This window comes from Streptomyces sp. NPDC006335, from assembly GCF_040612795.1.
Classification (GTDB): domain Bacteria; phylum Actinomycetota; class Actinomycetes; order Streptomycetales; family Streptomycetaceae; genus Streptomyces.
In genome coordinates, this window is sequence record NZ_JBEXQX010000010.1 from 228,522 (window position 1) to 283,073 (window position 54,552).

The following is a 54,552-nucleotide window of genomic DNA, read 5'->3' on the forward strand; positions in this document are numbered from 1 at the left end:
AGCGGTCGGGTCTTTCCGTGCGGCTGCCGGGCTACCGGTCGAAGCCGAGCTCCAGCATCCGGATCGCGTTCCCCCGCAGCAGCTTGTAGGTGACCTCCTCGGACAGCCCGGCCACGTGCTCCCACGCGACCTTCTTGGTGTGCGGCCAGGTCGAGTCGACGTGCGGGTAGTCGGTCTCGAAGGTCGCGTTGTCGACGCCGACGGTCTCGATGGCCTCGATGCCGTGCCTGTCGCGGAAGAAGCAGCAGAAGATCTGCCGGTAGTAGTACGTCGACGGCGGCTCCGGAATCAGGTCCTTGACCCCGCCCCAGGCCCGGTGCTCCTCCCAGACGTCGTCGGCGCGTTCCAGGGCGTACGGGATCCAGCCCATCTGGCCCTCGCTGTACGCCAGTTTGAGCCGGGGGAACTTCACCAGGACCCCGGAGAAGAGGAAGTCCATCATCGAGGCCATGGCGTTGTTGAAGGACAGCGACGCCTGGACCGCGGGCGGCGCGTCGGGGGACGCGGCCGGCATCTGGGAGCTGCTGCCGATGTGCATGTTGACGACCGTGCCCGTCTCCTCGCAGGCCGCGAAGAACGGGTCCCAGTAGCCGGAGTGGATCGACGGCAGCCCCAGGTGGGTCGGGATCTCGCTGAAGGTGACGGCCCTGACGCCCCGGTCGGCGTTGCGGCGGACCTCCGCGACCGCGAGCCCGACGTCCCACAGCGGGATCAGGCACAGCGGGATCAGCCGGCCGCCGCTGTCCCCGCACCACTCCTCGACCATCCAGTCGTTGTAGGCGCGCACACAGGCGAGCCCGACCTCCTTGTCCTTGGCCTCGGCGAAGGTCTGCCCGCAGAACCGCGGGAAGGTGGGGAAGCACAGGGAGGCCTCGACATGGTTCATCTCCATGTCCTCCACGCGGGCCTTGGGGTCCCAGCAGCCCCGCCGCATCTGCTCGCGGGTGATCCCGTCGAGGGTCATCTCGTCCCGCGAGAAGCCGACGGCCGCGATGATCCGCTTGTACGGGAAGAGGTCGCCCTCGTACTCCCACCAGTCCGTGAGCTGCCCTTCCGGATCGGTGGTGAACCGGTACTTCCCGCCGACGTACGCGAGGTCCCCGATGCCGGCGGTGAGCGGCTTCGGCCCCCGGTCCCGGTACTTCGCCGGGAGCCAGGTCTCGAAGAGGTGCGCGGGCTCGATCACGTGATCGTCCACGCTGATGACTTTGGGGATGTCCCTGGTACCCGGTCCCGTTCCGGTTCCGCTCTCGGTGGTGACGGCCATTGCCTGCCCCCTAGCCGGTATCTGATGGGTCGTCAGATCGAAGGCTAGGGGGAGGCACCCGCATCGGCAAGGGCCGGACGGGTCGGCCCCGCGGCCCGGCCCGGGCCCGGCCAGGTGGTCGTCGGCCGCCCTCACCAGCACCCGGCGCGCCCGTCACCCGGACGGCCCGCCCGGAGCTCTCGCGTCAGTTGTTCCAGGTCTCGTCGTACGGGTCGTGCGGCGCCGCGACCGGCTCGGCCTCGGTGATGTCCAGGTACGGGATCGGGCCGCCGTTCACCGCGTCCCTGGTCCGCTTGGCGGTGTAGGTGCCGGTGACCTGGAGCCAGCCGTCCGGCTTGAGGACCGGCGGGATCCGTCCGGTCAGGCCGACCTTGACCGGCTGGGCGTCCGCCGCACAGCAGTTGAGGGCCATGCGGACCAGATAGGGCGCGCCGGAGCGGTCCAGGGCGACGAACCCGGTGATGGTGATCCGCCGGCCGGCCAGGCCCCGGCCGTGCTCGTAGACGGCGCGGCCCGCGTAGTCGGCGAGGCCGAGCCGCAGGGGCCCGCTCTTCGGGAGCTGCGCATAGCCGTACGACTGCTGCAGGGCCGTCCCGGTGCGCATCGCGCTGTAGGAGCCTAGGGCCGGCGGGGCCACCAGGATCAAGGCGAAGAGGGGCAGGACGAGGAGCCAGGAGACGCGGGGTTCGCGGTGGGCGTGCTCCCGCTCCTCGGGCCCGGCCCGCCACTCGTACCAGGCCGTCGCGAGAGCCGTCGCGATCAGGACGACTCCGGCCGCGAGGACCAGCGGGCGCAGGCCCGCCTTGACGTAGCGGAGGTAGAGGTCGGTGAGGCCCGCATGCAGCAGGGCCGCGCCGAGGACGAACAGGACCGCCGACTGTGCCTGCCGGTTCACAGCATCACCCACCCGGTCAGCACCGAGACCACGATCGCCAGGGCGAGGGTGGCGGGGGCGAAGCGCAGGGCGAAGGCGCGGCCGAAGGTGCCCGTCTGCATCGCGAACAGCTTGAGGTCGATCATCGGGCCGACGACCAGGAAGGTCAGCCGCGCGGTCAGCGAGAACTGGGTGAGGGAGGCGGCCACGAACGCGTCCGCCTCCGAGCAGATCGACAGCACCACGGCGAGCGCGGCGAGGGCCAGCACCGCGATCACCGGGTTCTCCGCCGCCGTACGCAACCACGTCTGCGGGACGACGGCCTTCAGAGTCGCCGCCGCCATCGCGCCCACGACCAGGAAACCGCCCGCGTGCGTCACGTCGTGTCTGACCGAACCCCAGAAGGCGGCGCCCCTGCCCCGACCCTCGTACGCGTGCCGGGTCGGTGGCTTCAGCAGGTCCGCGCGGCCGAGGCGCAGCCACAGCCAGCCCATCGCGCACGCCACCAGCAGGCTCGCGACAAGCCGGGCCACGACCATCTCCGGGTCGCGGGGAAAGGCCACCGCGGTCGCGGTCAGCACGATCGGGTTGATCGCGGGGGCGGAGAGCAGGAAGGCGAGGGCCGCGGCCGGGGTGACCCCGCGCCGGACCAGCGCGCCCGCCACCGGCACGGACGCGCACTCGCAGCCCGGCAGCACCGCGCCCGCCGCCCCGGCCACCGGCACCGCGAGGGCGGGGTTCTTCGGCAGGGCACGCGCGAAGAACGACGGCGGCACGAAGACCGCGATCGCCGCCGACAGCAGCACCCCGAGCACCAGGAAGGGCAGCGCCTGCACGAGCACGGCGACGAACACCGTCATCCAGCTCTGCATGACCGGCGCGCCCAGCGCACCGCGGATCGGCCCCTGGAGCAGCACCACGAGGATCATCAGCAGAGTCAGCGCGAGGGGGGAATTGAGGCGCCGCGTCTCCGGGTCCGGTGCCGGGCGCCGGTCCTGGCCGGTGTCCCGCGTGGGCGGAGGTGCTTTGGTGACGGACACAGCCGGGATCCCTCCGGGGGTGGGGTGCTGGTTTCCCTGACCGTGCGTACGGCAGGGAAGGTCCGATTGCTCAGTGTGCGCGGCGGTTTGGGGAATTCTTGACGGTGGGTGCGCCGTGGCACCACCCGCCCCGGTAGGGCAGTCTTCTCCCTCGTGGGGAGCGTTCCGAACCAGGGTCCCGGACTGCCGGGCGACACGGCAGCAGCGCACATGGTGGTGTGCGGGGACGACGGACTCGCGCACCGGCTGGCGGCCGAGCTCAGAGGGGTCTACGGCGAGCAGGTCACGCTCGTCGTCCCGGCCTCCGAACGCTCGGTGCGGCCACCGGTGGTGGTGCGGGCCCGCACCGCCTCCGCGCTGCTCGACCGGGTGGTGACCGCCGCGGCCGGCCTGACCGGCAACGGCAACGGCGCCGCCGCTGTCACCTCTGCCGTCGAACCCCCGGGCGGCATACGGCTGATGGAGGCCGCCGAACCGAACGAGGCGGCGCTCGCCGAGGCGGGCGTGGAACGGGCGGACGCGCTGGCGCTCGTGTACGACGACGACGAGACCAACATCCGCGCCGCTCTCACCGCCCGCCGCCTCAACCCCCGGCTGCGGCTCGTCCTGCGGCTCTACAACCGGCGCCTGGGCCAGCACATCGAGGAACTCCTCGACCAGGCCTCCGCGTTGGCCTCCGGCGACCCGACCGACGGCACCGGTTTCGACGCCTCCACGACCGTGCTCTCGGACGCCGACACCGCCGCGCCCGCACTGGCCGCCACCGCCCTCACCGGCACCAGCAAGGTGCTCCAGACCGGCGGCCTGCTGCTGCGGGCGGTCGAACGGCCGCCGGCCGGAGCCGGGGTGAGCGCCGATCCGGGTCTCGCCACGCTCGCCCTGCTCTCGCCGACCGACAGCGCCGGGCCCGGCGGCGACCAGGGTCCGACGCTGCTGCCGGACGCGGCGACCGTACGGGACGGCGGCGCACGCGCGACCGTCGTGCTGGAGCAGGTGTCGTACGCCGGACCCTCGCTGCCCGACGGGCGGGGCGTGATGCCCTGGTTCACCTCGCTGTTCTCGCGCCGGCTGCGGTGGTCGCTGGCCGGGATGGTGGGGTGTGTGGTCGCGCTCGCCGTCGCGCTGTGGCTGGTGACCGGGATCCATCCGCTGCGCGCCTTCTATCTGACCCTGCTCGACCTGTTCGCGATCGACGACCCCGCGATCGGTGAGTCCGTCGGACGGCAGATCCTCCAACTCCTGTCCGGGCTCGCCGGACTGCTCCTCCTGCCGGTGCTCCTCGCCGCCGTACTGGAGGCCCTCGGCACCTTCCGCACCGCGTCCTCCCTGCGCAAACCGCCCCGAGGTCTCGGCGGACACGTCGTGCTCCTCGGGCTCGGCAAGATCGGCACCCGGGTGCTGACGCGGTTGCGGGAGCTCAACATCCCCGTGGTGTGCGTCGAGTCCGACCCCGAGGCCCGCGGACTGGCCACCGCGCGGCGGCTGCGGGTGCCGGTGGTGCTCGGGGACGTCACCCAGGAGGGCGTCCTGGAGGCCGCCAAGATCCACCGCGCGCACGCCCTGCTCGCGGTGACCAGCGCGGACACCACGAACCTGGAGGCCGTGCTGTACGCCCGGGCCGTGCGCCCCGACCTGCGGGTGGTGCTGCGGCTGTACGACGACGACTTCGCGACCGCGGTGTACCGGACCCTCAGGGCCGCGCACCCCCGTGCCTCCACGCGCAGCCGGAGCGTCTCCCACCTGGCGGCTCCCGCCTTCGCCGGGGCGATGATGGGACGGCAGATCCTCGGGGCGTTCCCGGTGGAGCGGCGGGTGCTGCTGTTCGCCGCGGTGGACGTGGCCGGGCATCCCCAACTGGAGGGCAGGACGGTCGGACAGGCGTTCCGGGCGGGGTCCTGGCGGGTGCTGGCCCGGGAGGAGTCCGGGGACTCCCCGGGCCTGGCGTGGGATCTGCCGGACACGTATGTGCTGCAGGCCTCCGACCGGGTGGTGCTGGCGGCCACCCGGCGGGGGCTGGCGGAGCTGCTGGGGCGCAGGGGCCGGGCGGCGGCGTAGCCGTACGCGAAGGTCGTGCCGGGTCGGGTGGTGGTTCGGCTGCGGGCGGGTGGGGGCTGATCGCGCAGTTCCCCGCCCCCCTTGGGTGGGTACGGCCCGGCCGACTCCGACCGCACCCACCTGAGGACAAGGGAAACTGCGCTCCCGCCTACCCCAGATGCCTCGCCGCGAAGTCCAGTTCGAGCTTCACCTGCTTGATCCGCTCGTCCACCACCAGCGACCCGTGGCCCGCGTCGTACCGGTACACCTCGTGCACCGCCCCGCGGGACTCCAGCCGCTTCACGTAGTTGTCGACCTGACGGATCGGGCAACGGGGGTCGTTGACGCCCGCCGAGATGTACACCGGCGCCTTGACCTGGTCCACGTACGTCAGGGGCGACGACGCCTCGAAGCGCTCCGGCACCTCCTCCGGCGTACCGCCCAGCAGGGTCCGGTCCATCGCCTTCAGCGCTTCCATCTCGTCGTGGAACGCCGTGACGTAGTCGGCGACCGGCACCGCCGCGATCCCGAGGGCCCAGGCGTCCGGCTGGGTGCCCAGGCCGAGGAGGGTGAGGTAGCCGCCCCACGAACCCCCCGTGAGGATCAGCCGGTCGGGGTCCGCGAGACCGGACGTGATCGCCCATCCCCGCACCGCCGCGATGTCCTCCAGCTCGATCAGACCGACCCGGTGCTTGAGCGCGTCCGTCCACTCGCGCCCGTACCCCGTGGAACCTCGGTAGTTGACCCGGACGACCGCGTACCCGTGGTCCACCCAGGCCGCCGGACCCGCCGCGAAGGAGTCGCTGTCGTGCCAGGTCGGGCCGCCGTGGATGTCGAAGACCGTCGGCAGCGGTCCCGTCGCACCCGCCGGCTTCTGGACCAGGGCGTGGATCCGGCCGCCCGGACCCTCGACCCACACGTCCTCCACCGGCACCGAACCGGGGGACTTCAGACCCGGCGGGTCCAGGACCACCTCACCCGTCGTCGAGCGCACCGCCGACGGCTCGGCGGCCGAGGACCACAGGTACTCCACGCTGCCGTCGGGGCGGGCCGTCGCCCCGGAGACCGAGCCGGGCGGGGTCGGGACCTTCTCCAGCTTGCCGCTCTCCAGGTCGTACCGGAACAGCTCGCTGCGGGCCTCGAAGCTGTGCGAGATGAGCAGGCCCGTGCCGTCCGGGTACCACTCGGCGCCCACGTCACCGGGCAGGTCCAGGGCGAGGTCGGTCTCCTCGCCCGTGGCCACGTCCCACACCAGCGGCTCCCAACGGCCCCGCCGCTGATGGCCGATGAGCAGCCGGGTGTCGCCGTCCACCGGGGCGAAGCCGAGGACCTCCAGGCCCAGCTCCTCGCTGCCGCCCCGGGTGTCGTCGAGCTCGGCGACCGCCCTGCCGTCGGGGCGCACCACGCGCAGCGCCGAGTGCATCGCGTCGCCGTGCTCGGTGTGCTCGATCGCGATCAGCGAACCGTCGTGGGAGAGGTCGCCGACGCCCGCCGACTCGCGGTGCCGGTAGATCTCCACCGGCTCCTCGCCGTCGCGCACCAGGTGGATGGAGGTGCCCTCGTCGTCGGTCGAGCGGCCCACCACCGCCGTACGGCCGTCCCGGCCCAGGGCCACGCCCGCCGGGTAGGAGGCGTCGAGACCGGGCGCGGCGAGCTCGTCGGCGCCGCCCTCGAAGGGCTGGCGGCGCCAGACGCCGAACTCGTCGCCGTCCTTGTCGTCGAACCACCAGATCCACGCGCCGTCCGGGGAGAGCAGGCCGTCCGTGGTGCCGTTGGGCCGGTCCGTGACCTGACGCTGGACGCCGGTGGCCCTGTCCCAGGCGTACAGCTCGTACGTCCCCGTGGCGTTGGACACGAACAGGGAGCGGTCGGGGGCGTCCTCCGCCCAGTCGGGCAGCGACACCCGGGGCGCCCGGAAGCGCTTCTCCCAGTCCGGCATCTCCTTGTTCCGCTCGGCCGCGGCGGACCCGTTGCTCTCAGTCATGACCCCATACTGCCTGCCCCCACGGACAATCCGCAGACGAGGTCCCCAGCCTGTGGACAACTTCTACCAGTCGCTTACCCGAACCCCTTCCGAGCTGGCCGGAAAGATCGTCCGGACCCGTTCTCAGTGGCGGGGTCCACACTCGTCCCCACGACCGTCGGAACCGTACGAGCCTCCCCGCGGACCGGGACCACCTCACCGAGCGGTACTGACCCCGCACCCCCGCGCCCCCGGGCGGCCCCGTACCGTGGGAGTGTGTACCGGTTTCTGCTGACACCCCGCTGGTTCGGCATCAACGTCTTCGTGCTGCTCGCCATCCCGTTCTGCCTGTTCATGGGGTCGTGGCAGCTCAGCCGGTTCGAGGACCGGATGACGCAGAGCCGGGACGCCGAGCAGTCGGTCGTCACCGACGAGCGGGAGGCCCCGCGGCCGCTGGCCGAGCTGCTGCCGGTGGACAAGGCGACCTCCGGCAAACAGGTCACCGCCACCGGCCGGTACGACAGGCAGCTCCTCGTCCCCGACCGGCAACTGGACGACCGCGAGGGCTACTACGTCCTGACGCTGCTGCGGGTCGACGGCGGCAAGGCCCTGCCCGTGGTCCGGGGCTGGCTGCCGGGCACCCCCGACCCCGCGAAGGTCCCGGCGGCGCCGAAGGGCGAGGTCACCGTCACCGGCGCGCTGCAGGCCTCGGAGACCCCGGGGGACAACGGCGTCAGCGCGCAGGGCGGGCTTCCGGCCGGACAGACCGCGGCGATCAGCGCGGCCTCGCTGATCAACCTCGTGCCGTACGACGTGTACGACGCGTGGGTCACCCTCAACACCGGTGACTCCGGGATGAAGGCCGTACCGGCGACCGCGCCCGCGGACAGCGGTCTTGACCTCAAGGCCTTCCAGAACCTCGGCTACACCGGTGAGTGGTTCGTCTTCGCCGGCTTCGTGGTCTTCATGTGGTTCCGTCTGGTGCGCCGCGAGGTGGAGTTCATCCGGGACGCGGAGCTGGGAATCCTCCCGGACGACGACGGGCAGCCGTCCCAGGAGCAGCCGCAGGAGAAGGCGACCGCCTGAACGCGGGCGTCCCCCGACGCCCTCGCGCCCCGTCCGGGGCCGTTCACGCGGTCACGACGAGGTGAGCACGCCCGTCCAGTACACGACTCCCGCACAGGCGTTGGACACCGTCGTGGACACCGACGGTCCGCCGCCCTCCGCCGTGTTCGTCACCAGGACGCTGCCGTCGGCCGTGCCGTCCTCCGTGATGAGCTGGGTGGAGGTGCCGGTGTCGCCGCCGGTGGAGGAACCGTCACCGGCGGAGGCGTCCGGGGAGGTCGTGGGATCGGGGGTGGGGTCGGTCGAGGGTTCCGTCGTGGGACAGGTCTCGGACGGCACCCAGGCGAACTTCACGTCGTAGGAGGACCCCGGCTGGAGCAGGAGCTGGGAGACCTCCTGGGACGGGTCGGGCAGCCCGGCCGAGGCCGCGTCGCCGGACGCGTGCCGGACCGCGCTGATCTTGCTGCTGTCGGCGGCGCCCTGCGCGCTCCAGGTCACGGTGCCGGGGCCGGTGACCGTGCAGGCGGTGGTGGAGCCGTTGGTGACGTGGAACGTGCCGTAGACCGTCCCGGAGGCGTCGGGCACCGCGGTGCTCGCCGTGGGGGTGCCGAGCTGCGCGGCCGTACAGACCGGGGCGCTCGTGGAGGTCGTGGCCGACGGGTCGGTGCCGCTGCTCGCGCCGGTGGACGCACCCGCGGACTTGCCCTTGTCGGCGCCCTTCGTCTCGCCCTTGCCCTTGTCCTCGGTCTTGCCTGAGGAGCCGCCGGAGGTGGACTCGCCGCCGTCCTCCTGCTTGCCCTGGCCGCCCGCGCCGCCCTGCACCTGGGAGGTGTGCCCGGCGTTGGAGGTGTTGGCGCTCGTGCCGGTGGAGGAGACGTGCACGACGGCGGGGATCGCGGTGCCGAAGAAGAGGGCCGCGGCCGCCATGCCGACGACGGCCTGCCGCTTGCGCGCCCGTCTGGCGGGCACCGCCTTGCGCAGATGGTCGAGGGTGCCGTCACGCGGCTCCATCACCTGGACCGCCTCGTGCAGCATCCGTCGCAGTGCCAGCTCGTCCGAGTCGAACTCCCCCGTGGAGCTCAGATCATCGGGGCCCTGATTCACAGTTCCGTTCCCAGCGTGCGATTGCTTGTGCTCTTGCCGCGCCGCCCAGGTCGGCTCGTGCTCGCCGTCCCGGGTCGGCTCATGCCACGCGTACGGCTCGTGGCGTCGTCCGTCTGAATCACCTTCGCCGCTCACACCGGTTCCTCCATGGCGACCCGCAGCGCGGCGATCCCCCGCGAGCCGTACGCCTTGACGGAGCCCAGCGAGATGCCGAGCGTGTCGGCCACCTGGGCCTCGGTCATGTCCGCGAAGTAGCGCAGGACCAGGACCTCGCGCTGGCGGCGCTGGAGGCCCTTCATGGCCTTGATGAGGGAGTCACGCTCCAGCTGGTCGTAGGCCCCCTCCTCGGCGCTCGCCATGTCGGGCATCGGCTTGGACAGCAGCTTGAGTCCGAGGATGCGCCGGCGCAGGGCCGAGCGGGAGAGGTTGACGACCGTCTGGCGCAGGTACGCGAGGGTCTTCTCCGGGTCGCGGACGCGTTTGCGCGCCGAGTGGACGCGGATGAAGGCCTCCTGGACGACGTCCTCGCAAGAGGCGGTGTCGTCGAGCAGGAGGGCGGCGAGACCCAGCAGGGAGCGGTAGTGCGCCCGGTAGGTCTCGGTGAGGTGGTCGACGGTGGTACCGGCTGCCGCCGTGTCCTCGGCGTACTCGGCTCCGTCACGCTGACTGGGTATGCGGGCGGGCCGCGCTGCGGGCATGGGGGCGATCACCGGCATGCCACCGGGCGCCCCGGGCCGGCGGGGCCGGAGGACGGCCGCGCCGCTCGGCGCGGCTGGGAAGTCGAGTACCTGAGCCACGACAGTTGGACACGCTCACCCCGGTGAGGGTTGTACGCGTCCGCCCATCTTCTCTCAGGCAGCACAACTGACCGTGCGTCGAACGCGCTCATGCCCTACCCGCTCTTCCCCTGTGTCCTGAATGGCCGAGGCGTCCCCACGCCCCGCATGCATCCCCGCACCCCTGAAAGGGCGTTCGCAAAGACGCTCCCCGCCCTTCGCGCGGTTGCGGAGAGCGGGGAGGAAAATCTTCGGACGCCCAGGCGCCGGGATCAAGTGGTACGAACTATTGGTCGCACCACATGTCGCACACAGATCCTACAAAGGGTTCCGGCCACGGCCAGGGCTTTTGTTGCAGGAACAACCAGGTACCGCGGATCCGCCGCGGGACGTGCGTCACGCGAACTCGGCCGCCACCAGCTCCGCGATCTGCGCGGTGTTGAGCGCGGCGCCCTTGCGCAGGTTGTCCCCGCACACGAAGAGTTCGAGCGCGGTGGGGTCGTCGAGGGCCCGCCGGACCCGCCCGACCCAGGTGGGATCGGTGCCGACGACGTCGGCGGGGGTGGGGAACTCCCCGGCGGCCGGATCGTCGAAGAGGACGACCCCGGGGGCGGTGGCGAGGATCTCGCGCGCCTTGCGGACGGTGACCTCGCCCTCGAAGCGGGCGTGGACGGTGAGGGAGTGCACGGTGACCACCGGGACCCGCACACAGGTCACGGCGACCGGCAGCCGGGACAGACCGAGGATCTTGCGGGACTCGTCCCGCACCTTCATCTCCTCCGAGGACCACCCGTCCTCGCGCAGCGAACCGGCCCACGGTACGACGTTCAGCGCGACCGGCTCCGGGAACGGCCCGGTGTTGTCGCCGACGGCCCGCCGTACGTCACCTGGGTGCGTGCCGAGTTCGGTGCCGGCGACCAGGGAGAGCTGCTGGCGCAGGGTCTCCACGCCGGCCCGCCCGGCCCCGCTCACCGCCTGGTAGCTCGACACCACCAGCTCGCGCAGCCCGAACTCGGCGTGCAGCGCGCCCAGGGCCACGATCATGGAGAGGGTCGTGCAGTTGGGGTTGGCGATGATCCCGCGCGGCCGCATCCGGGCCGCGTGCGCGTTGACCTCGGGGACCACGAGGGGCACGTCCGGGTCCATCCGGAAGGCGCCGGAGTTGTCCACGACGACGGCACCGCGCGCGGCGGCGACCGGTGCCCAGTGCGCGGCCACCTCGTCGGGTACGTCGAACATGGCGACGTCGACCCCGTCGAAGGCCTCCTCCGACAGGGCGACCACCTCGACCTGCTCCCCGCGCACGGCCAGCTTGCGGCCGGCCGAGCGCGGGGAGGCGATCAGTCGGATCTCGCCCCAGATGTCCGCGTGCTGGGACAGGATCTGGAGCATGACCGTGCCGACGGCCCCGGTCGCGCCTACGACCGCGAGCGTCGGACGTACGGTCATCGGCCGGTGCCTCCGTAGACCACGGCCTCGTCGCTGTCGGAGTCGAGTCCGAAGGCGCTGTGCACGGCGCGGACGGCCTCGGTCACGTCGTCGGCACGGGTGACGACCGAGATGCGGATCTCGGAGGTCGAGATCAGCTCGATGTTCACGCCCGCGTCGGACAGGGCGGTGAAGAAGTCGGCCGTGACGCCCGGGTTGGTCTTCATGCCCGCGCCCACGAGGGAGATCTTGCCGATCTGGTCGTCGTAGCGCAGCGAGTCGAAGCCGATGCCGGACTTGTTCTTCTCCAGGGCGTCGATGGCCTTGCGGCCCTCGGCCTTGGGGAGCGTGAAGGAGATGTCCGTCAGCCCGGTGGAGGCGGCGGAGACGTTCTGCACGATCATGTCGATGTTGATCTCGGCGTTCGCGATCGTACGGAAGATCACCGCGGCCTCACCCGGCTTGTCCGGCACGCCGACGACCGTGATCTTGGCCTCGGAGGTGTCGTGCGCGACACCGGAGATGATGGCCTGCTCCACCTTCTTGTCCCCTTGCTCGATCGGCTCACTGCTGACCCACGTGCCCTGGAGTCCGCTGAAGGACGACCGGACGTGGATCGGGATGTTGTAGCGACGGGCGTACTCCACACAGCGGTGGAGGAGCACCTTCGAGCCGGAGGCGGCGAGCTCCAGCATGTCCTCGAAGGAGATCCAGTCGATCTTCTTCGCCTTCTTCACCACGCGCGGGTCGGCGGTGAACACGCCGTCGACGTCGGTGTAGATCTCGCAGACCTCGGCGTCGAGGGCGGCCGCGAGCGCCACGGCGGTGGTGTCGGAGCCACCGCGCCCGAGCGTGGTGATGTCCTTCTTGTCCTGGCTGACGCCCTGGAAGCCGGCGACGATGGCGATGTTGCCCTCGTCGAGGGCCGTACGGATACGGCCCGGCGTGACGTCGATGATCCGGGCTTTGTTGTGGACCGAGTCGGTGATGACACCGGCCTGGCTGCCGGTGAAGGACTGGGCCTCGTGGCCCAGGTTTTTGATCGCCATGGCCAGCAGCGCCATGGAGATCCGCTCTCCGGCGGTCAGCAGCATGTCGAACTCACGCCCGGCAGGCATGGGAGATACCTGCTCGGCGAGATCGATCAGCTCGTCCGTCGTGTCGCCCATCGCGGAAACGACGACGACCACCTGGTGGCCGTTCTTCTTCGCTTCGACGATTCGCTTGGCGACGCGCTTGATGCCTTCGGCATCGGCTACGGAGGAGCCTCCGTACTTCTGCACGACAAGGCCCACGTGCGCTCCTCGCTCAGTCCGTGTGTGTCGGCTCAGTTTAACGAGCGCCCGAAATTCACCTCCGCGGTATCGCATCGTGAGATTCGGACGCCCAGGTCAGCGCATGCCCATTCGCGCACCCCGGGAAAAGTGCACCGCGTCACATGGCCCTGTGCGGCCCATGTGGCGGGTGTGAATTAAGTTTCAAGGATTAAGGTGCGGCTGTGCGCGTACTACTGGTGGAAGACGACGAGCCGGTCGCCCAGTCCCTGAGGCGGGGCCTGATCCGGTACGGGTTCGAGGTGGAGTGGGTCTCCACCGGCGGGGCCGCCCTCGGCCACCAGGGCCCCTACGACGTCGTCCTGCTCGATCTCGGTCTGCCCGACACCGACGGCCTCGACGTGTGCAGGGCGCTGCGCGAGCGCGGTGACGTGCCGATCATCGTGATCAGCGCGCGCAGCGACGAGACGGACCGGGTGGTGGGCCTGGAGCTGGGCGCCGACGACTACGTGTCCAAGCCGTTCGGGGTCCGGGAGGTCATCGCGCGGATACGGGCCGTGATGCGGCGCGCGCAGCCCCGTACCGAGGCCGCCGCGGCGGGTCCCGACACCTACGGCTCCCGCCTGACCATCGACCGCAAGGCCGCCCGGGTCCGGCTCGACGGCGAGGAGGTGCCCCTCGCCCCCAAGGAGTACGACCTGCTGGCCTTCCTCACCGAGGAGCCGGGCGCGCTGATGTCGCGCGAGCAGATCATGGAGGCGGTCTGGGACGCCAACTGGTTCGGGCCGACCAAGACGCTGGACGTGCATGTGGCGGCGCTGCGGCGCAAGCTCGCCGGGGCGGTCGTCATCGAGGCGATCCGGGGCGTGGGCTTTCGGCTGGAGATCGCCAAGGACGACGGGGCTTCATGAACCGGCAGCTCATCCGGAGCTACATCCTGCTGGTGGCGGTGGCCATCTTCCTGTTCACGGTGCCGGTCGCCTTCACGCTCACCGATCAACTGCGGGGCGACACCAGGCTGTCCGTCCTGCGGGAGGCCAACACCATGGCCCTGCTGCTGGGCAACGGCGACCCGACCTCGTGCGGCGCGCTGGAGCGGGTGGCCAAGGCGTACGGCGAGGAGACACCCGGCGATGTCGAGGTGACCCCCACCGGCCGCTGCGCCCCGGACCTGCCCCGGCCCGCGGCCGACGCGGCGCTGACCCGGGCCGTGCGGGACGACGACCCGACCACCGACTGGGGCTCCGACTTCATCTGGGGCAAGAACCTGACGGTCACCGTCCCGGCCGAGGGCGACGCGGCCGTACGGATCGTCTACTCGACCTCGGACATGACCAGGCGGCTGTGGCAGATCTGGGGCTTCCGGGCCGCACTCGCGGTCCTCGTCCTGGCGGCGGCCGCCGCGATCGGCGCCTTCGCCGCCCGCAGGATCACCGCCCCGCTGCGCGAACTCAACTCCATGGCCAGCAAGTTCAGCGACGGCGACCTCACCGCGCGTTCCCCGGTGACGGGCCCGCCGGAGACGCAGACGCTCGCCCGCACCCTGAACCAGGGCGCCGAACGCCTGGACACGCTGGTGGCCTCGCAGCGCATCTTCGTGGCGGACGCGTCCCATCAACTGCGCACCCCGCTCACCGCGTTGCGCCTGTCGCTGGACAACATCGCGGACGGGGTGGACGACGAGTTCGTACGGGAGGACGTGGAGCAGGCGACGGCGGAGGTGGTCCGGATGAGCCGCCTGGTCAACGGGCTGCTGGTGCTCGCGCGGGCGGAGGCGAAGGTGACCGCCGCGGAGCCGCTGCCGCTGAGGGACATCGTGGACGAACGGCTGGCGGTGTGGAGGCCGGCCGCCGACGAGCGCGGAGTCACCATCGCGCTCAGGGGGAGTGTTGTCGACGACCGGCCGTCTGTGCTGGCCAGCCCCGGTCATCTCGACCAGGTGCTGGACAACGTGCTCTCGAACGCCCTGGAGGTCTCACCCGACGGCGGGCGGATCACCGTCGAGGTGGAGTCCCGGGCGGACACGGTGGTGCTGTCGGTCCTCGACGAGGGACCCGGCATGTCCGATGCCGACAAGTCCCGCGCCTTCGACCGCTTCTGGCGGGGTCAGGGCCTGACCGGGCGCTCCGGTTCGGGCCTCGGCCTCGCCGTCGTCCGGCAGTTGGTGACCGACGACGGCGGGACCGTGACACTGGCGGACGCGCCGGGGGGCGGGCTGAGGGTGGAGATCACCCTTCGGGCATCGCCGAGGAGTGGTGGTTGACGATCTTCCACACGCCGTCCAGCTTCTCGTACGTGTACGAGTAGCGGGCTTCGACGACTCTCTTGGCGCCGCTCTTCGGGTCGGTGAGCGTGAACTCGTAGACGCCGGTGTCGATGGCGGAGTCGCTGTCGAGGACGTTGACGATCGTCTTGACCTTCTTGCCGACCGGCTTGTTCTGGAGGAAGTGCTCGAAGTAGTCCACGATCTGCGCGTGGTTGGTGCGGACCTTGTTGGAGACGGTGGGCAGGAGCACCGCGTTCTTGGCGTACAGGTCCGCGACCTTGTCGGCGTCGCCGGTCTGCAGGGTCGCGTTCCAGGTGTCGAAGAGCGTGGTGATCTGCTTCGTGGAGGGCTTCTTCGCGTGCTCGGGACCGGCGGTGGCAGCGACGGTGCCGACGGTGCCGAGTGCGACCACGGCGGCGGCGGTGACGATGGCTGCGCGCTTGGTTATGGAACGACGGGTCATCGCTGTCTCCAGTGCGGTGAGAGGTGGTGCTGTGAACTGACTCCAGCCTCTCTTTTCGCTGGTTAGGGCCCGTGCAGCCGAGATACAGCGCAGAGACAGGGGTTGCCCAATTCACGCGGGGTGACCGTGGGGTACACCGTTCCCATGACAGGTGACGTGCTTCTGGCGGCCATCGTGCTGCTGGGCTCCTCGGTGCAGTGGCTCACGGGGATGGGCTTCGCGCTGGTCTGCGTACCGACCCTGGTCCTTCTCCTCGGCCCGGCGCAGGGGGTGATCCTCGCCAACTGCGCGGCCGGCGTGATCTGTCTGGTCGGCCTGGCGGGCGGCCTGCGTCTGGTGCGCCCCCGGGCGATGCTCCCCTTCTGCCTGGCGGCGGCCTGCGCGGTCCCGGCGGGCAGCTGGGTCACCCACCAACTCCCCCAGTCCTGGCTGCTGTTGGTGATGGGCGGCCTGGTGACGGTGGCGGTGCTTCTCGTCATGCGGGGCGCGAGGACGGCCGCTCTGCACGGCACCCGAGGCGCCGTGTTCGCGGGCGCGGCGGGCGGGTTCATGAACGCGGCGGCGGGCGTGGGCGGCCCGCCGTTCTCCCTCTACGCCGTCAACGCGGGCTGGACGGTACGGGAGTTCGTCCCGAACGCGATGTTCTACGGCGTGATCGTGAACGCGTTCTCGGTGTGGTCGAACGGGATGCCGGGCCTGAGCCGGACCCAATGGGTCCTGGTGTGCGCGGCGATGGGCGCGGGCGGCCTGATCGGCAAGGGCCTCGCCTCCCGCATCCCGGAGCGGCGGGCCCGTCTGCTGGTGCTGCTGCTCGCCCTGACGGGCGGGGTCACCACCCTGGGAAAGGGACTGTGGGGCCTGTGACCCCCTGACGCCCGGGCCTCCGGTCACAGGCGCGGATCACACCCGCCCCCCGAACAGCGCCACCAGCCCCTGGTCCAGTTCCGCGCCCACGGTCTCCTCGTCCGGGGCCACGACCGTGTAGGTGCGGGCCAGGAAGCGGGTCAGGTCGGCGGTGGTGAAACGGAGGACGGCGACACCCTGCGCGGCGTGGAACTCCACGTACGTGTGGGCCGAACCGGCCGGACGGACACGGACGTTGCCGATGCCGGCCGGGGCCCGCAGCCCCTCACCCAGCAGGACGCGGGCGAACGACCATGTCGTGACCTCGCCGTCGACCGTGACGTGGGGCGGGAAGTCGATGTGCACGGCCGGCGGGTCGGCGGAGGTGTAGCGCAGGGTCGCGGGGATCGCGAGTTCGTGGTCCGTGGCCGTGATCAGGCGGGCACCTGTCGGCTGCTGGAGGGTGACGTGCATGAGGGGCTCCAAGGGGCGGGGACACGGGCCGGGTGTGGCCGTCGTGCGGTGAGACCACCCCGGGCACCCGCGCATTACGCCGTTCCTGAGCCTCCTCGTATGACTCGTGTCACATCGAGCGGAGGAACCACTGTTCAAGAGCCCCTACGGGGCGGGGCGCAGTCCCAGCGGGCCCGCGATCTCCTCCACCATCACCTTGCCCGCCTCGAACTCCAGTGTCTCGTCGCCGATCGCCTGGTCCGTGTCGAGACCGTCCAGTTCCTCCAGCGGCTGGTTCAGGCGCACGTGCGCCACCACCGACTGGAGGGCGCGCAGGGTCGCGGACGCCGTGGAGCCCCAGTTGGAGAAGTAGGAGAACTGCCACCACCACAGCGCCTCCGAGGTGCGGCCCGCCTTGTAGTGGGCCATGCCGTGGCGCAGATCGGTGATGACGTCGGTCAGGTCGTCGGAGATACGGGCCGGGACCGGGGCCTTGCGGGGCTCGTAGGGGTCGAAGACCTCGGAGTAGACGTCGATCGGTTCCAGCAGCCGGGCCAGGTTCTCGCGCAGTTCGTCCACGTCGGCGTCCGGGCCCGTGTCGGGCTCGTAGCGCTCGTCGGGGACGATGTCCTCGTGGGCGCCCAGGCGGCCGCCGGCCAGCATGAGCTGGGAGACCTCCAGGAGGAGGAAGGGGACGGCCGAGTCGGGTTCGTCGCCCTTCGCCACCTCCATGACAGCCACCAGGAAGCTCTCGACCTGGTCGGCGATCTGGACCGCGAAGTCGTCGGGGTCCTGGGCAGCGTGCAGTGTGGCGTCAGACATCTAGGAGTCGTCTCCCCTCGAAGGCGCGGCCGAGGGTCACCTCGTCCGCGTATTCCAGGTCGCCACCCACCGGGAGGCCGCTGGCCAGGCGGGTGACCTTGAGGCCCATGGGCTTGATCATGCGGGCGAGGTACGTCGCCGTGGCCTCGCCCTCCAGGTTCGGGTCGGTGGCCAGGATCAGCTCCGTGACCGTCCCGTCGGCCAGCCGGGCCAACAGTTCTCGTATGCGCAGATCATCGGGACCTACACCCTCGATCGGGCTGATCGCGCCACCCAGGACGTGGTACTTGCCACGGAACTCCCGGGTGCGCTCGATCGCGACCACGTCCTTCGGCTCCTCCACCACACAGATGACGGAGAGGTCGCGGCGGGTGTCGCGGCAGATGTTGCACAGCTCTTCCTGCGCGACGTTGCCGCAGGTCGCGCAGAAGCGGACCTTCGCCTTGACCTCCATCAGGCACTGCGCGAGACGACGTACGTCCGTCGGCTCCGCCTGGAGGATGTGGAAAGCGATCCGCTGGGCGCTCTTGGGACCGACGCCGGGCAGCCGCCCCAGTTCGTCGATGAGGTCCTGGACCACGCCTTCGTACAACGGACTGCCGTCCTTCCTGGATTCCTTGCGATACGTACGCTAGTTGGCCGACACCGTCTTAGAAAGACAGGCCCCCTGACGGGCCCTAGAAGGGCAGGCCGGGGATACCGCTTCCGCCGCCGCCGAGGCCCTGGGCGAGGGGGCCGAGCTTCTGCTGCTGGAGGGTCTGGGCGTTCTCGTTCGCCGCCTGCACGGCCGCCACGATCAGGTCGGCGAGCGTTTCGGTGTCCTCCGGGTCCACCGCCTTCGGGTCGATCTTCAGCGCGCGCAGCTCGCCGGCGCCGGTGACGGTGGCCCTCACCAGACCCCCGCCCGCCTGGCCGTCGACCTCGGTCCTGGCGAGTTCCTCCTGCGCGTTCGCCAGGTCCTGCTGCATCTTCTGGGCCTGCTGGAGCAGCTGCTGCATGTTGGGCTGGCCACCACCGGGGATCACGATCAGCTCCTGTGTCGGTACGGCTGTGCGGGCGAGGTTTTCCTCCCTGGCACGAGCCTACGTGGTCGGGACGGGCGTCGCCCCAGCACTCTTTCGAGTGAGTCGACCTGGAGTCCTATACCTGATCAAGGCCCTCTTCCGAGCGGAAAAGCAACCAAAGGACCCCCTTCGCCACCCATTGGGCGGTAGGAAGGGTCCGGCACATCAGCATCAGGCGTCACGCAGGGTGACCGATCAGTAGGGAGCGCCGGGTGGGTCAGCCGGAGATGCAGCCCGAGGGCCCGCCTCAGGACGGACGGGCCGATCTGGCCGGGCGGACGTTTCCGCTCGGTGACTGGGGCGAGCCCGCGGTGCGGCTGGACGAGCTGTACCGGTGGGTGGAGCACGGGGCGCTGGAGGCGGCGTCCTGGTATCTCGCGGACCGGGTGGGGAAACGACGCTGTGCGCGGGCCCTGCGGGGCGGGGCCGCGGCGGGGGCGGTGACCGGGGCCGTGCTGCCGTTGCTGGGGCTGACGGGAGTGGTGGGGGCGGACATCGCGCCCTGGGGGTATCTGGCCCTCCTCCTCGCGGTGGCCTGCGTGGCCGTCGACCGCTTCTTCGGGCTGACCTCCGGCTGGATAAGGGACGTGGCCACCGCGCAGGCCGTGCAGCGCCGCCTCCAGGCGCTCCAGTTCGACTGGGCCTCGGAGAGCGTCCGTGAGGTGCTCGGCCCCACGGAGGGCACGGCCGCCGAGGCCACGGAGCGCTGCCTGGGCGTCCTGCGCCGCTTCTCCGAGGACGTGACGGAGCTGATCCGCGTCGAGACGGCCGACTGGATCGTGGAGTTCCGCAACGGCTCCGCGCCGATGGGCATCCAGGGCGCGGTGACGTCCGGGGGGCGCCAGGACCCGGGCGGCACCCAGGGCCGCTTCCCGCTCCCCCCGGGTCCTCCGGCCCGCCCGAACATGCCCCGCCAGCGTCCGCCGGAGCCGCGGTGAGGCAGGGCCGGGCGGCCCCCGGGAGTACGGGGGTGCGGCTTCAGGGCGAGATCGCGGGGGCCGTCGGTGCCGCGTCGGGGCCCTCGTCGTGCAGGACGGCGTAGACCGTGCCGCCGGCACCGAGCGCCACCACGAGGGCGACCGCGAGGAGTGCCGCCGTGACGGCACGGCTGCGGTGCCCCGCCTCCGGATCCGTCTCCGCCGAGTAGGGCGTCAGGTAGGTGCCGGGCGACGGCCGCTCCCGGGTGTGGCCCCGCCCCTCGCCGTCCGCCGGGCCGGCGGAGCCGTGTTCCTCCATCGCAGGCCCTCCCCCGAGACCGCGCGCCCGCACACCTGCGCGACAGAAGACCAGTGTCTACGTCCGTCCGCCGCTCGTCGAGAGCTGATCGAGCACCTTGGACAGCCGCTCCAACATCTCCACCGCTTCGGCGAGTTCGGCCTCCCCGAAGGCCTCCGCGAGCCGGTCGGCGAAGGCCGTGTGCCCCGGGTCGATCCGGTGCACGGCGGCCAGCCCCTCCTGCGTCGGCGCGAGGAGCTTGGCGCGGCGGTGGGCGGGGTTGGGCCGGTACTCGGCCAGCCCCCGCTCCACCAGCAGATCGGCGATCCGCTGCACGCTCTGCCGCGTGATGCCCATCTCCCGGGCGATCCCGGCGACCGGAAGCGGCTCCGGCAGCACCGCCCCGAGCACCTGCCACCAGGCCGCGGTGAGTCCGGAGGGCCCGGCCAACTCATCGGCGACAGCGAGGAATTGGCCGTTGAGCCGGAACACCCCGAGCGCGCTGCGGCTGAGCAGTTCCTGCCGCTCCCGGCTCACCGCGCGGCCGCCTTCTCCAGCACGGCGTAGGCCTGCGGGTCGGAGTCGTGGAACAGCCGGTACCAGGCGTCGAGCACCTCGCCCTCGTACACCCCGAGCAGCCGGAAGACCTCCCGGGCGAAGGCGACGGGCTCGGTGGGTCCGGCGGTGATCAGGCCGCCGTCGGTCACGGCGTCCGCGTCGACGTACCGCTCGCCGCCGCCGTACCCCGTGGCCGCCAGATAGAAGGACACGGCGCTGGTGTGGTCGCGGTCGTCGAGCAGCCCCTCGCGGGCCAGCCCCGCGGTGGCCCCGCAGATCGCGGCGACGGGCACCCCGGCGTCGAGGAACTCCCGCGCCTTGCGGGCGAAGGGGGCCAGGTCGTCGCCGGAGTCCCAGAGGTCGGCGCCCGGCAGGACCAGCAGGGAGCTGTCGGAGGGCCGTACGTCGTCCAGGGCGCACGCGGGCTGCACCCGCAGTCCCCCGATGGACGTCACCGGCTCGCGCGACGGCCCGACCGTACGGATCTCGTACCCGGCACGGGCGAGGTAGGCCGTGGCGTGGCCCGTCTCCCAGTCGGCGTAGGTGTCGTACACGGCGTGATGCACGGGTTTGGCATTCATGACAACATGCTGTCGAAATGACAGCATGTTGTCAATGGGTCGGCGCTGGACAACCTGTCGCGGAAAGCCCCCGTCCACAGACAGGACGCCCATACCGATTCCGTATCGCGGACATTTACGCTCACTGGCATGACCCCTCAGCCACACCCCGAGGTCGGCGCCGCCGTGAAGGCCGCGGACCGTGCTCATGTGTTCCACTCCTGGTCCGCGCAGGAGCTCATCGACCCGCTCGCCGTCGCCGGTGCCGAGGGCTCGTACTTCTGGGACTACGACGGCAACCGCTATCTCGACTTCACCAGCGGGCTCGTCTACACCAACATCGGGTACCAGCACCCGAAGGTCGTCGCCGCGATACAGGAGCAGGCGGCGAAGATGACGACCTTCGCGCCCGCCTTCGCCATCGAGGCGCGGTCGGAGGCGGCCCGGCTGATCGCCGAGCGGACACCGGGGGACCTGGACAAGATCTTCTTCACCAACGGCGGGGCGGACGCCGTCGAGCACGCCGTGCGGATGGCCCGGCTGCACACCGGCCGGACCAAGGTGCTCTCCGCCTACCGCTCGTACCACGGCGGTACGCAGCAGGCCGTCAACATCACCGGTGACCCGCGGCGCTGGGCCTCCGACAGCGCCTCCGCCGGGGTCGTGCACTTCTGGGCGCCCTTCCTGTACCGGTCCCGCTTCTACGCCGAGACCGAGGAGCAGGAGACCGCGCGGGCGCTGGAGCACCTGGAGACGACGATCGCCTTCGAGGGGCCCGCCACCGTCGCCGCCATCGTCCTGGAGACCATCCCCGGCACCGCCGGGATCATGGTGCCGCCGCCGGGCTACCTCGCCGGGGTCCGCGAGATCTGCGACACGTACGGGATCGTCTTCGTCCTGGACGAGGTGATGGCCGGGTTCGGGCGGACCGGTGAGTGGTTCGCCGCCGACCTGTTCGGTGTGACCCCCGACCTCATGACCTTCGCCAAGGGCGTCAACAGCGGATACGTGCCCCTCGGGGGGGTCGCCATCTCGGGAGCGATCGCCGACACCTTCGGTAAGCGGCCGTACCCCGGCGGGCTCACCTACTCAGGGCACCCCCTCGCCTGCGCCGCCGCCGTCGCGACGATCAACGTCATGGCGGAGGAGGGCGTCGTCGACAACGCCAAGCACCTCGGTACGGCCGTCCTGGAGCCCGCGCTCAAGGAGCTCGCCGAGCGCCACCCGAGCGTCGGCGAGGTGCGGGGCGTGGGCATGTTCTGGGCGCTGGAGCTGGTGAAGAACAAGGAGACCCGCGAGCCGCTGGTGCCGTACAACGCGGCCGGTGAGGCGAACGCCCCGATGGCCGCGTTCGGGGCCGCCGCGAAGAAGCAGGGCATCTGGCCGTTCGTCAACATGAACCGGACCCATGTCGTGCCGCCGTGCAACGTCAGCGAGGCCGAACTCAAGGAAGGGCTCGCGGCGCTGGACTCCGCGCTCTCCGTGGCGGACGAGTACACGGAGTAAATCTCCGGAGCCTTCGAACGCGTATGGTGGCGTGCTCGTAGACATGTGTACGAGCACGCCATCTGGACCTGCGCGAGGGAGGCGCCCCGACGATGCCCGGCAGCAGCGGCAACGGTGCCGTCACCCGCAGCACACTGCGGCAGCAGATCGCGGACGCGCTGCGCGACGAGGTACTGGCCGGGCGGCTCCAGCCGGGGCAGGAGTTCACCGTCAAGGAGATCGCCGAGCAGTACGGCGTCTCCGCGACCCCGGTCCGCGAGGCCCTCGTCGACCTGTCCGCGCAGGGGCTCCTGGAGGCCGACCAGCACCGCGGCTTCCACGTGCACGAGTACTCCCTCGACGACTACCGCGGCATGATCGAGGCCCGCAACCTGGTCACGGACGGCATGTTCCAGGCGCTCGACGCCGGCCACCGCGTCCTCCAGGAGCTGGACGAGCCCCGTACCGCCGCGGCCGTGGCGGGCGTACGGCGGCGCGGCGAGGAGGCCCAGCGGGCCGCCACCGCGGGCGACCTGACCGTACTGATCGGCTACGACCTGCGGTTCTGGCGTGAACTGAGCATCCTGTTCGGCAACCCCTATCTCGCCGACTTCCTGCACCGGCTCCGCGTGCAGACCTGGGTGTGCACGGTCCAGCACCTGCGCCGGCTCACCGATCTGCGCGGCAGCCTGTGGTCCGGGCACCCCGAGGTGGCCGACGCCCTGTACGAGCGGGACACCAAGGCCGCCCGCGAGCTCCTCGCCGCCTACAACGGCCACTATCTGACCCTCATCGAGGGCCTCACCGCCGACTGAGCGCGCCGGGCACGGGTACAACGTGCACTACAGGAGCCGTCCGGGCGTCCCACCGACTACCCTGCCTTGACCACCCTATGAGGACATCCGCGCACCGCGAGTATCCGAGGAGCTGTCTTTTGGCCTGTGACCTGTGGCTGGTCCCGCTCGTCGACGTGTTGTGCCACACCCCGGACAACCCGTTCGCCGAGGAACTCGCGCAATACAACAAGGTGCTCACCGAGGCCGGGTTGCCGCCGGTGCCGGTGTACCAGTACATGCCGGGCCTGTCCGGCGAGGTCGCCCCGGTGGCCGGTTTCGACTACGACGCCCTGCACTTCCTGCGCCGTGCCTATCTGCTCCAGGTGTGCGGGCTGCCGGTCACCCCCGTGGACGAACTGGGCGGCGACTACGAGCAGTTGCTGGAGATGTTCGAGACGACGGCCCAGCAGTCCCATCTGGTCTGGCACTACGACCACGCGGGCGCGTACGTCCCCGTCGACTTCCCGCACCCGCTGGCCAACGACGAACTCCTCGCGGGCGGCGGCCCGTTGGGGTCCTCGCAGGCCCTGCTGAGGGAGTTGGAGTTCGTGGCGCCGGTGATCGGCATCGATCCGGCCAACCCGCCGGCGCCCCCCGAGCCGCCGCGCGCCCCGACCGAGCTGGAGGAGCCGGCCGTCCCCGCCCCGTACGACCCCAGCCCCTTCGCCCGTGAACGCCATGTCTGGCTGGGGCTGCACGCGGCGGCGACCCGGAGTCTCGCCCAGGGCTCGATGATCATCTTCAGCTGAGGACCGCCGGGTTCAGCGTCCGAGCTGGGAGAGCCCCTTCTGCAGGTCTTCGCGGTTCATCACCGGGGTGTAGCTGACCTTGGCGCCCAGGTTCATGAAGAACGGCTCACTGATCACCGGCATCTGTGAGCTGTCCTCCATGTCGAAGAACAGGAAGGCGGTGCGCTGACCGTTCTCGGAGGTGAAGTAGGCCGCCTCGGGCTTGATCTGTTCCAGCGACGACTCGATCAGCTTCGGCAGGGTGCCGTTGCTGATGGCCTCGTTCGCCTTGTCCGTGTCCATGGACACCTTGAGCAGTACGCGCATCGCACTCACCTTCTCCAGATCGACACGCAGGATGCACGGTCCCAGAATATGCCCGAATGAGGCATTTCTCCTTGGGTACCGAGGGCCGTCGCACAGGGCGGCGTTCCGAGGTCCGGGCCGAGCGCCCCAGGGAGGTTGAGTACCGCTACTCAGGCGGGGGCCGTCGGTGCCCCGGCATCGTGGGGGGCACCGACGGAGCCCGCAGCTCCGCGATGACCTCCTGGGGGATCCCGATGAACGGCTCGCGCCACTTCCGCAACCCGCTCGCGCTCGGCTACCTGCTCCTCGTGACCGCCGTCCTCGGCTGGGTCTGCGTGGACGCCCTCTTCGTCGAACACGCCGACGCGAGCCTCGCCGGGGTCTGGGCGTTCGTGGTCACGGCCCCGACCTCGCTGCTGTTCGTGATGGTGCCGAGGGTGCCGGCGTGGGCCGGGATCGTCACGGGTGCCGTGGTGAACGTGGCGGTGCTGGAGGCGGCGTACCGGAGCCTCAGCGGCCGCCACCGCCCGCAGCCCACGGTCTGAGCACCCCTTCACCCAGACCACTTCCGAGCACCGGCCGACGATGATCCACTGAACGGGTGAATATCCGCATACGCCCATAAACGGCTGGGCATGCAGCGCGCATGCGCTCTGCCTTGATCACGTCCGTGCTGCTCGCCGCCCTGTCACCCCTCGCCGCCCCGCCCGCTCATGCCGCCGCTGCCGTCCCGCCGGGGCATGTCCACTTCTGGGCCGAGCCGGGGCAGATGGGGCCCGGCGGCGCCTGGGACTACGCGCCGCCCGGGTACAAGGAGGCGGCGCCGCGGGTGAAGCGGCACGCGTATTCCTTCGACTCGCACGCGCCGGTGACCGTGTACGCGATCAGCTTCCAGGGCGGCGGCGCATGCCTGTACCGGGCGATCCGGCCGGACGACTACTCCGACAACTGGAGCTGGGCCACGAAGTTCGACGGGGTCAGTGACTCCACCATGGGCTGCCAGGCCGGCTGACCCGTTCATGCGTGCCCGTACGGCGACGGCCCCGGCCGTCCTCACCCTCCTGGCCCTCCTCACCGCGTCCGCCTGCTCGGCAGGGGCCCCGAACCCGGCGCCCCCGGCCGACGACGTCATCAAGGCGGCCACCCGCGCGCTCACCGACGACTGTCTGACCCGGCGGGGCCTCACCCCGAAGTCGGGCCGACAGCGGGTGTCCGACGCCCTGTTCGGCACCGGCAGAGCGGAGCTGTCGCTCCGGCTGCCCACCGGATATGTCGTCCGTACCCATACCGACGGCTGCCTCGCGGCCGCGCAACGGCGGCTCTACGGCGACCAGGACCGCTGGTTCCGTACGTCGGTCGTCGTCAACAACCTCAAGCCCGAGGCCGCCAGGACCGGCCGCCCGCTCTCCGAGGTCCGTGCCGCGCACCGGGCGGAGATCGCGGAGTGGCGGCGGCTGCGGGCCCGCGCCCTCACCCAGGCGACCGCCCTGCTGGAGGGCGGCGGCACCACCCATCCAGGTACCACCCACTCAGGTACCACCCACCCGAAGGGAAACCAGTGAAGCGCTTCATCGCCGTCCTGTCCGCCGGACTGCTCGCCACCGGAGCCGTCCTCGCCACCTCGGCCTCGGCCCAGGCGGCGGCCTGCGGCAGCGGGAACTTCTGCGCGTGGACGGACGCGAACTACCAGGGCCAGAAGATCGAGTGGACGGGCGACGACGGCTGGTGGGAGGGCAACATCGCCGACCAGGACTCGTCCTGGGCCAACCACGGCATCTCGGGCCCCGGCATCAAGGACCACGTCAAGGTGTACGCCTCCGCCCACCAGTCCGGCCCGATGACCATCTGTCTCGCGCCCGGCCAGGAGGCCGGCTACAACGGCGTGGCCAACGACCGCGGTGACTCCCACATCTGGGCGACCGGCTGCTGAGCCACCGGCCGCCCGTGCGGCGGGGCTCCGGTCAGAAGACCGGCGTCCCGCCCTGCGTCAGCCGCCAGTTGGTGACCGCGAAGTCCTTCGGGTCCAGGGTGCCCTTGGAGGTGACGTAGTCGATCATGAGCTGGCGGATCTCGTTGGTGGAGCTGTAGGCGATGTCGGCGGACGCGATGTGCGGGTAGCCGGAGCCGCCGTTGGCCCGGTAGTTGTTGACGGCGACGACGAAGACCTGGTCGTCGGTGACCGAAGTCCCGTTGTAGGAAAGGTTCTTGATGCGGGAGCCCTCGGCCGCCGCGATGTCGATGTCGTACGAGACGCCCGCGGCCGTGTCGTACATGTAGTCCCAGAAGCTGTTGGCGTTGGTCAGCGTCGAGGTGTCCACGGCCGTGCCCGCCGGCACCTGGTGGTAGTACTTCGCCGCGTACTCCAGGTAGTCCTTGAGCTGGGCCCCGGTGAGCTTCTTGCCGTACAGGGTGTTGTCGTAGATGTAGAGCCCGGCGATGTCCTTGATGGTGACGCTGCCCGCGGGGATGTCGGCGGTGCGGGAGAAGGGCGCGGCGACGGAGATCAGCGGGAGGGCGGCGTCGGAGGCCGAGAGCCCCGCCTTGACCGTGTCCATCTGGACCTGGTGGATGAAGTCCATGATGGGGACGTCCTTCCAGCAGGAGTCCGCCGCGGAGAGGTCCTGGGTGCAGGTGCCGACGGGCGTGTTGACGTACTTCACGACCAGCTCGTGGTCGGCCTCCAGGAGCTTCTTGATCTCCGGGTCCTCGTCCACGGTGTTCGGGTTGAGGGTCTGCGCGGTCTTCTTGGTGACCTTCCACTGCCCGCGCACGAGTTCCAGCTCGAAGTCGAACACGCTGAGCCGGTAGCCCCAGCAGTACGGCTCGGAGAGCAGCACGTCCTCGCCGGTCTCGTCGTTCTTCACCGTGTACGACGGCACCTCGACGTGGGTGTGCCCGACCAGGATCGCGTCGATGCCGGGGACCTGCTGGGCGACGAGGTTGGAGGCGTTCTCGACGTACGGGAGCTCGTCGCCGTACGACGAACTGCCGTCGAGGCCGGAGTGGTCGGTGAGGAAGACGACGTCACAGCCGAGGGCGCGCAGCCGGGGCACGTACTTCTTCGCCTGTTCGACCAGGCCGGGGAAGACCATCCTGCCGCTGACGTTGTCCTTGTCCCACAGGGCGATGCCGGGGTTGGTGAGGCCGAGGATGCCGACCTTGATGTCGGGGGCGCCCGGCACGCAGATCCGCTTCACGGTGTACGGCTGGAAGGCGGGCTTCAGTGTCTTCGCGTCGAGGGCGTTGGCGCCCAGCAGCGGGAAGCGGCACTGGCTCTCGAACTTCCTGAGCACCTCGATGCCGTAGTTGAACTCGTGGTTGCCGAGGGCGGCGGCGTCGTAGCGCATGTGGTTCATGGCGACGGCCATCGGGTGCTTCGGCGCGCCCTTGTCGGTGATGGGCTGCACGCGCGCGAAGTAGTAGGCGAGGGAGGTGCCCTGGATGATGTCACCGGCGTCGACGAGCAGGACGTGCTCCTCGCCCTTGGCCGCGCGCTGCTGCTTGATGAGCGTGGCGACCCGGGCGACACCGACGGAGTTGCCCTTGGCGTCGGAGTAGGCCTTGTCGAGGTAGTAGTCCCAGTCGAAGACGTGGCTGTGCAGGTCGGTGGTGCCGAGGATGGAGAAGGACCAGGTGCGGTTCTTCTTCGTCGGCTTGGACTCGGCGGCCTCGGCGGCGGGCGCTCCCACCGCCCCCGCGACGGCCACGGCCGCCCCGGTGACGGCCGACTTCTTCACGAAGTCCCGGCGGTTGAGGGGACTGACGGGCATGGCGGAGCTCCTGGGGGCACGGGGCGAGAGGGAAGGCACTACACGCGTAGATGCTGGTCTCACACCCGTGTCGGCGGGAACCAGGAAATGGCCATGGGCCGGTCAAGGAAGTCCCTGACCGGCCCGACGGCTGACACCCAAAAGGGATTTACAGGAACGAGTTGATCTCGATCGTCTCGTCCCGGCCCGGGCCCACGCCGATCGCGGAGATCGGGGCGCCGGACATCTCCTCCAGCGCCTTCACGTAGTCCTGGGCGTTCTTCGGGAGGTCGGCGAAGGTCTTGGCCTTCGTGATGTCCTCGCTCCAGCCGGGCAGGTACTCGTAGACCGGCTTCGCGTGGTGGAAGTCGGTCTGGGAGTACGGCAGTTCCTCGACCCGCCGACCGTCGATCTCGTACGCGACACAGACCGGGATCTGCTCCCAGCCGGTGAGCACGTCGAGCTTGGTGAGGAAGAAGTCGGTGAGGCCGTTGACGCGGGTCGCGTACCGGGCGATCACCGCGTCGAACCAGCCGCAGCGACGGTCACGGCCGGTGGTGACACCCCGCTCACCGCCGATGCGGCGCAGCGCGTCGCCGTCCTCGTCGAACAGCTCGGTCGGGAACGGGCCCGAGCCGACGCGGGTCGTGTAGGCCTTGAGGATGCCGATGACCCGGCTGATCTTCGTCGGGCCCACGCCGGCGCCGGTGCAGGCGCCGCCCGCGGTCGGGTTGGAGGAGGTGACGAAGGGGTACGTGCCGTGGTCGATGTCCAGGAGCGTGCCCTGGCCGCCCTCGAACAGGACGACCTTGTCCTGCTCCAGGGCCTGGTTGAGGACCAGCACCGTGTCGGCGACGTACGGCTTGAGCCGGTCCGCGTAGCCCAGCAGTTCCTCGACGACCTGGCCGACCTCGATGGCCCGGCGGTTGAAGACCTTGGTCAGGAGCTGGTTCTTGCCGTCGAGGGCCGCCTCGACCTTCTGGGTCAGGATCGACTCGTCGTACAGGTCCTGGATGCGGATGCCCACGCGGTTGATCTTGTCCGCGTAGGTCGGTCCGATGCCGCGACCGGTGGTGCCGATCTTGCGCTTTCCGAGGAAGCGTTCCGTCACCTTGTCCACGGTGACGTTGTACGGCGTGATGATGTGGGCGTTACCGCTGATCAGGAGCTTGGAGGTGTCGACGCCGCGGTCGTTCAGTCCGTTCAGCTCGGAGAACAGGACCGACGGATCGACGACGACACCGTTGCCGATGACCGGGGTGCACCCCGGAGACAGGATTCCGGAAGGGAGGAGGTGGAGGGCGTACTTCTGATCGCCCACGACTACCGTGTGGCCGGCGTTGTTGCCGCCCTGGTAGCGCACCACATAGTCCACCGAGCCACCGAGCAGGTCGGTTGCCTTTCCCTTGCCTTCGTCACCCCACTGAGCACCGAGCAGCACAAGTGCGGGCACGCGCGTACACCCCTTCCGGGCGGGGCATGTCCAAGGTCGGGGGCGTACGCGTACGGTTCCTCCGTCGCGTGCACCACGGCCGTCGTCGGCCGCTGCCCGTCGGACCCGGTTGCCCCGGAATAGACGAAGCCCCTGGCGCAATAGCGCAAGGGGCTCTTGCACCAAGATGCTACCCGAGGAAGCGAGGCATGGCCGAGGTGGCGACTTCCGCGACGTCCGATCAGCTGCTGGTGGTCATCGACCCGGTCGCCCGGCAGACGGACGGCGAGTCCGTACGGATCGTGAAAGACGTGCTCAGCGCGGGTGCGGCGACGAAGGTGTGTCTGCCGGACGGCCCCGAGGAGTTCGCCCGGGCACTGGCCCGGCGCGGTTCGCGGCGCCCGGTGGTGGTCGGCGACGACCGTGCGCTGATGCGGACGGTGGTGCTGCTGCACCGGCAGCGGGAGCTGGCCGAATGCGTGCTGTCGGTGGTGCCGGTGGGCCCGGTCCTGGGCATCGCCCACGCGCTGGGGGTGCCCACCGGCGCGGTCGCGGCCGCACGGGCGGTCCTGGAGGGGGCCGAGCGGCGCCTCGACATGTTGGTGGACGACAGCGACGGGGTGGTCCTCGGAGCGCTGCGGATCCCCGCCCCGGCCGCGCGGGAGGAGCCGCTGGAGGCCGCGCGGCCCTGGCTGCGGACCTGCCAGTCCCTCGTACGGACCCTGGTGCCGGCCCGTCCCGCCCGGGAGACCGTGCCCGCCGTTCCCGGGCCCTCGCGGCTGCGGGTGGAGGTCGACGGGGTGACCCTGGTGGACCTGGACCAGCCCCTGGAGGCGGTCTCGGTGACCCCGGGCTCCGGCGGCGGCCTGGCCTCGGTGGAGGTGCGTCCGCTGTCGGTGGGGGCGGAGGCGTCCCCGCTGCTGGCCACCGGCAGGACGGTGACCGTCACCGGGGCGGACTTCCGCTACCGGGCGGACGCGGGGGTGGGCGGGCCGGTGCGCAGGCGGACGTGGACGGTGCGGGAGCGGGCCGTGGGGCTGGTGCTCCCTTCCTGATTCTCGCCGTGCTGGCGACTCTAAAGGTATGGTTGACAAACATTTAACGCCCCGAGACCCTTGCTCGACTCATTCGGGCTGGAGAGTTCCGGTCCGGCACGCTGTGGACGGGCAAGGGAGAGGGGCCGGCCGATGGCAGTGGACGAGGGAGTCGCCCCGGCGGCGAAAACGGACGGCGACGGCACGGTCCACCGGCTGAAACCCAACGCGGTCGGCCTGCTCGGCGTGGTCTTCATGGCCGTGGCGACCGCCGCGCCGATCACCGCGATGACGGGCAACGTGCCCTTCATGGTCTCCGCGGGCAACGGCATCGGCGCCCCCGCGAGCTATCTCGTCGCAATGGTCGTCCTGGCAATCTTTTCCGTCGGCTTCACCTCGATGGCGAAGCACATCACCTCGACGGGAGCCTTCTACGGCTTCATCTCCTACGGCCTCGGCCGCACCGTGGGTCTCGCGTCGGGACTGCTCGCCACCTTCGCCTACGTGGTCTTCGAGCCGGCGCTCATCGGCATCTTCTCGACGTTCGCGACGGAGACGCTCAAGGACCAGACGGGGACGCACATCCCCTGGTGGGCTTTCGCGGCCCTGATGCTCGCGGTCAACGCGACGGGCACCTGGTTCGGTGTCTCGGTCGCCGAGAAGCTCCTGGTCGTCCTGCTCGCCACCGAGGTGACGGTCCTCGCCGCGATGGCGGTCTCGGTGGCCTTCCACGGCGGCGGCCCGGACGGCTTCAGCCTCGACCCGGTGAATCCGGTCAACGCCTTCCAGGGCACGTCCGCCGGTCTCGGCCTCTACTTCGCGTTCTGGTCGTGGGTCGGCTTCGAGTCGACGGCGATGTACGGCGAGGAGTCCCGCAACCCGAAGAAGATCATCCCCAAGGCGACGATGATCTCCGTCCTCGGCGTCGGCGTCTTCTACGTGTTCGTCTCCTGGATGGCCATCTCGGGCACCGGCGAGGCGAACGCGGTCAAGGTCGCCACCGACAACCCCCTCGCGCTGTTCTTCGGCCCCACCGAGCGGTACGTCGGCCACTGGGCGGTCGACGTCATGCAGTGGCTGATGATCACCGGGTCGCTGGCCTGCGGCATGGCCTTCCACAACTGCGCCGCCCGCTACATGTACGCGCTGGGCCGCGAGGGCGTCCTGCCCTCGCTGAAGAACACGGTCGGCCGCACCCACCCCCGGCACGGCTCGCCGCACCTCGCGGGCCTGGTGCAGACGGTCGTGACGGCCGTACTCCTGCTGGCGTTCTGGGCGGCCGGCAAGGACCCGTACACCGGCACCTACGTGCTGCTCGCGATCCTCGGCACCATGGCGATCCTGGTCGTGCAGGCGGTGTGCTCCTTCGCGGTGCTGGTGTACTTCCGCGGCCACCACCCCGAGAGCCGGCACTGGTTCCGGACCCTCACGGCCCCGCTGGTCGGCGGGGTGGCGATGCTCGCGGTGGTCGGCCTGCTGGTCTCCAACATGGGCGCGGCGGCGGGCACGGAGTCCGGTTCGCTGGTGCTGAAGGCCACGCCGTGGCTGGTGGCGGCGGTCGCGGCACTGGGCATCGGGTACGCGCAGTACCTGAAGCGGCGCGCGCCCGAGCGGTATCTGCTGCTGGGGCGGACGGTGCTGGAGGAGACCAAGGAGCGCTAGGGGCTCCCGAACAGCTTCTCGCGGTGCGCCCGCCACCGCTCCATCATGGCCGCGACCTCGCCCTCGACGAACTCGAAGAAGGCGAGCGTCTCGGCCATGCGGCGTCCCGCCGGGGTGTCGGCACCGAGACTGCTGACGCCCTCGCGCAGGGCGCCCTCCCACCGCTTGATGATCGCCTCGCGGTTGGTGAGGGCCTCGTACCACTGGTCGCCGTGCACCCGGTAGCGCTCCCGGCGTGAACCGGGCTCGCGCTCGCGCGAGACCATGTGCGTCTGGGCGAGATAGCGCACCGCCCCGGAGACCGCGGCCGGGCTGATCTGCAACTGCTCGCCCAGTTCGGCGGAGGTCATGGTGCCCTCGTCGGAGGACAGGAGCGCGGCGAACACCCGGGCCGGCATGCGCTGCATCCCGGCCTCGACGAGCTGGGCCGCGAAGCTCTCCACGAACTTCGAGACCGCGTCCGGGTCCCGCTCCACCGCATCCGTCATGGTCACCACCTTAACGGAGCTTCATACGCTTCCTTAACTTCACAAATTTCTGAAAGAAGCGTACGTTCTGAACCATGACGAAGGCAATCAGCGTCTCCGGGCTCCACAAGTCGTTCGGCGGGACCCACGCCCTCGACGGCCTCGACCTGGACGTCGAGACCGGCGAGGTGCACGGCTTCCTCGGCCCCAACGGCGCCGGCAAATCCACCGCCATCCGCGTCCTGCTCGGCCTGCTGCGCGCCGACTCCGGCGCCGCGCGGGTGCTGGGCCGCGACCCCTGGGCCGACGCGGTCGAGGTGCACCGCCGGATCGCCTACGTCCCGGGGGACGTGACGCTGTGGCGCAACCTCTCCGGCGGCGAGGTCATCGACCTCTACGGCCGTCTGCGCGGCGGTCTCTCCACCACGAGGCGCGCCGAACTGATCGAACGCTTCGAGCTGGACCCCACCAAGAAGGGCCGCACCTACTCCAAGGGCAACCGGCAGAAGGTCGCCCTGGTCGCCGCGTTCGCCTCGGACGTGGACCTGCTGATCCTGGACGAGCCCACCTCGGGCCTTGACCCCCTGATGGAGGAGGTCTTCCAGCGCTGCGTCGAGGAGGAGCGCGAACGCGGCCGTACGGTCCTGCTGTCGTCCCACATCCTCAGCGAGGTCGAGGAGTTGTGCGACAGGGTGAGCATCATCCGGCGCGGCCGCACGGTCGAGACGGGCTCGCTCGCCGACCTGCGCCACCTCACCCGCACCAGCGTCACGGCCGAACTCGCGGGCCCGCCCAGCGGGTTGGCGCACCTGCCGGGCGTGCACGACCTCGACGTCCAGGGCCACCGGGTCCGGCTCCAGGTGGACACGGACAAACTCGACGCGGTGCTGAGGCAGTTGAGCGAGTCGGGGGTGCGCTCGCTGACGTCGACACCGCCGACGCTGGAGGAACTGTTCCTGCGTCACTACCAGGAGGCGTCGTGACCTCCCTCGCGGGCACCGGCGTACTGCTCCGCTTCAACCTGCGCCGCGACCGGCTGATGATCCCGGTGTGGGTGGCGGTGAACGCCCTGATGGTCCTCTCCATGCCGAACACCCTCAAGGGCCTGTACGGCACCTCGGCCGAGCGCGCCGACCTGCTGCACCAGGTGGCCACCACCTCCTCCTTCCGCGCGCTGATCGGCCCGGTCTTCGACGACTCCCTCGGCGCCCTCACCGCCTGGCGCGTCGGCGTCTACGCGGGGGCGCTGGCCGCGGTCACCGGCCTCCTGGTCGTCGTACGCCACACCCGTGACGAGGAGGAGAGCGGACGGCAGGAGCTGATCGCCTCCGGGGTGGTGGGCCGACGGGCCTCCCTGACGGCGGCGCTGCTGGCGGCGGCGGTGGCGAGCGGGGTGCTGGCCCTGCTGGTGACGGCGGGGCTGGCGGGCCAGGGAGTGGCGGGCGCGCTGGCGTTCGGCCTCGGACTCGCCGCTGTGGGCATGCTCTTCGCGACCATGGCGGCGATCGTCGCGCAGCTGACGGAGAGCGCGCGGCTGGCGCGGGGCCTGACGGCGGGGGTGCTGGGTGCGGCCTTCGCGCTGCGGGCGGCGGGGGACTCGGTGTCGAGCGACGGCTCGTCGGTATGGACGTGGCTGTCACCGCTGGGCTGGCTGTCCCAACTGCGTCCCTTCGCCGGTGAACGCTGGTGGGTGCTGCTGCTGTTCGCGGCGGCGATCGCGGTACAGGCCGCGTCGGCCTACGTGCTGGCGGGCCGCAGGGACGTGGGCATGAGCTTCGTGCCGACCCGCCCCGGGCCCGCTGTCGGCCGCCTTGGCACGGCGGGCGCGCTGGCCTGGCGGCTCCAGCGGGGCGGTGTTTTCGGCTGGTCGCTCGGCTTCTTCCTGGCCGGGGTGGTCTACGGCGGTCTCACGGACGGCGTGGCCGACCTGGTCGGCGACAACGCCAAGGCCCGCGAGATCTTCGAGCGGATGGGCGGACAATCCGGGATCACGGACGCCTTCCTCGCCTCGATGACCGGGATGCTGGGGCTGGTGGCCGCGCTGTACGTGGTCGCGTCGGTGCTGCGGCTGCACGGCGAGGAGACGTCGATGCGGGCGGAGCCGGTGCTGGCGAACGCGGTGGGCCGACTGCGGTGGGCCTCGGGCCATCTGGTGATCGCCTTCGGCGGCTCGGCGCTCATCATGCTGATCGCGGGACTCGGCTTCGCCGCGGGCTACGGCAAGGAGGTCGGCCCGATCCTGGGCGCGTGCCTGGTGCAGGTGGCCGGGGTGTGGGTGATCGGCGGTCTCACGGTCCTGCTGTACGGCCTGGCCCCGCGCCTCGCTCCCCTGGCCTGGGGAGTCGCCGGGGCGGTGCTGCTGATCGGCTGGGTCGGCCCGGCCCTCGACGCCCCGCAGAGCGTCCTGGACCTCTCCCCCTTCGGCCACCTGCCGAAGCTGCCGGGCGGGGAGATGGAGTGGGCGCCGGTACTGCTCCTGCTCGCACTCGCGGGGGCGCTGGTGGCGGGGGGTCTGGCGGGACTGCGGCGCCGGGACCTGACGACCTGAACCGGGGGCCGGTCGCGCGCGTCCTCGTCTCCATGGAGCGGAGAGCGGACGGAGTGACCTGCGGCGGCTGTGCGCTCTCCGCGGTGGGTGCGATCGGGGCACCCTCGCTGTGGCTGTCCCTGCCCCGCACCCGGCGCCACCTCGGCGGAGGGTTCGAGAACGAGGGCATGGACTGGACGGTCCTGCTCACGGAGCTGCCGTTCGTGGTGCTGGGGGGAGCTTTGCTGCCCCTCCTGGCCCTCACTGTGGTGATGCGGGTGGTGGATCGGGGTCGGGGCCGGCCCCGGCAGGACTGACCGGGCCGGACTGACTTTGCCGGACTGACCGGGCCGGACTGACTTTGCCGGACTGACGGGCGGGGTCAGGCGACCGTGAAGTCGGCCGCCTTGGTGTCGAGGGTCGTGTCGCCGTCCTCGGCGGTGACCAGGACGGCCACGTGCCACAGGCCCCGCGGGGAACCTTCGGCGTCGGCGCGGGTGACGGCGACCTTGTAGGTGCACCGCTCGCTGTCCCCACCCGAGGGCTTGCAGACGGCCGACTCGACCGCGGCCATGTCCTTGGCCGTCAGCCCTTCCTTGGCGAAGGACGAGTTCGCCGGCCAGGCCAGCACCTTCACGCTCTTGACGTCGGAGGACGCGGTGACGTCGGTCGTGAAGGTCAGCGAGCCGTCGCGGTCGGCGGCGGGAGCGGTGTAGCGGGCCGTGCTGTGTGCCAGCGCCGGCGACTGGTCACCGGCGTAGGCGAGGGCGAAGCCGCCGGCAGCACCGAGGACGACGACACCGACGGCGACGGACACAGCGATACGACGCGACATGACAGGCTCTCCTGAAAGGCACAGTTGGATCCCACCGGCGCTCTCGTCGGCGCCGTGCGTCCATACTGGCCGCGCGGCGAGCGCCGGGTATGAGCACGCGTACTCAACTGGGGCCTGAGTAACGGCCGTTGCGTCCTCGCACCTACCTACGGGAGGACGTGGACGCGCAGCCCCTCCAACCCCCGGATCACGAAGTTCGGCTTGCGCTCCGGCTCCGCCGCCAGGGCGAGTGTCGGGGCCTTCTCCAGCAGGGCCTTCATGGAGGCGGCCAGTTCGATACGGGCCAGGGGCGCGCCGATGCAGTAGTGGATACCGGCGCTGAAGGAGATGTGCGGGTTGTCGACGCGGGCGAGGTCGAGGCGCTCGGGGTCGCGGAACACCTCGGGGTCGTGGTTGGCGGAGCCGAAGAGGAGGGCGATCTCGGCACCGCGCGGGATGGTCGTGCCGTCGATCTCGATGTCGTCCAGGACCCAGCGTTCGAAGAGCTGGAGGGGGGTGTCGTAGCGCATGAGCTCTTCGACGGCCCTCGGGACGAGGGAGTGGTCCGCGCGCAGTGCGGCGAGCTGCTCCGGGTTGCGAAAGAGGGCGTACCAGCCGTTGACCGTGGAGTTCACGGTGGCTTCGTGACCGGCGTTGAGCAGCAGTACGGCCGTGGAGATCATCTCCTGCTCGGTGAGCCGGTCGCCCTCGTCGTGCGCGGCGATGAGCCCCGAGATCAGGTCGTCACCGGGCTCTTTTCGCCGCTCGGCGATGAGCTCCCGCAGGTACTCCGAGAACTCGACGGACGCCCGCACGGCCCTTTCGGCCACGGCCTCCGACGGATTCAACTCGTACATCCCGCAGATGTCCGCCGACCAGGGCCGCAGGGGCGCCCGGTCCTTCTCGGGGATCCCCAGCATCTCGGCGATCACGGCGACGGGCAGCGGCTCGGCGACATCGGTCAGCAGATCACCGCCGCCCTCCGCGACGAGCCGGTCCACCAGCTCACCGGCCAGATCGGTCACGTACGGCCTGAGCTGCTCGACCGTGCGCGGGGTGAACGCCTTCGACACCAGGCGCCGGATCCGGGTGTGGTCCGGCGGCTCCAGGTCGAGCATCCCGTGGTCGTTGAGCGTGTGGAACGGCTCGTGCGCGGCGGGCGGCGCGGTCCGCCCGAAGTCCTCGTGCGTGAACCGGTGCTGGTAGGTCCGCCCGAGCCTGCGGTCCCTGAGCAGCGCGGAGACGTCCGCGTGGTGCGGGACGAGCCACTGATTGGTGGGCTCGTAGTACTGCACACGGCCCTTGGCGCGGAGCTCGGCGTAGGCGGGGTAGGGGTCGGCGAGGAAGGCCGGGTCCCAGGGATCGAAGGCGGTCATGCGGGGACGCTAGCCGCTGATACGGGCTTCTGACCAGGGGTGTTCCTTCAGGTGGTCGATGAGCGCGGTGAAGGCGGGGGCGGGGAAGGTGAGGGTGGCGTGGGTGGGGGCCTTGGAGTCGCGGACGGCTATTCGGGGGTGTACGTCCGCGATCTCGACGCAGGTGTCGCCGTCGCCGCCGCCGGAGTACGAGGACTTGCGCCAGTGCATCACAACTCCTTTTTCAGGCGGTGGATGAAGTCCCGCGACGCCACGGGCTCCAGTGACGCTGCCTGCATCTTAAGGAAGAGTGTTCGAAGCTGTTTCAGCTGAGCCTCCGCGTCGATGAACGCGACGCCGGTGGGAGCGTCCCGAAGGCCGGTGTCCAATCGGGGCACCGGGCCACCGGCGTACATCATCGAGATCCCGGCACCGCCGAAACCGTCTTGGTCGATCGGGATGACCCGCACCGTGGCATGCCCCTGCTCGATCTGTTCGAGGATCTGCTCCAGTTGCGCACGGCAGACGCTACGGTCCGCCACCCGGGTACGGAGCGCGAACTCGTGAATGAGCGTCTCGTACGGCGTCGGATCATCACCCTCGATGACAGCGCGCCGCCTGATCCGGTGCTCCACCCGAGGCGTCAACTCGCTTTCGGGGAGATCGGGTTGCACGTAGGTGTAGACCGCCCGGGCGTAGTCGGCGGTCTGCAGCAGTCCTGGAACGTGCCGACCTGTGGGGCTGGCAGCCGCTGTCCAGGAACGGCAACCGCGGCAAGTACGTGTGGTGCGAACTGGCCGCGGCATGAGGTGCCGTCCGGGTTGACCCTCGACCTTGTGCAGGGCCCAGAGTTCGGGGCGTGGAGAACGACATGCGCAGCATCGGCGAGATGGCTCGCGACAGCGGACTGGGCGTGAGCGCCCTGCGGTTCTACGACCGGGCCGGTGTGCTGGTGCCGGCCTGGGTGGATCCGGTGAGCGGTTATCGCTGGTACGAACCCGAGCAGCTCGAAGAGGCGCGGCTGCTGGCCCGCCTGCGCCGGGCCGGGATGCCGCTGGCGGACATCCGGCTGGTGCTGGCCAGTTGGTCCGGCGCGGACACCGATCTGCTCCGGAAACTGCTCGAAGCACATCTGCGCCGCCTGGAACAGGGGCTTTCCGAGGCCCGCGGCGAGTTCTCCGCACTCCGAGCACTACTCGACCAACGGGAGAACGTCATGACTTCGCTCCGTACCGCCACTCTCCGACTGACCGTCGCCGCACCCGAGCTCGCGGCCGCGCTGGACACGGTCCGTTTCGCGGCGAGCACCGACCCGGAGCTGCCGATGCTCGGCGGGGTGCTGTTCGACATCGAGGGCGAGAGCCTCCGTGTCGTGGCCACCGACCGGTACCGCATGGCCGTGGCGCGGGCCGGTGTCACCGGGCACGACGAGAGCCGCGTCCAGGTCATCGTGCCCACCCCGCTCGCCGACGCGATGCGGGCGCTGTGCCACGGTGAGGGATCCGTGCGGCTCGGCCTCGACGGGGACCACGTGACCCTGGAGGCCGGGGACGGACAGGCCGCCGGTCGGTGTCTCGACCACGACTTCCCCGACTACCGCCGTCTCCTCCCCCGGGCCGGCGACCGCCGCGCCCTCGTCGATGTCGCGGACTTCCGGCAGGCCCTGGAGACGGGCCCCGTCCGCCGCGACGAGACGGGAACGCATGACCTCAGCGTGCTCCGGGTGACGGACGACGGCACGGTGGCCCTCTGCGCCGACGGCGACGACCACCCGGACCGCGTGGCGGTCAACCGCGGCTTCCTGCTGGACGCCCTGGCCGCGGGAGGCCGGGACCGGCTGGTTCTGGAGCTCACGGCCCCCACGGCCCCGATCGCGATCCGCCGCCCCGACGACGAGAACGGCTTCTCGCTCCTGATGCCGGTCCGCCTGGAGGACTGACGCCCCCACACCTGGCCGAGCGGACCGGACACCCCTATCCCGGCGTCACCAGCCGTGCCTCGTAGGCGAACACCGCCGCCTGGGTGCGGTCCCTGAGGCCCAGCTTCACCAGGACGCGGCTGACATGGGTCTTGATCGTCGACTCGGCCACCACCAGACGCTCGGCCATCTCCGAGTTGGACAGGCCCTGGGCGATGAGGATCAGCACCTCCGTCTCGCGGTCGGTGAGGTCGCCGTAGGCCGTGTGGGCCGAGGCCATGAGCCTCGGGGACTGCGACAGTTTGGAGAACTCCGTGATCAGACGCCTGGTGACCGAGGGGGCCAGGAGTGCCTCGCCGGAGGCCACCACCCTCACCCCCTCGGCGAGTTGACGGGCCGAGGCGTCCTTGAGGAGGAAGCCCGAGGCTCCCGCGCGCAGGGCCTGGTACACGTACTCGTCGAGGTCGAAGGTCGTCAGGACCAGCACCTTCGCCGTGCCGTCGGCCGCGACGATCTCCCTGGTCGCCTCGATGCCGTTCAGCTCCGGCATCCGGATGTCCATCAGGACCACGTCGGGGGCGAGTTCGCGGACCCGGTCCACCGCCTCGCGGCCGTTGACGGCCTCCCCGACCACTTCGATGTCCGGCATCGCGTTCAGCAGCACCGAGAAGCCCTCGCGGACCATCATCTGGTCGTCCGCGACCAGGACCCGGATCGTCATGCCTCGCCCTCGTCCCTCAGCGGCACCGGCAGGAACACCGTCACCTCGTACCCGCCCTCGTCCGTGGCGCCCGCCGTCATCTCGCCGTTCAGCATGGAGACCCGCTCCCGCATGCCGGTGATGCCGTGGCCCGCTCCGGGCGAGGGCTTCAGCAGCGACAGCTCGGGCCGCGGGCCGTTGACTATGCGCAGGCCGAGGCCGCCCAGGACGTATCCGATCTCGACCCGCGCGCTCGCCCCCGGGGCGTGGCGCAGGGTGTTGCTCAGCGCCTCCTGGACGATCCGGTACGCCGACAGCTCCACGCCCTGCGGGAGTTCACGCACCGCCCCGGTGACCGCCTTGTCGACGCTCAGGCCCGCTCCGCGCACGTTGTCGAGGAGCGAGTCGAGGTCGGCGAGGGTGGGCTGCGGGGCGTCCGGCGCCTCGTAGTCCTCGGCGCGGACCACGCCCAGGACCCGGCGCAGTTCGGTCAGGGCCGCCACCGCGTTCTCCCGGATGGTGGCGAACGCCTTCTCCAGCTCGGGGGGCGGGTTCTCCACCCGGTAGGGGGCCGCCTCCGCCTGGATGGCGACGACCGACATGTGGTGGGCGACCACGTCGTGCAGCTCGCGGGCGATGGTCGTGCGTTCCTCCAGCAGCGTGCGGCGGGAGCGTTCGTGCTCGGTCACCGTCTGCTGGGCGGTCACCGTCTGCTCGGCGCTCCGGCGTATGTGCCACAGGCTCACGACGAGCAGGGACAGCGCGGAGACGAACAGCAGCTCCACGGTGTTGGAGCGGTAGTAGTGCCCGCCGCCGAGGGCCGCCTGCCACATCAGGCCGTAGACCCCGGTCAGCAACCACATCCAGGCCGCCGTGCGCGGCCTGGTGCGCACGGCCACCGCGGTGAGCACGACCAGGTGGCAGGCGAAGCTGCCCGGCAGCCATGGCCAGTCCTGCTGCCAGGAGTTGACGAAGGCCATCGGATAGGCGATCGCGGTCGCGGCCAATGACAGCCAGAAGGCCATGATCGGCCGCACCATGGTCAGCAGGATCGGGACCAGGGCGAGCAGGCCGACGAAGAGATTGGTGGTCGCCCCGCGACCGCTGTTGTCCGAGCCGATGAGCATCGCGATCAGGCCGGCCGCGGTGATCAGCGCGTGGGGTGTCCAGACCGCGTACTCCCGCAGCCGCCCGGTCAGCAGGCGGGAGAGCCCCTTGCCGGCACTCCGGGGAGGCAGCGGGCGATAGGCGAAGGCAGCACTGATCAGGTCGTGCCGCAGGCCACGCAGGGCGTCCACGGCTGCCCTGAACTCCGGGCTGCGGGGCTTGTACGCGTCGTATCCGCCGCTGCCGCCCTGCGGAGGTGTCGTGTGCGTCTCGGTCGTATGGGTCACGTTCAAAACGTAGGCGGGGGCGGGGGTCACCGTCGTCACCAGTGAGACGGGTCCTTCCGGGTCCCCCTCAGGTACTACGGGTCCGGGAGGGGCCGTCACCGGTACCCCGAGGGCCGCACCAGCCCCGACTCGTACGCGAACACCGCCGCCTGGGTGCGGTCCCTCAGGCCCAGCTTCACCAGGATGCGGCCCACGTGCGTCTTCACGGTCTGCTCGGCCACGACCAGCCGCTCGGCGATCTCGGCGTTCGACAGGCCCTGTGCGATCAGCGCGAGGACCTCCGTCTCGCGCTCGGTCAGCTCGCCGATCCGGCTCTTGTGCGGGGCGCGGGGCCGCTTGTCGAGACGGGAGAACTCGGCGATCAGCCGCCGGGTGATGCCGGGCGCGAGCAGCGCGTCCCCGGCCGCCACCACGCGCACGGCCTCGGCGAGCTGCTCCGCGGAGGCGTCCTTCAGCAGGAACCCGGACGCGCCGGCCCGCAGCGCCTCGTAGACGTACTCGTCGAGGTCGAAGGTGGTCAGCACCAAGACCCTGATCTCCGGGTGCTCGCCGGTGATGCGGCGGGTGGCCTCGATGCCGCCCAGCTCGGGCATGCGGATGTCCATCAGGACGACGTCCGGGACGAGTTCGGCGACCTTGGCGACGGCGTCGAGGCCGTCGACCGCCTGCCCGATCACCTCGATGCCGGGCTGGGCGCCCAGCAGCACGCTGAAGCCCTGCCGGACCATCTGTTGGTCGTCGGCGATGAGTACGCGGATGGGGCTGCTCGTCATACGGTGCCGTCCTTGGATTCGCTGACCTGGTCGGGGCCGCCCGGGGGCGCCGTCGGAAGATACGCGGCCACCTCGTAGCCGCCGTCGGGGTGGGGGCCGGCACGCAGTGTCCCGCCCAGCATCGCGGCCCGCTCCCGCATGCCGAGCAGTCCGTGTCCCGCGCCCGGCGAGGCGGCCACGCGGTGGGTGGGACGGGAGTTGACGATCCGCACGTCCACCCCGTGCACGTAGTGGACGAGCGCCACGGAGGCGGTGGCGCCGGGCGCGTGGCGCAGGACGTTGCTCAGCGCCTCCTGCACGATCCGGTACGCCGACAGCTCCACGCCGGACGGCAGGGGCCGCCGGACGCCCCGCACGTCGACCTGGACGCTCAGTCCGGCCGCCCGGGTGTTCTCCACCAGCGCGTCGAGCCGGTCGAGGGTGGGCTGCGGCGCGTGCGGGGCGGTGCCGGTGACGGGCTCGGCGGACTCCTGCGCCGTGTCGGGGTGCTCGGCGCGCAGCACGCCCAGGACCCGGCGCAGCTCGGTCAGCGCCTCCAGCGCGTTCTGCCGGATGCCGTCGAGGTTCTCCCGGAGCTCGTCGGACGGGTTCTCGACGAGGTGCGGGGCGACCTGGGCCTGGATCGAGATGACGGACATGTGGTGGGCGACGACGTCGTGCAGTTCGCGCGCGATCCGGCTGCGCTCCTCCAGCAGGGTGCGGCGGGCCCGTTCCTCGGCGGTGAGCGTGGTCTGCCGGCCGAGCTCCGCGCGGGCCTCGCGGCGGCCGCGCAGGGCGGTGCCGAGCACCACCACCACAGTGAACAGGGTGACCGCGAGGACCCCGGTGGGCTGGAAGTCGGACGCGCCCAGCACACCTTCGGTGAGGTACGAGAGCGCCATGGTCACTGCTAGCGCCTCGACGGCCACGCGTGCGGGAACCCGCAGGGCGAGCAGCAGCAGTACGGTCATGTGTCCGATGAGCCCGGCGGAGGACCAGGGCCAGGTGAAGTCGTGCGCGCCCCCGGCCAGCAGCTGTCGACGCACCTCGATGGCGCCGACCAGCATGGCCCCGGTCGAGATCCACCACGCCGGGACGGGCCGCCACAGCGCGAACACGATGGCGGCACCCTGTGCGAGACCGATCGCGAAGGCGAGGCTGAGCCCCACCCCGCCGTTGTCCTGGAGCTGCCCCACGGCGCCGACCGTTACCCCGAACGCGACCAGGCACAGCAGACCGTGCGGCAGCCAGCGCAGCCACACCGACGGGGGCAGCGGATCCATCCGGAGCGTGCACAGATCGGCACGCAGCACCCGCAGCCACCGCAGCACACGGCCTCTGACCACCTGTTGGACCCCCGTCTCCCGCACGTCGACCACCCTAGGCACGACGCGCCTCCTTCGCTGCCACCGGTTCCGTTCGGCGGTGAGCCCGGATCACCCGTGACGGGCGGCTCCCGACCCTGCGCGGCCCTTGCTCGAAGGACCGGAAGGCGGACCGGCAAACGGCCAGGACGAGGACGAACACCGGCAGCCAGGCCAGCCGGGCCACCACCCAGCCCAGCCCCTCGGGCACGGTGTGCAGCCCGGGGAGCCTGCCCAGGGCGAGGCCGGTGGCCGTGGTGGCCATCAGCGCCGTCTGATGCCACAGGAAGATCGTCATCGCGGAGAGGTTGACCAGCGCGACGGCCGCCCAGACCGCGGGGCGGCGCATACCGCCGCGCAACCGGTCGCGCAGCAGCAGCGCCAGACCGCACTGGGCCAGGCCGAAGGTGACGGCGGCCAGCGTCGGCGGGTTCAGGTTGGAGACGGCGGCGCCCGGCACTCCGACCATCGACGCCGGATACCCGGCCCACCCGACGAGCACCGCGGTCGCCGCCGCACCGCCCCCGAGCAGGAGCCACCCCACACGCCGCCCTTCCAGCTCGCCCCGGGTCCAGGCCGCTCCCAGGGTGTACGGGACCAGCCAGCCCGCCGCCAGGTTGACCCAGCCGAGCCAGTCGGGGCCGCCGAGCCCGAAGCGGACGATGTCCACGTGCAGGACGACGGCCAGCGGCCACAGCGGGTGCAGCCGCCGCAGCAGCGGGGTCGCGGCCGTGAGGGCGCCGAAGACCAGGAGGAACCACATCGGGGACAGGGCGAGTCTGACCAGGGCGCGGACCGTCCCGAACGGGGCACCCGTCAGCAGCAGGGCCGTCGCGGTCACCGTCCACAGGGCGAGGACGGCGGCCACCGGCTTGAACAGCCGTGCCAGACGGCTCGTCAGCCACTGCCGGTACGTCGTCCCGCGGGCGCGTGCCGAGGTGTAACCGCGGGTCGCCACATGGCCGCCGACCAGGAAGAACACCGCCAGGGTCTGGAAGGCCCAGGAGATCGGGGCCAGCCACGGCATGTGCTGGAGCGGGCTCGCCGTGTGCAGGGCGCCGCCATCGGCGACCAGGGCGGTCACCAGCCAGTGGCCGAGGACGACGCCGAGTATCGCGAAGGCGCGCAGGGCGTCGACGGCACGGTCCCGACCGGGCGGTGTCGCCGCGTCGATCCGGTCGGCGGCCCGGCGTAGGCCGTCCGAACCCCGGCGTATGCCGTCGCGTACGCCACCCCGGGGGTGGTGGGTCTCAGGCACGGGTCACCTCCGCGGTGTCTCCGAGGACGATCCGGGCGAGATTGGTCAAGGAGACCGAGCCCGGTCTGAAGTAGTCGCTGTGGCCGCCCTCACCGGCGGCGAAGACATGGGCGCCGAAGGCCGGGGAGAGGGGGTCGGTGCCGAAGCCGACGGTGACGCCGAAGACATCACTCCTGACGTGGGGGACCTCGGCGATCCAGTCGTCCTTGCCCCTGGCCGCCCAGACCCGGGCGGAGGTGCGCAGGGCCGACACGGTGTCCGCGCCGGTGCCGGGGCTGCCGACGAGGGCCAGGTCGGCGATGTCCAGGTGGGCGGCGGCCCGGGCGCAGACCACCGTGCCGTAGGAATGGCAGACGAGGGAGACGGTGGTGTCGCGGCCTACGACGCCCCGGAGTCGGCGTATGAGCGTGCGCAGGTGGGGGGCCGCTTCGTCCGCTCTGCTCGTGGTCAGCACCGTGGTGCTGACCGTGTCCGGGGTGCGGTAGCCGAGCCAGGCGACCACCGCGGTCCGGGTGCCGTGGGGAGCGGTGGCGGTGAGCTGCCGCCGCAGGGCCACCGCCGTCGCCCGGAAGCGGTCGTAGGTGTCCAGGGATGTGTCGGAGCCGGGGACCAGGACGGCCACGTGGTCGGCGCGGGCCAGGTCGCCGAAAACCTCTGTCGCCCTGCCGGGGCCCCGGCCGTCGAAGGTGAGCAGGTGGCGGGCGGGGGCGGCCAACCCCCGGTCCGCCGCCGCGCGGTGGGTGTCGCCGTGGGCCGCGGCCGCGCGGGCGGCCTCGGCGGCGTTGGCGCTGTTCGCGGCGTAGATCTCGTCGACGGTGGCGGCGGTGGGCGTCGGGAGCGTGGCGGGAGGCGGGGACGGGATCTCGGGGCGGGCGGCCGCGGAGAGCGGGACCACCACCGCGGCGGTGATGAGGGTGGCGAGGAGGGCCCGACGCCAGGAGTGGACGCGGCGGGCAAGCTTCTCACGGCCGCCCTGGCCGCCCTGGCCGCCCTGGCCGTCCGCCATGTTCTGCCGCGTGTCATCGCGGCGCTCGCGCCGGCCCCTCCCGCTGCTCCCCACAGTCCTCGCCCCTCCCCGGTCCGCCCGGCCATCGGGCTTGTCTGGAAGGGAAGTTACGGAGTCACGACTGTCGTCCGCGTCACGCCAGGGAGCTCTTTGGCGCCGTAGCTCTCAGGTATTACGGGTATCACCGGGAGGGGACGGAACAGCCTCCCGAACCGGCCTCACCACGCCAACTGCGCGATCTCCTCCGCCGCCACCGCGCACGCGTCCGCCGCCGGGTCGATCAGGGGGAAGTGGCCGACGTCCTCCAGCAGCGTCAGGCCCACCACCTCGCCCGCCTTGGCCGCCGCGTCGGCGTAGGCCTCGGCGACCGCCTGCGGGACGACCGTGTCGGTGCGGCCCTGGACGAGGGTGGTCGCGATGCCGGTGGGCAGCAGCAGGGCGGGGTCGGCGTACGGCAGGCGCGCGGTGAACCCCTCGTTGCCGCCCAGGAGTTGACGGCAGGCTCCGCCGCACACGTCCAGCTTGTCGGCGACCGTGAAGTCGGCGATCGGGGCGAGGGCGACGACCCCGCGCAGGGGCGCAGGCCGGTCGATGCGCCACGCGGCGTCGGCCGGCAGGAGGTGCCGGGCCGCGGCCCACAGCGCGAGGTGGCCGCCCGCGGAGTGGCCGGTGACGACCATGCGGCGCGGGTCGGCCTGGGGGAGGGACTCCCGCACGAGCCCGGGAAGCGCGTCCATGGCGGCGGCCACGTCGTCGAAGGTCTCGGGCCAGCGCCCGGCCACGGGACCGACGCCACCGGCCCCGGAACCCGCGCCGGGACTGGCACCGGTACCCGCACCGCCCCCGGACGCGGCACCCTGCCCCGGAATGGCGATCCCGCCCCGCCGGTACTCCACATTGGCCACCGCGAACCCCCGCCGGGCCAGGAAGTCCGCGAACGGTGTCACATGCCGCCGGTCGTACGGCGTCCGCCACGCACCACCGTGCAGGACGACGACCAGCGGCGCGCGACCGCCCCCCGGAGACACCGACACGCGCGGGGCGTAGAAGTCGATCACCTGGTCGGGGTCGTCGCCGTACGCCGCGGTGGCGTCGGGGTCGACCGGCGGGTGCGAGAAGGCCGACTCCTCCTCGGCCGCGGCACGGGCTTCCGCGGCGGCACGGGCTGCGGCGTCGTCCGGCATGCTCCAACCTCTCAGCGACGAAACGGATCTGACGGACCGTGAAACATCCTGGAAGAGAATTCGGCCGTTGGCCGGGACGGTATCAGGCCCATGACGTGCGCGGACACGGGGATGTCACGCTGGGTGAGGGCTAAACGGTTCTGCTGTTTCGTTACGCTGACGGCGTGTCCGCCCCGCGCGTCCGGAGCACCCGAGGAGACCGTCATGCCCGCCGAACACGCCGAACCCGCCGAACACGCCGCGCACACCGAACCGGCCGAAAAGGCCGAGCACGCCGAACCCGGCACCGTCCGCCCCGGCGGCCGTACCGCACGTGTGCGTGCGGCCGTGCTGCGGGCGGCCGGAGACGTGCTCGCCGAGCAGGGCTTCGACCGCCTCGATCTCGCCGAGGTCGCCCGCCGCGCGGAGGTCGGCAAGACCACCGTGTACCGGCGCTGGGGCACGGTCACCGCGCTGGTCGCCGACCTGCTCGCCGACATGGCCGAGCAGTCGCTGCCCCGCACCCGCACCGGCTCGGTCCGCGACGATCTGCGGGCCAACGCCTCCCTGGTCCAGCGGACGCTCGCCGACCCCCGGCAGGGCGCGCTGTTCCGCGCGGTCATCGCCGCGGCGGCCTGCGACCCGCGTACGGCCGAGGCGCTGCGGCACTTCTACGACGTACGGATCGCCGAGTGGGCCCCCTGTGTGACGGAGGGCGTCGCGCGCGGACAGCTCCCCGTCGGCACGGACCCGGCGACCGTCGTACGGGCGGTCTCCGCGCCCCTCTACTACGGCCTCCTCACCACCGGCACCGCCCCCGACCCGGCCGCCGCCGAACGCGCGGCGGACGCGGCCCTCGCGGCAGCGGAAGCCGGGGTGTACGTCACGCGGGGCTGAGGCGACGGAACGCGTCAGGCGAGCGTCTCCCCCAGCACCCGCGCCGCCCGCTCCACGTCCGCGAACCCGACGTACAGCGGCGTGAAACCGAACCGCAGCACGTCCGGGTGCCGGAAGTCGCCCACCACACCCCGTTCGATGAGCCGCTTCATCACCTCACCCGCGTCCTCGCAGCGCAGCGCGACCTGGCTGCCCCGCTCGGCGTGGGCCAGGGGGGTCACGCACTCGACGCGGCCCTCGTCGACGTACGACGAGACGCACTCCAGGAAGAAGTCCGTCAGGGCGAGGGACTTGGCGCGCACCGCCTCGACCGTCACCCCGTCCCAGACCTCCAGGGCCGCCTCCAGGGCGAGCATGGACAGGATGTCGGGCGTGCCGACGCGGCCCCGCAGCGCGCCCGGCGCCGGTTCGTACGACGGCCGCATCCCGAAGGGCTCCGCATGGGAGGTCCACCCGGGCAGCGGGGAGTCGAAGCGGTCCTGGTGCTCACGGCGCACATAGAGGTACGCCGGTGAACCGGGGCCGCCGTTGAGGTACTTGTAGGTGCAGCCGACCGCGAGGTCGACGCCGTGCGCGTCGAGCCCGACCGGCAGGGCGCCCGCGCTGTGGCACAGGTCCCAGACGGCGATGGCGCCCGCCGATCGCACGGCGGCGGTGAGCCCGGGCAGGTCGTGCAGGCGCCCGGTGCGGTAGTCGACGTGGTTGAGCAGGACGGCCGCCGTACGGCCGCTCAGCACGCCCGGCACCTGCGCCGGGGTCACCGCCCGCAGGGTGCAGCCGGTCATGCGGGCCGCGGACTCGGCGATGTACCCGTCCGTGGGGAAGGTGGTCGCGTCGACGACCACCTCGTCCCGGCCGGCCGCCGGACCTCCCGCGAGCCGTACCGCACCCACAAGTGCCTTGAAGACGTTGACACTTGTCGAGTCGCCGACCACGATCTGCCCGGCCGCCGCCCCGACCAGCGGGGCGATCAGGTCACCGATCCGCTCCGGCGCGGTCCACCAGCCGCTCTCGTCCCAGGACCGGATCCTGAGCGACCCCCACTGGCGGCGTACGACGTCCTCGACGCGCTCCGGGACGGCGGCCGGGAGCGCGCCCAGCGAGTTGCCGTCCAGATACACCACGTCGTCGAGCACGAATCGCGAGCGCACGCCCGCGAGTTCGTCGGTAGAGTCCAACTTCTCCGCGCGCAAGGTCTGTTCAGACATGCGACCGCGCCGTCCACAGCTCCGGGAACACGTTCTTCTGCGCGCGCTTCTCCAGCCAGGCCACCCCGGCGGAGCCGCCCGTGCCGGCCTTGGAGCCCATCGCGCGGCGGGTGGCGACGAGGTGGTCGTTGCGCCAGCGCCACACCAGCTCGGCGACATCGGTCAACGCCTCGCCCAGGCGGGCGAGTTCGTCGTGCTCGGGGCCGGAGTAGAGCGCCGTCCAGGCGGCCTCGACCTCCTCCGACGGCTCGTAGCGGCGGGACACGTCCCGGTCCAGTACGGCGGACGGGATGGCGTGCCCGCGCCGCGCGAGCAGCCGCAGCACCTCGTCGTACAGGCTCGGCTCGTGCAGCGCCTTCTCCAGCTCGGCGTGGACGCGCGGCGCGCCCCGGTGCGGGACGAGCATGGAGGCGGACTTGTCGCCGAGCAGGAACTCCATGCGGCGGTACATCGCCGACTGGAACCCGGATCCCTCGCCGAGGGCCGAACGGTAGGAGTTGAACTGCGCGGGCGTGAGCTGGCCGAGGGGCTTCCAGGAGGCGTTCAGCGCCTCCAGCTCCCGTACGGAACGCTTCAGCGCGGCGACCGCCGTGGGCACGTCGTCGGAGCGCAGCGCGGCGGCCGCGGTCTCCCACTCGTGCACGATGACGGTGAACCACAGCTCCATGACCTGGGTCGTGACCAGGAAGACCATCTCTCCGGGATCGTCGGAGAGGGTGTGCTGGAGGTGGGTGAGCACGTCCGCCTTGACGTAGTCCTCGTACGGCGTCGTGCCTTGGAAGTCGAGATGCGGGGTCTCCGGCTCCTGCGTTTCCTGAGCCTCATGGGACGACATCGCTGTCTCCTGTTTGTACTCCGGGTAGCGGTCCGCCCTGCCGTTACCGACACGGGGCCCCGGTCCCCGCCGGGCATCCTCTTCCATGCTCCCCGGAAATGGCAAGGCCCGCCTGGTCACACAGGCGGGCCCGGAGAACGTACGGCGATCAGCCCAGCGTCTCGGCCGCCGTGAGGGAGGAGTCCTTCAGGAACTGCGAGCAGCGCTCGTACTCCTCCTGCTCGCCGATGGCGCCGGCGGCACGGGCGAGGGCGTGCAGGGCGCGCAGGAAGCCGCGGTTCGGCTCGTGCTCCCACGGGACCGGCCCGTGGCCCTTCCAGCCGTTGCGGCGCAGCGAGTCCAGGCCGCGGTGGTAGCCCGTACGGGCATAGGCGTACGACTCCACGACACTGCCCCGCTCGAACGCCTCGTCGGCCAGCTGGGCCCAGGCCAGCGAGGAGGTCGGGTACTTCGCGGCGACATCCGCGGGGGCGGTGCCGTTCGCCAGGAGCTCACGGGGCTCCGGGTCGTCGGGGAGGTGGGTCGGGGGCGGGCCCCCGAGAAGGTTCTCGTGAATGGACATGGGTCCAGTCTCCCTCGCCGACGGCAGGTTTTCGGCTGCGGGTCCGAGGGGGCTGGTCGCGCAGTTCCCCGCGCCCCCAGACAGGTGGGTACAGCTCGACCAGCCTGCACCGCACCCGCGGCCGGCCTACGACAGCCGCCCCCGAGCCCTCTCCCCCTCCAGCGGCGGCGACAGCACCGCCCCGTGCGTCCGGCACTCCGGCTTCCGACACCCCGCCGGCAGCGACCGCACCGTCACGAAAGCGACCACCGACCCCACCACCAGCACCACCGCACACACCACCATCGCCCGCCCGAAGGCGTCGTCGAAGGCCGAAGCCGACCGGTACGCCTCCTCCCCCATCCCCGCGATCAGCGGCAGCGCGGCCACCGCGATCAGGCCCGCCGCCCGGGCCGCCGCGTTGTTGATCCCGCTCGCCAGCCCCGCCCGCGAGGCGTCCACCGACCCCAGCACGGTCGCCGTCAGCGGCGCGACCAGCATGACCATGCCGGTGCCGAGGACGAGCAGCGCGGGAAGGACGTCCACCATGTACGACGCCCCCGGCCCGACCCGCAGCATCAGCAGCATGCCGACCGCGCACAGCAGCGGGCCCGCGGTGAGCGGGATGCGCGGCCCGATGCGGTCGGCGAGGGCGCCCGAGCGGGCCGAGAACAGCAGCATGAGGGCGGTCGTCGGCAGCAGGGCCGTACCGGCCTGGAGGGCCGACCAGCCGACCACCACCTGGAGCTGGAGCGCGGCCAGGAAGAAGAAGCCGCCGAAGGCCGCGTACACGCACAGGGTGACCAGGTTGACCGCGGTGAACTGCCGGGACGCGAAGATCCCGAGCGGCATCATGGGGTCGGGCCGCCGCTTCTCCACGGCGACGAAGGCCACCCCGGCGGCCACCCCCGCGAGCGCCACGGCGGCGACCAGCAGGGAGCCGGAACGCGCCTCGATCAGCGCGTACGTCACCAGCGCGAGCGCCAGCGCGCCGAGGACCGCGCCGAGGACGTCGAAACGCCCGTGATCACTACGCCCGTCCGCGGACTCCGGCACATGCCGTACGGCGATCGGCGCGCACACCAGCGCCAGCGGGACGTTGAGCAGGAACACCCAGCGCCAGCCGGGACCGTCCACCAGCCAGCCGCCCACGAAGGGGCCGACGGCCGCCCCGATGCCCCCGAACCCGGACCACAGCCCGACGGCCCGGCCCCGGTCGTCGGGGTGGAAGGAGGCCTGGATCAGGGCCAGCGACCCGGGCGTGAGCAGGGCGCCGCCCACCCCCTGGAGCGCCCGGGCGGCGACGAGGACACCAGCGTTCGGGGCGAGCCCGCACAGCAGGGAGGCGGCCGCGAACCACACCACCCCCACCACGAAGACCTTGCGGCGGCCGTACCGGTCCCCGAGGGAGCCGCCGAGCAGGATCAGCCCGGCCAGCGTCAGCATGTACGCGTTGACCGTCCACTGGAGGGCGGCGAGGTCGGCGTCCAGGTCGCGGCCGATGCGCGGCAGGGCGACGTTGACGACGGTCGAGTCCAGCAGCGCCATGCTGGAGCCGAGGACGGTGGTGAGCAGGATCCACTTGCCTTGCGGCGAGGCCAGCCGGACGTCGGACATGGCCCAGGTATACAGCGAGCCCGGTGCCGCAGCACCGGGCTCACCGCAATCAGCCGTAAGAAGGCTTACTTGATCTTCGTGCCCGCCGAGCGCAGGTTCTGCGTGGCCTCGACGACACGGGCGGCCATGGAGGCCTCCGCGAGCTTGCCCCAGGTGCGCGGGTCGTAGGTCTTCTTGGAGCCGACCTCGCCGTCGACCTTCAGGACGCCGTCGTAGTTGCGGAACATGTGGTCGGCGACCGGACGCGTGAAGGCGTACTGGGTGTCGGTGTCGATGTTCATCTTGACGACGCCGTTCTCCAGCGCGGTGCGGATCTCCTCCTCCGTGGAGCCGGAGCCGCCGTGGAAGACGAAGTCGAACGGCTGGGACCCGGCCGGCTTGCCGAACTTGGCGGCCACGCCGTCGTTCAGCTCCTTCAGCAGGTCGGGGCGGAGCACGACGTTGCCCGGCTTGTACACACCGTGGACGTTGCCGAAGGAGGCGGCCAGCAGGTAGCGGCCCTTCTCGCCCAGGCCGAGCGCCTCCGCCGTACGAATCGCGTCGTCGACGGTCGTGTACAGGGAGTCGTTGATCTCGTGCGAGACGCCGTCCTCCTCGCCGCCGGTCGGGGTGATCTCGACCTCAAGGATGATCTTGGCGGCGCGGGCGCGCTCCAGGAGCTCCTGGGCGATGGAGAGGTTGTCGGCGAGGGTCTCCGCCGAGCCGTCCCACATGTGCGACTGGAACAGCGGGTTGCCGCCGGCCTTCACGCGCTCCTCGGACACGGCGAGCAGCGGGCGTACGTACCCGTCGAGCTTGTCCTTGGGGCAGTGGTCGGTGTGCAGGGCGACGGTGACCGGGTACTTCTCGGCGACGATGTGCGCGAACTCGGCGAGGGCCACGGAACCCGTGACCATCTCCTTGCTGTACTGGCCGCCCAGGAACTCGGCGCCACCGGTCGAGATCTGGATGATGCCGTCGCTCTCGGCCTCAGCGAAGCCGCGCAGCGCAGCGTGCAGGGTCTGGGTCGAGGTCACGTTGATGGCCGGGTAGGCGAACTTGCCCGCCTTCGCCCGGTCCAGCATCTCGTTGTAGACCTCGGGGGTTGCGATCGGCATGTGTCCGCTCCTTGTATCTGCGGGTTGGCGTACTGCGTGCTTACGGCCCTGACCTAGACCTTGTGTGGGGGTTCGACGTCATCGTCGGCCTCATCTTTCCAGACTTGGCGAGATGGTCCATCCCGTGGTCACTCCCTGGTCACTCCCGGTCAGGCCAGTCCCAGCTCGTCCTTCGAGTACGCGAAGAGGTACGGCACTCCCGCGCCCTGTTCGATCTTCTCCGCGGCGCCCGTCGCGCGGTCCACGATCGTCGCGACGGCGACGACCTCGGCGCCCGCCTCGCGCACGGCGGCCACCGCTTCGAGCGGGGAGCCGCCGGTGGTGGAGGTGTCCTCGACGACCACGACCCGGCGGCCCGCGATGTCGGGGCCCTCCACCCGCTTCTGCAGGCCGTGCGCCTTCGCCGCCTTGCGCACGACGAAGGCGTCCAGGCGCTGCCCGCGCGCGGCGGCCGCGTGCAGCATGGCGCCGGCGACCGGGTCGGCGCCCATCGTCAGCCCGCCGACCGCGTCGAACTCCAGGTCCGCGGTCAGGTCCAGGAGCACCTGGCCGACCAGCGGGGCCGCCTCGCCGTCGAGGGTGATGCGGCGCAGGTCGACGTAGTAGTCGGCCTCCAGGCCGGACGACAGGGTCACCTTGCCGTGCACCACGGCCTTGTCGAGGATCTGCTGCTTCAGGGCGGCGCGAGCGTCAGTCATGCCTGTCAGCTTAGAGGCGCCGCCAGCTCCAGGTCGTCGAGGCCTCCAGCGGCTCCAGGGGCGTGACCAGGCGCGGCAGGGTGTTCAGGCCGTTGGGCGGCCCGGTCTGCGGCTCCACGCAGACGGCGGCCTCCTGCTCGTCGTACACCACGACCCATTCCTCGCGGCTGGTCACCTTCAGCTCCAGTTGCCCCGGCCAGGTGAGCGTGACGTCGACGCCGTCGGGCATGCCGAAGCAGTCGTCCCAGGGGCCGGGCTTCGGCTCGACGCGGTTGCCGGTGGGCAGGTGGTCGTCGCCGCGCTCCTCCTGCCAGGCGGCGGTGAAGTCGAGGCGCACGGGCTCGCCGCCGTCGAGGGTGCGGTTGAACCAGGGGTGCCAGCCGATCTGGGCCGGGAAGGAGGAGTCGTACGTCTCCACGGACATCGTGAGCGTCAGGGCGTCCGGGGTGAGCGCCGCGATCTGGGTGATCCGGCCGGAGTAGGGCCAGGGCTCGACGAGGTCGTAGGTGAGGACCGCCTCGTCGGTGGCCGTGCGGGCGATGTTCCAGGCGCCGTCGCGGGCCGTGCCGTGGATGGCGTGCGGCGGGGAGTTGAGCGGCATCTGGTGGACGTCGGCCCCGTCACGGAACCGTCCGTCCCG

At 71.3% G+C, this 54,552-nt stretch carries 57 protein-coding genes and 2 pseudogenes (1 of these 59 cut by a window edge); 21 read left to right on the forward strand and 38 right to left on the reverse strand.

Annotated features, from left to right (window positions below; all coding sequences use genetic code 11):
- Window positions 1-31: 31 nt before the first annotated feature.
- From ABZ098_RS27175 to ABZ098_RS27185, 3 genes are all read right to left on the reverse strand, one after another.
- On the reverse strand, window positions 32-1,267 hold the full coding sequence (locus ABZ098_RS27175; protein ID WP_356595384.1) for an amidohydrolase family protein: 1,236 nt from the start codon (window positions 1,265-1,267) through the stop codon (window positions 32-34).
- A 184-nt stretch (window positions 1,268-1,451) separates the two neighbouring features.
- The gene (locus ABZ098_RS27180) at window positions 1,452-2,162 is read right to left on the reverse strand and encodes a TIGR03943 family protein (RefSeq protein WP_356595386.1); all 711 of its coding nucleotides are present in this window, start codon (window positions 2,160-2,162) and stop codon (window positions 1,452-1,454) included.
- A complete protein-coding gene (locus ABZ098_RS27185; protein ID WP_356595388.1) occupies window positions 2,159-3,181 on the reverse strand; it encodes a permease in 1,023 nt (340 codons plus the stop codon). The genes ABZ098_RS27180 and ABZ098_RS27185 overlap by 4 nt, the downstream gene beginning before the upstream one ends.
- A 210-nt stretch (window positions 3,182-3,391) precedes the next feature.
- On the opposite strand from ABZ098_RS27185, the gene ABZ098_RS27190 reads away from it, so the two are divergent.
- Window positions 3,392-5,236: an NAD-binding protein gene (locus ABZ098_RS27190; protein ID WP_356595622.1), complete on the forward strand. Its 1,845-nt coding sequence runs from the start codon at window positions 3,392-3,394 to the stop codon at window positions 5,234-5,236.
- Window positions 5,237-5,384: 148 nt separating this feature from the next.
- Here the strand turns inward: ABZ098_RS27190 and ABZ098_RS27195 are convergent, their stop codons facing one another.
- On the reverse strand, window positions 5,385-7,199 hold the full coding sequence (locus tag ABZ098_RS27195; protein ID WP_356595390.1) for a prolyl oligopeptidase family serine peptidase: 1,815 nt from the start codon (window positions 7,197-7,199) through the stop codon (window positions 5,385-5,387).
- A 255-nt stretch (window positions 7,200-7,454) separates the two neighbouring features.
- Here ABZ098_RS27195 and ABZ098_RS27200 point away from each other — a divergent pair, with 255 nt between their 5' ends.
- Window positions 7,455-8,264, forward strand: coding sequence for an SURF1 family protein (locus tag ABZ098_RS27200; RefSeq protein WP_356595392.1), 810 nt, complete (start codon window positions 7,455-7,457; stop codon window positions 8,262-8,264).
- Between the two features lie 51 nt (window positions 8,265-8,315).
- On the opposite strand, the gene ABZ098_RS27205 is transcribed toward ABZ098_RS27200, so the two are convergent.
- The 4 genes from ABZ098_RS27205 to ABZ098_RS27220 all read right to left on the reverse strand — a co-directional run bounded on the left by ABZ098_RS27205 (window position 8,316) and on the right by ABZ098_RS27220 (window position 12,846).
- Window positions 8,316-9,347 carry a hypothetical protein gene (locus tag ABZ098_RS27205; RefSeq protein WP_356595394.1) on the reverse strand — a complete coding sequence of 344 codons (1,032 nt, stop codon included), beginning with the start codon at window positions 9,345-9,347 and terminating at the stop codon, window positions 8,316-8,318.
- A 131-nt stretch (window positions 9,348-9,478) separates the two neighbouring features.
- Window positions 9,479-10,144 (reverse strand): SigE family RNA polymerase sigma factor, encoded by a 666-nt coding sequence (locus ABZ098_RS27210; protein ID WP_078960181.1) that lies wholly within the window; start codon window positions 10,142-10,144, stop codon window positions 9,479-9,481.
- A gap of 375 nt (window positions 10,145-10,519) precedes the next feature.
- On the reverse strand, window positions 10,520-11,572 hold the full coding sequence (locus ABZ098_RS27215; protein WP_356595396.1) for an aspartate-semialdehyde dehydrogenase: 1,053 nt from the start codon (window positions 11,570-11,572) through the stop codon (window positions 10,520-10,522).
- Window positions 11,569-12,846 (reverse strand): aspartate kinase, encoded by a 1,278-nt coding sequence (locus ABZ098_RS27220; RefSeq protein WP_356595398.1) that lies wholly within the window; start codon window positions 12,844-12,846, stop codon window positions 11,569-11,571. The genes ABZ098_RS27215 and ABZ098_RS27220 overlap by 4 nt, the downstream gene beginning before the upstream one ends.
- A gap of 203 nt (window positions 12,847-13,049) precedes the next feature.
- On the opposite strand from ABZ098_RS27220, the gene ABZ098_RS27225 reads away from it, so the two are divergent.
- Together ABZ098_RS27225 and ABZ098_RS27230 are read left to right on the forward strand one after the other, a co-directional pair.
- A complete protein-coding gene (locus ABZ098_RS27225; RefSeq protein WP_356595401.1) occupies window positions 13,050-13,736 on the forward strand; it encodes a response regulator transcription factor in 687 nt (228 codons plus the stop codon).
- Window positions 13,733-15,088: a HAMP domain-containing sensor histidine kinase gene (locus ABZ098_RS27230; RefSeq protein ID WP_356595403.1), complete on the forward strand. Its 1,356-nt coding sequence runs from the start codon at window positions 13,733-13,735 to the stop codon at window positions 15,086-15,088. Before ABZ098_RS27225 ends, ABZ098_RS27230 begins: the two co-directional genes overlap by 4 nt.
- On the opposite strand, the gene ABZ098_RS27235 is transcribed toward ABZ098_RS27230, so the two are convergent.
- Window positions 15,054-15,554 (reverse strand): SgcJ/EcaC family oxidoreductase, encoded by a 501-nt coding sequence (locus ABZ098_RS27235; protein WP_356595405.1) that lies wholly within the window; start codon window positions 15,552-15,554, stop codon window positions 15,054-15,056. The genes ABZ098_RS27230 and ABZ098_RS27235 overlap by 35 nt on opposite strands.
- Window positions 15,555-15,698: 144 nt before the next feature.
- On the opposite strand from ABZ098_RS27235, the gene ABZ098_RS27240 reads away from it, so the two are divergent.
- Window positions 15,699-16,418, forward strand: a complete 720-nt coding sequence (locus ABZ098_RS27240) for a sulfite exporter TauE/SafE family protein (RefSeq protein ID WP_356595407.1) — start codon at window positions 15,699-15,701, stop codon at window positions 16,416-16,418.
- A gap of 36 nt (window positions 16,419-16,454) precedes the next feature.
- Here the strand turns inward: ABZ098_RS27240 and ABZ098_RS27245 are convergent, their stop codons facing one another.
- The 4 genes from ABZ098_RS27245 to ABZ098_RS27260 form a co-directional block, all read right to left on the reverse strand.
- Window positions 16,455-16,871, reverse strand: coding sequence for an SsgA family sporulation/cell division regulator (locus ABZ098_RS27245; protein ID WP_356595409.1), 417 nt, complete (start codon window positions 16,869-16,871; stop codon window positions 16,455-16,457).
- 144 nt (window positions 16,872-17,015) lie between these two features.
- Window positions 17,016-17,672, reverse strand: a complete 657-nt coding sequence (locus ABZ098_RS27250; RefSeq protein ID WP_356595411.1) for a DUF5063 domain-containing protein — start codon at window positions 17,670-17,672, stop codon at window positions 17,016-17,018.
- Window positions 17,665-18,264: a recombination mediator RecR gene (gene recR / locus ABZ098_RS27255; protein ID WP_020124031.1), complete on the reverse strand. Its 600-nt coding sequence runs from the start codon at window positions 18,262-18,264 to the stop codon at window positions 17,665-17,667. Before recR ends, ABZ098_RS27250 begins: the two co-directional genes overlap by 8 nt.
- 85 nt (window positions 18,265-18,349) lie before the next feature.
- Complete coding sequence (locus ABZ098_RS27260; protein WP_028809102.1) at window positions 18,350-18,697, reverse strand: YbaB/EbfC family nucleoid-associated protein; 348 nt, start codon at window positions 18,695-18,697, stop codon at window positions 18,350-18,352.
- A gap of 251 nt (window positions 18,698-18,948) precedes the next feature.
- Between ABZ098_RS27260 and ABZ098_RS27265 the strand changes: the two genes are divergently transcribed.
- Window positions 18,949-19,674: an SLATT domain-containing protein gene (locus tag ABZ098_RS27265; RefSeq protein WP_356595414.1), complete on the forward strand. Its 726-nt coding sequence runs from the start codon at window positions 18,949-18,951 to the stop codon at window positions 19,672-19,674.
- 40 nt (window positions 19,675-19,714) lie between these two features.
- Here the strand turns inward: ABZ098_RS27265 and ABZ098_RS27270 are convergent, their stop codons facing one another.
- Genes ABZ098_RS27270 through ABZ098_RS27280 form a run of 3 tightly spaced genes read right to left on the reverse strand, consistent with a single transcriptional unit; the run spans window position 19,715 to window position 21,090 of the window.
- Complete coding sequence (locus ABZ098_RS27270; RefSeq protein WP_356595416.1) at window positions 19,715-19,972, reverse strand: hypothetical protein; 258 nt, start codon at window positions 19,970-19,972, stop codon at window positions 19,715-19,717.
- Window positions 19,973-20,029: 57 nt separating this feature from the next.
- Complete coding sequence (locus tag ABZ098_RS27275) at window positions 20,030-20,488, reverse strand: helix-turn-helix domain-containing protein (RefSeq protein ID WP_356595418.1); 459 nt, start codon at window positions 20,486-20,488, stop codon at window positions 20,030-20,032.
- On the reverse strand, window positions 20,485-21,090 hold the full coding sequence (locus ABZ098_RS27280) for a type 1 glutamine amidotransferase family protein (protein ID WP_356595420.1): 606 nt from the start codon (window positions 21,088-21,090) through the stop codon (window positions 20,485-20,487). The genes ABZ098_RS27275 and ABZ098_RS27280 overlap by 4 nt, the downstream gene beginning before the upstream one ends.
- A gap of 129 nt (window positions 21,091-21,219) precedes the next feature.
- Here ABZ098_RS27280 and ABZ098_RS27285 point away from each other — a divergent pair, with 129 nt between their 5' ends.
- From ABZ098_RS27285 to ABZ098_RS27295, 3 genes are all read left to right on the forward strand, one after another.
- Complete coding sequence (locus ABZ098_RS27285) at window positions 21,220-22,575, forward strand: aspartate aminotransferase family protein (protein WP_356595422.1); 1,356 nt, start codon at window positions 21,220-21,222, stop codon at window positions 22,573-22,575.
- A 92-nt stretch (window positions 22,576-22,667) separates the two neighbouring features.
- Entirely contained in the window at window positions 22,668-23,369 is a 702-nt protein-coding gene (locus ABZ098_RS27290; RefSeq protein ID WP_356595423.1) for a GntR family transcriptional regulator, read from the forward strand.
- 119 nt (window positions 23,370-23,488) lie between these two features.
- Window positions 23,489-24,139, forward strand: a complete 651-nt coding sequence (locus tag ABZ098_RS27295; protein WP_352387682.1) for a hypothetical protein — start codon at window positions 23,489-23,491, stop codon at window positions 24,137-24,139.
- A gap of 12 nt (window positions 24,140-24,151) precedes the next feature.
- Here the strand turns inward: ABZ098_RS27295 and ABZ098_RS27300 are convergent, their stop codons facing one another.
- Entirely contained in the window at window positions 24,152-24,445 is a 294-nt protein-coding gene (locus ABZ098_RS27300) for a hypothetical protein (RefSeq protein WP_356595425.1), read from the reverse strand.
- Between the two features lie 212 nt (window positions 24,446-24,657).
- Between ABZ098_RS27300 and ABZ098_RS27305 the strand changes: the two genes are divergently transcribed.
- From ABZ098_RS27305 to ABZ098_RS27320, 4 genes are all read left to right on the forward strand, one after another.
- On the forward strand, window positions 24,658-24,969 hold the full coding sequence (locus ABZ098_RS27305) for a hypothetical protein (RefSeq protein ID WP_356595427.1): 312 nt from the start codon (window positions 24,658-24,660) through the stop codon (window positions 24,967-24,969).
- Window positions 24,970-25,070: 101 nt separating this feature from the next.
- Complete coding sequence (locus ABZ098_RS27310) at window positions 25,071-25,436, forward strand: hypothetical protein (protein ID WP_356595429.1); 366 nt, start codon at window positions 25,071-25,073, stop codon at window positions 25,434-25,436.
- A 7-nt stretch (window positions 25,437-25,443) separates the two neighbouring features.
- Window positions 25,444-25,986, forward strand: a complete 543-nt coding sequence (locus ABZ098_RS27315; RefSeq protein ID WP_356595431.1) for a hypothetical protein — start codon at window positions 25,444-25,446, stop codon at window positions 25,984-25,986.
- A complete protein-coding gene (locus ABZ098_RS27320) occupies window positions 25,983-26,354 on the forward strand; it encodes a peptidase inhibitor family I36 protein (protein ID WP_356595433.1) in 372 nt (123 codons plus the stop codon). The genes ABZ098_RS27315 and ABZ098_RS27320 overlap by 4 nt, the downstream gene beginning before the upstream one ends.
- A 31-nt stretch (window positions 26,355-26,385) precedes the next feature.
- Here the strand turns inward: ABZ098_RS27320 and ABZ098_RS27325 are convergent, their stop codons facing one another.
- Both ABZ098_RS27325 and ABZ098_RS27330 read right to left on the reverse strand, forming a co-directional pair.
- Complete coding sequence (locus ABZ098_RS27325; protein WP_356595435.1) at window positions 26,386-28,194, reverse strand: 5'-nucleotidase C-terminal domain-containing protein; 1,809 nt, start codon at window positions 28,192-28,194, stop codon at window positions 26,386-26,388.
- A 148-nt stretch (window positions 28,195-28,342) separates the two neighbouring features.
- Window positions 28,343-29,626: an adenylosuccinate synthase gene (locus ABZ098_RS27330; protein ID WP_356595437.1), complete on the reverse strand. Its 1,284-nt coding sequence runs from the start codon at window positions 29,624-29,626 to the stop codon at window positions 28,343-28,345.
- A gap of 188 nt (window positions 29,627-29,814) precedes the next feature.
- On the opposite strand from ABZ098_RS27330, the gene ABZ098_RS27335 reads away from it, so the two are divergent.
- Window positions 29,815-30,660: a diacylglycerol kinase gene (locus tag ABZ098_RS27335; protein ID WP_356595439.1), complete on the forward strand. Its 846-nt coding sequence runs from the start codon at window positions 29,815-29,817 to the stop codon at window positions 30,658-30,660.
- A 132-nt stretch (window positions 30,661-30,792) separates the two neighbouring features.
- A complete protein-coding gene (locus tag ABZ098_RS27340) occupies window positions 30,793-32,301 on the forward strand; it encodes an APC family permease (RefSeq protein ID WP_356595440.1) in 1,509 nt (502 codons plus the stop codon).
- Here the strand turns inward: ABZ098_RS27340 and ABZ098_RS27345 are convergent.
- On the reverse strand, window positions 32,298-32,789 hold the full coding sequence (locus ABZ098_RS27345; protein WP_356595442.1) for a MarR family transcriptional regulator: 492 nt from the start codon (window positions 32,787-32,789) through the stop codon (window positions 32,298-32,300). The two genes, ABZ098_RS27340 and ABZ098_RS27345, sit on opposite strands and share 4 nt — an antisense overlap.
- Before the next feature lie 74 nt (window positions 32,790-32,863).
- Here ABZ098_RS27345 and ABZ098_RS27350 point away from each other — a divergent pair, with 74 nt between their 5' ends.
- From ABZ098_RS27350 to ABZ098_RS27360, 3 genes are read left to right on the forward strand one after another with little or no spacing between them, the layout of a single operon-like run.
- Entirely contained in the window at window positions 32,864-33,751 is an 888-nt protein-coding gene (locus tag ABZ098_RS27350; protein WP_356595444.1) for an ABC transporter ATP-binding protein, read from the forward strand.
- Window positions 33,748-35,316 carry an ABC transporter permease gene (locus tag ABZ098_RS27355; RefSeq protein ID WP_356595447.1) on the forward strand — a complete coding sequence of 523 codons (1,569 nt, stop codon included), beginning with the start codon at window positions 33,748-33,750 and terminating at the stop codon, window positions 35,314-35,316. Before ABZ098_RS27350 ends, ABZ098_RS27355 begins: the two co-directional genes overlap by 4 nt.
- Window positions 35,317-35,348: 32 nt before the next feature.
- Window positions 35,349-35,612 carry a hypothetical protein gene (locus ABZ098_RS27360; protein ID WP_356595449.1) on the forward strand — a complete coding sequence of 88 codons (264 nt, stop codon included), beginning with the start codon at window positions 35,349-35,351 and terminating at the stop codon, window positions 35,610-35,612.
- Between the two features lie 65 nt (window positions 35,613-35,677).
- Here ABZ098_RS27360 and ABZ098_RS27365 read toward each other — a convergent pair whose 3' ends face one another.
- The 4 genes and pseudogenes from ABZ098_RS27365 to ABZ098_RS27380 form a co-directional block, all read right to left on the reverse strand.
- The gene (locus ABZ098_RS27365; RefSeq protein WP_356595451.1) at window positions 35,678-36,130 is read right to left on the reverse strand and encodes a DUF5707 domain-containing protein; all 453 of its coding nucleotides are present in this window, start codon (window positions 36,128-36,130) and stop codon (window positions 35,678-35,680) included.
- A 146-nt stretch (window positions 36,131-36,276) separates the two neighbouring features.
- Window positions 36,277-37,485, reverse strand: a complete 1,209-nt coding sequence (locus ABZ098_RS27370) for a cytochrome P450 (RefSeq protein ID WP_356595453.1) — start codon at window positions 37,483-37,485, stop codon at window positions 36,277-36,279.
- Window positions 37,486-37,494: 9 nt separating this feature from the next.
- Entirely contained in the window at window positions 37,495-37,695 is a 201-nt protein-coding gene (locus ABZ098_RS27375; RefSeq protein ID WP_356595455.1) for a DUF397 domain-containing protein, read from the reverse strand.
- Window positions 37,695-38,192, reverse strand: a pseudogene (locus ABZ098_RS27380) (DUF5753 domain-containing protein); the annotation flags it as partial. The gene ABZ098_RS27375 and the pseudogene ABZ098_RS27380, both read right to left, overlap by 1 nt.
- On the opposite strand from ABZ098_RS27380, the pseudogene ABZ098_RS27385 reads away from it, so the two are divergent.
- Both ABZ098_RS27385 and ABZ098_RS27390 read left to right on the forward strand, forming a co-directional pair.
- Window positions 38,192-38,272: pseudogene (locus tag ABZ098_RS27385) on the forward strand (ATP-binding protein); the annotation flags it as partial. The pseudogenes ABZ098_RS27380 and ABZ098_RS27385 overlap by 1 nt on opposite strands.
- 63 nt (window positions 38,273-38,335) lie before the next feature.
- Window positions 38,336-39,403, forward strand: coding sequence for a MerR family transcriptional regulator (locus ABZ098_RS27390; protein WP_356595458.1), 1,068 nt, complete (start codon window positions 38,336-38,338; stop codon window positions 39,401-39,403).
- A 34-nt stretch (window positions 39,404-39,437) separates the two neighbouring features.
- On the opposite strand, the gene ABZ098_RS27395 is transcribed toward ABZ098_RS27390, so the two are convergent.
- From ABZ098_RS27395 to ABZ098_RS27425, 7 genes are all read right to left on the reverse strand, one after another.
- Complete coding sequence (locus ABZ098_RS27395; protein ID WP_356595460.1) at window positions 39,438-40,103, reverse strand: response regulator transcription factor; 666 nt, start codon at window positions 40,101-40,103, stop codon at window positions 39,438-39,440.
- A complete protein-coding gene (locus ABZ098_RS27400; RefSeq protein WP_356595462.1) occupies window positions 40,100-41,476 on the reverse strand; it encodes a histidine kinase in 1,377 nt (458 codons plus the stop codon). Before ABZ098_RS27400 ends, ABZ098_RS27395 begins: the two co-directional genes overlap by 4 nt.
- Before the next feature lie 95 nt (window positions 41,477-41,571).
- Complete coding sequence (locus ABZ098_RS27405) at window positions 41,572-42,249, reverse strand: response regulator transcription factor (RefSeq protein ID WP_356595464.1); 678 nt, start codon at window positions 42,247-42,249, stop codon at window positions 41,572-41,574.
- Window positions 42,246-43,616, reverse strand: a complete 1,371-nt coding sequence (locus ABZ098_RS27410; protein WP_356595466.1) for a histidine kinase — start codon at window positions 43,614-43,616, stop codon at window positions 42,246-42,248. Before ABZ098_RS27410 ends, ABZ098_RS27405 begins: the two co-directional genes overlap by 4 nt.
- On the reverse strand, window positions 43,609-44,850 hold the full coding sequence (locus ABZ098_RS27415; protein ID WP_356595468.1) for an acyltransferase: 1,242 nt from the start codon (window positions 44,848-44,850) through the stop codon (window positions 43,609-43,611). Before ABZ098_RS27415 ends, ABZ098_RS27410 begins: the two co-directional genes overlap by 8 nt.
- A complete protein-coding gene (locus tag ABZ098_RS27420) occupies window positions 44,843-45,856 on the reverse strand; it encodes an alpha/beta hydrolase (protein WP_356595470.1) in 1,014 nt (337 codons plus the stop codon). Before ABZ098_RS27420 ends, ABZ098_RS27415 begins: the two co-directional genes overlap by 8 nt.
- 218 nt (window positions 45,857-46,074) lie before the next feature.
- The gene (locus ABZ098_RS27425; protein WP_356595472.1) at window positions 46,075-47,040 is read right to left on the reverse strand and encodes an alpha/beta hydrolase; all 966 of its coding nucleotides are present in this window, start codon (window positions 47,038-47,040) and stop codon (window positions 46,075-46,077) included.
- 204 nt (window positions 47,041-47,244) lie between these two features.
- Here ABZ098_RS27425 and ABZ098_RS27430 point away from each other — a divergent pair, with 204 nt between their 5' ends.
- Entirely contained in the window at window positions 47,245-47,916 is a 672-nt protein-coding gene (locus ABZ098_RS27430) for a TetR/AcrR family transcriptional regulator (RefSeq protein ID WP_356595475.1), read from the forward strand.
- Window positions 47,917-47,930: 14 nt separating this feature from the next.
- On the opposite strand, the gene kynU is transcribed toward ABZ098_RS27430, so the two are convergent.
- The 7 genes from kynU to ABZ098_RS27465 form a co-directional block, all read right to left on the reverse strand.
- Complete coding sequence (gene kynU / locus ABZ098_RS27435) at window positions 47,931-49,124, reverse strand: kynureninase (RefSeq protein WP_356595477.1); 1,194 nt, start codon at window positions 49,122-49,124, stop codon at window positions 47,931-47,933.
- A complete protein-coding gene (locus ABZ098_RS27440; RefSeq protein WP_356595479.1) occupies window positions 49,117-49,959 on the reverse strand; it encodes a tryptophan 2,3-dioxygenase family protein in 843 nt (280 codons plus the stop codon). The genes kynU and ABZ098_RS27440 overlap by 8 nt, the downstream gene beginning before the upstream one ends.
- 148 nt (window positions 49,960-50,107) lie before the next feature.
- A complete protein-coding gene (locus ABZ098_RS27445) occupies window positions 50,108-50,521 on the reverse strand; it encodes a DUF3151 domain-containing protein (protein WP_037718008.1) in 414 nt (137 codons plus the stop codon).
- A 126-nt stretch (window positions 50,522-50,647) separates the two neighbouring features.
- Complete coding sequence (locus ABZ098_RS27450; RefSeq protein ID WP_356595481.1) at window positions 50,648-52,117, reverse strand: MFS transporter; 1,470 nt, start codon at window positions 52,115-52,117, stop codon at window positions 50,648-50,650.
- A gap of 65 nt (window positions 52,118-52,182) precedes the next feature.
- A complete protein-coding gene (gene fbaA / locus ABZ098_RS27455) occupies window positions 52,183-53,214 on the reverse strand; it encodes a class II fructose-bisphosphate aldolase (RefSeq protein ID WP_351989282.1) in 1,032 nt (343 codons plus the stop codon).
- Window positions 53,215-53,363: 149 nt separating this feature from the next.
- Entirely contained in the window at window positions 53,364-53,912 is a 549-nt protein-coding gene (gene pyrE, locus ABZ098_RS27460; RefSeq protein WP_356595483.1) for an orotate phosphoribosyltransferase, read from the reverse strand.
- Window positions 53,913-53,922: 10 nt separating this feature from the next.
- Window positions 53,923-54,552 carry the 3' portion of an aldose 1-epimerase gene (locus ABZ098_RS27465; RefSeq protein WP_356595485.1) on the reverse strand. It continues 162 nt past the right edge of the window, so the window shows 630 of its 792 coding nt (coding positions 163-792); its start codon lies off the right edge, out of view — the gene reads right to left on this strand; it ends in the stop codon at window positions 53,923-53,925.

What these genes read in the sequence shown, in the direction of transcription:
- ABZ098_RS27175 (WP_356595384.1), bottom strand. Translation starts at nt 1,267, where the DNA reads ATGGCCGTCACCACCGAGAGCGGAACCGGAACGGGACCGGGTACCAGG.
- ABZ098_RS27190 (WP_356595622.1), top strand. Translation starts at nt 3,392, where the DNA reads ATGGTGGTGTGCGGGGACGACGGACTCGCGCACCGGCTGGCGGCCGAG.
- ABZ098_RS27195 (WP_356595390.1), bottom strand. Translation starts at nt 7,199, where the DNA reads ATGACTGAGAGCAACGGGTCCGCCGCGGCCGAGCGGAACAAGGAGATG.
- ABZ098_RS27215 (WP_356595396.1), bottom strand. Translation starts at nt 11,572, where the DNA reads ATGACCGTACGTCCGACGCTCGCGGTCGTAGGCGCGACCGGGGCCGTC.
- ABZ098_RS27230 (WP_356595403.1), top strand. Translation starts at nt 13,733, where the DNA reads ATGAACCGGCAGCTCATCCGGAGCTACATCCTGCTGGTGGCGGTGGCC.
- ABZ098_RS27235 (WP_356595405.1), bottom strand. Translation starts at nt 15,554, where the DNA reads ATGACCCGTCGTTCCATAACCAAGCGCGCAGCCATCGTCACCGCCGCC.
- ABZ098_RS27240 (WP_356595407.1), top strand. Translation starts at nt 15,699, where the DNA reads ATGACAGGTGACGTGCTTCTGGCGGCCATCGTGCTGCTGGGCTCCTCG.
- ABZ098_RS27245 (WP_356595409.1), bottom strand. Translation starts at nt 16,871, where the DNA reads ATGCACGTCACCCTCCAGCAGCCGACAGGTGCCCGCCTGATCACGGCC.
- ABZ098_RS27250 (WP_356595411.1), bottom strand. Translation starts at nt 17,672, where the DNA reads ATGTCTGACGCCACACTGCACGCTGCCCAGGACCCCGACGACTTCGCG.
- ABZ098_RS27270 (WP_356595416.1), bottom strand. Translation starts at nt 19,972, where the DNA reads ATGGAGGAACACGGCTCCGCCGGCCCGGCGGACGGCGAGGGGCGGGGC.
- ABZ098_RS27280 (WP_356595420.1), bottom strand. Translation starts at nt 21,090, where the DNA reads ATGAATGCCAAACCCGTGCATCACGCCGTGTACGACACCTACGCCGAC.
- ABZ098_RS27285 (WP_356595422.1), top strand. Translation starts at nt 21,220, where the DNA reads ATGACCCCTCAGCCACACCCCGAGGTCGGCGCCGCCGTGAAGGCCGCG.
- ABZ098_RS27290 (WP_356595423.1), top strand. Translation starts at nt 22,668, where the DNA reads ATGCCCGGCAGCAGCGGCAACGGTGCCGTCACCCGCAGCACACTGCGG.
- ABZ098_RS27300 (WP_356595425.1), bottom strand. Translation starts at nt 24,445, where the DNA reads ATGCGCGTACTGCTCAAGGTGTCCATGGACACGGACAAGGCGAACGAG.
- ABZ098_RS27305 (WP_356595427.1), top strand. Translation starts at nt 24,658, where the DNA reads ATGACCTCCTGGGGGATCCCGATGAACGGCTCGCGCCACTTCCGCAAC.
- ABZ098_RS27310 (WP_356595429.1), top strand. Translation starts at nt 25,071, where the DNA reads ATGCGCTCTGCCTTGATCACGTCCGTGCTGCTCGCCGCCCTGTCACCC.
- ABZ098_RS27315 (WP_356595431.1), top strand. Translation starts at nt 25,444, where the DNA reads ATGCGTGCCCGTACGGCGACGGCCCCGGCCGTCCTCACCCTCCTGGCC.
- ABZ098_RS27325 (WP_356595435.1), bottom strand. Translation starts at nt 28,194, where the DNA reads ATGCCCGTCAGTCCCCTCAACCGCCGGGACTTCGTGAAGAAGTCGGCC.
- ABZ098_RS27335 (WP_356595439.1), top strand. Translation starts at nt 29,815, where the DNA reads ATGGCCGAGGTGGCGACTTCCGCGACGTCCGATCAGCTGCTGGTGGTC.
- ABZ098_RS27340 (WP_356595440.1), top strand. Translation starts at nt 30,793, where the DNA reads ATGGCAGTGGACGAGGGAGTCGCCCCGGCGGCGAAAACGGACGGCGAC.
- ABZ098_RS27345 (WP_356595442.1), bottom strand. Translation starts at nt 32,789, where the DNA reads ATGACGGATGCGGTGGAGCGGGACCCGGACGCGGTCTCGAAGTTCGTG.
- ABZ098_RS27350 (WP_356595444.1), top strand. Translation starts at nt 32,864, where the DNA reads ATGACGAAGGCAATCAGCGTCTCCGGGCTCCACAAGTCGTTCGGCGGG.
- ABZ098_RS27360 (WP_356595449.1), top strand. Translation starts at nt 35,349, where the DNA reads ATGGAGCGGAGAGCGGACGGAGTGACCTGCGGCGGCTGTGCGCTCTCC.
- ABZ098_RS27365 (WP_356595451.1), bottom strand. Translation starts at nt 36,130, where the DNA reads ATGTCGCGTCGTATCGCTGTGTCCGTCGCCGTCGGTGTCGTCGTCCTC.
- ABZ098_RS27370 (WP_356595453.1), bottom strand. Translation starts at nt 37,485, where the DNA reads ATGACCGCCTTCGATCCCTGGGACCCGGCCTTCCTCGCCGACCCCTAC.
- ABZ098_RS27375 (WP_356595455.1), bottom strand. Translation starts at nt 37,695, where the DNA reads ATGCACTGGCGCAAGTCCTCGTACTCCGGCGGCGGCGACGGCGACACC.
- ABZ098_RS27390 (WP_356595458.1), top strand. Translation starts at nt 38,336, where the DNA reads ATGCGCAGCATCGGCGAGATGGCTCGCGACAGCGGACTGGGCGTGAGC.
- ABZ098_RS27395 (WP_356595460.1), bottom strand. Translation starts at nt 40,103, where the DNA reads ATGACGATCCGGGTCCTGGTCGCGGACGACCAGATGATGGTCCGCGAG.
- ABZ098_RS27405 (WP_356595464.1), bottom strand. Translation starts at nt 42,249, where the DNA reads ATGACGAGCAGCCCCATCCGCGTACTCATCGCCGACGACCAACAGATG.
- ABZ098_RS27420 (WP_356595470.1), bottom strand. Translation starts at nt 45,856, where the DNA reads ATGGCGGACGGCCAGGGCGGCCAGGGCGGCCAGGGCGGCCGTGAGAAG.
- ABZ098_RS27425 (WP_356595472.1), bottom strand. Translation starts at nt 47,040, where the DNA reads ATGCCGGACGACGCCGCAGCCCGTGCCGCCGCGGAAGCCCGTGCCGCG.
- ABZ098_RS27430 (WP_356595475.1), top strand. Translation starts at nt 47,245, where the DNA reads ATGCCCGCCGAACACGCCGAACCCGCCGAACACGCCGCGCACACCGAA.
- kynU (WP_356595477.1), bottom strand. Translation starts at nt 49,124, where the DNA reads ATGTCTGAACAGACCTTGCGCGCGGAGAAGTTGGACTCTACCGACGAA.
- ABZ098_RS27440 (WP_356595479.1), bottom strand. Translation starts at nt 49,959, where the DNA reads ATGTCGTCCCATGAGGCTCAGGAAACGCAGGAGCCGGAGACCCCGCAT.
- ABZ098_RS27445 (WP_037718008.1), bottom strand. Translation starts at nt 50,521, where the DNA reads ATGTCCATTCACGAGAACCTTCTCGGGGGCCCGCCCCCGACCCACCTC.
- ABZ098_RS27450 (WP_356595481.1), bottom strand. Translation starts at nt 52,117, where the DNA reads ATGTCCGACGTCCGGCTGGCCTCGCCGCAAGGCAAGTGGATCCTGCTC.
- fbaA (WP_351989282.1), bottom strand. Translation starts at nt 53,214, where the DNA reads ATGCCGATCGCAACCCCCGAGGTCTACAACGAGATGCTGGACCGGGCG.
- pyrE (WP_356595483.1), bottom strand. Translation starts at nt 53,912, where the DNA reads ATGACTGACGCTCGCGCCGCCCTGAAGCAGCAGATCCTCGACAAGGCC.